Origin of the sequence: Mesorhizobium sp. STM 4661 (genome assembly GCF_000359125.1) — a bacterium.
Lineage (GTDB): Bacteria > Pseudomonadota > Alphaproteobacteria > Rhizobiales > Rhizobiaceae > Mesorhizobium.
On record NZ_CAAF010000048.1, the window covers coordinates 57672 to 104564 of the forward strand.

45 protein-coding genes, 1 tRNA gene and 1 pseudogene (1 of these 47 cut by a window edge) are annotated in these 46893 nt (G+C 60.9%); 26 read left to right on the top strand and 21 right to left on the bottom strand.

Features of this window, described 5'->3' with window-relative positions:
* A protein-coding gene (locus MESS4_RS15475; RefSeq protein WP_244441141.1) for a class I SAM-dependent methyltransferase crosses the window boundary here: on the top strand, window positions 1–631 show its 3' portion. It extends 422 nt beyond the left edge of the window; 631 of the gene's 1053 nt are visible here — the last part of the coding sequence; its start codon lies off the left edge, out of view; the stop codon is at window positions 629–631.
* Between the two features lie 506 nt (window positions 632–1137).
* Window positions 1138–3717, top strand: coding sequence for an EAL domain-containing protein (locus MESS4_RS15480; protein WP_006332424.1), 2580 nt, complete (start codon window positions 1138–1140; stop codon window positions 3715–3717).
* A 36-nt stretch (window positions 3718–3753) separates the two neighbouring features.
* On the opposite strand, the gene MESS4_RS15485 is transcribed toward MESS4_RS15480, so the two are convergent.
* Entirely contained in the window at window positions 3754–3981 is a 228-nt protein-coding gene (locus tag MESS4_RS15485; protein ID WP_006332426.1) for a hypothetical protein, read from the bottom strand.
* 261 nt (window positions 3982–4242) lie between these two features.
* Window positions 4243–4599 carry a DUF2934 domain-containing protein gene (locus MESS4_RS15490; protein ID WP_006332430.1) on the bottom strand — a complete coding sequence of 119 codons (357 nt, stop codon included), beginning with the start codon at window positions 4597–4599 and terminating at the stop codon, window positions 4243–4245.
* Between the two features lie 530 nt (window positions 4600–5129).
* Between MESS4_RS15490 and MESS4_RS15495 the strand changes: the two genes are divergently transcribed.
* The 5 genes from MESS4_RS15495 (at window position 5130) to MESS4_RS15515 (ending at window position 9563) form a co-directional block, all read left to right on the top strand.
* Window positions 5130–5852, top strand: coding sequence for a LuxR family transcriptional regulator (locus MESS4_RS15495; RefSeq protein WP_006332435.1), 723 nt, complete (start codon window positions 5130–5132; stop codon window positions 5850–5852).
* 81 nt (window positions 5853–5933) lie between these two features.
* Window positions 5934–6605 (top strand): acyl-homoserine-lactone synthase, encoded by a 672-nt coding sequence (locus MESS4_RS15500; RefSeq protein ID WP_006332437.1) that lies wholly within the window; start codon window positions 5934–5936, stop codon window positions 6603–6605.
* 661 nt (window positions 6606–7266) lie between these two features.
* Complete coding sequence (locus tag MESS4_RS15505; protein ID WP_006332439.1) at window positions 7267–8607, top strand: hypothetical protein; 1341 nt, start codon at window positions 7267–7269, stop codon at window positions 8605–8607.
* Window positions 8608–8639: 32 nt separating this feature from the next.
* Window positions 8640–9032 carry a hypothetical protein gene (locus tag MESS4_RS15510; protein ID WP_006332440.1) on the top strand — a complete coding sequence of 131 codons (393 nt, stop codon included), beginning with the start codon at window positions 8640–8642 and terminating at the stop codon, window positions 9030–9032.
* A gap of 198 nt (window positions 9033–9230) precedes the next feature.
* On the top strand, window positions 9231–9563 hold the full coding sequence (locus MESS4_RS15515) for a hypothetical protein (protein ID WP_006332450.1): 333 nt from the start codon (window positions 9231–9233) through the stop codon (window positions 9561–9563).
* Window positions 9564–10208: 645 nt separating this feature from the next.
* On the opposite strand, the gene MESS4_RS15525 is transcribed toward MESS4_RS15515, so the two are convergent.
* The 3 genes from MESS4_RS15525 to MESS4_RS15535 form a co-directional block, all read right to left on the bottom strand.
* Window positions 10209–10643 (bottom strand): hypothetical protein, encoded by a 435-nt coding sequence (locus MESS4_RS15525; protein ID WP_006332458.1) that lies wholly within the window; start codon window positions 10641–10643, stop codon window positions 10209–10211.
* Between the two features lie 244 nt (window positions 10644–10887).
* Window positions 10888–10961, bottom strand: a tRNA-Gln gene (locus MESS4_RS15530).
* Window positions 10962–11108: 147 nt separating this feature from the next.
* Entirely contained in the window at window positions 11109–12041 is a 933-nt protein-coding gene (locus MESS4_RS15535; protein ID WP_006332460.1) for a lysylphosphatidylglycerol synthase domain-containing protein, read from the bottom strand.
* Between the two features lie 288 nt (window positions 12042–12329).
* Between MESS4_RS15535 and MESS4_RS15540 the strand changes: the two genes are divergently transcribed.
* Both MESS4_RS15540 and MESS4_RS15545 read left to right on the top strand, forming a co-directional pair.
* Window positions 12330–13661: a Ppx/GppA phosphatase family protein gene (locus MESS4_RS15540; protein ID WP_006332461.1), complete on the top strand. Its 1332-nt coding sequence runs from the start codon at window positions 12330–12332 to the stop codon at window positions 13659–13661.
* Window positions 13658–14353: an RlmE family RNA methyltransferase gene (locus tag MESS4_RS15545; RefSeq protein ID WP_006332472.1), complete on the top strand. Its 696-nt coding sequence runs from the start codon at window positions 13658–13660 to the stop codon at window positions 14351–14353. The genes MESS4_RS15540 and MESS4_RS15545 overlap by 4 nt, the downstream gene beginning before the upstream one ends.
* A gap of 223 nt (window positions 14354–14576) precedes the next feature.
* On the opposite strand, the gene MESS4_RS15550 is transcribed toward MESS4_RS15545, so the two are convergent.
* The gene (locus MESS4_RS15550) at window positions 14577–15998 is read right to left on the bottom strand and encodes an MFS transporter (protein WP_006332474.1); all 1422 of its coding nucleotides are present in this window, start codon (window positions 15996–15998) and stop codon (window positions 14577–14579) included.
* A gap of 140 nt (window positions 15999–16138) precedes the next feature.
* The gene (locus MESS4_RS33570) at window positions 16139–16327 is read right to left on the bottom strand and encodes a hypothetical protein (protein WP_157385600.1); all 189 of its coding nucleotides are present in this window, start codon (window positions 16325–16327) and stop codon (window positions 16139–16141) included.
* Between MESS4_RS33570 and guaB the strand changes: the two genes are divergently transcribed.
* From guaB to MESS4_RS15565, 3 genes are read left to right on the top strand one after another with little or no spacing between them, the layout of a single operon-like run.
* A complete protein-coding gene (gene guaB, locus MESS4_RS15555; protein ID WP_006332478.1) occupies window positions 16314–17816 on the top strand; it encodes an IMP dehydrogenase in 1503 nt (500 codons plus the stop codon). The genes MESS4_RS33570 and guaB overlap by 14 nt on opposite strands.
* Window positions 17817–17847: 31 nt before the next feature.
* On the top strand, window positions 17848–18393 hold the full coding sequence (locus MESS4_RS15560; RefSeq protein ID WP_006332483.1) for a hypothetical protein: 546 nt from the start codon (window positions 17848–17850) through the stop codon (window positions 18391–18393).
* Between the two features lie 7 nt (window positions 18394–18400).
* Window positions 18401–18820 (top strand): MAPEG family protein, encoded by a 420-nt coding sequence (locus MESS4_RS15565; protein ID WP_006332485.1) that lies wholly within the window; start codon window positions 18401–18403, stop codon window positions 18818–18820.
* Between the two features lie 20 nt (window positions 18821–18840).
* On the opposite strand, the gene rnd is transcribed toward MESS4_RS15565, so the two are convergent.
* The 3 genes from rnd to MESS4_RS15580 form a co-directional block, all read right to left on the bottom strand.
* Window positions 18841–19992 (bottom strand): ribonuclease D, encoded by a 1152-nt coding sequence (gene rnd / locus MESS4_RS15570; RefSeq protein WP_036241405.1) that lies wholly within the window; start codon window positions 19990–19992, stop codon window positions 18841–18843.
* Window positions 19993–20048: 56 nt separating this feature from the next.
* Window positions 20049–21293: an MFS transporter gene (locus MESS4_RS15575; RefSeq protein WP_006332487.1), complete on the bottom strand. Its 1245-nt coding sequence runs from the start codon at window positions 21291–21293 to the stop codon at window positions 20049–20051.
* Window positions 21294–21423: 130 nt separating this feature from the next.
* Window positions 21424–22335, bottom strand: a complete 912-nt coding sequence (locus MESS4_RS15580) for a DMT family transporter (RefSeq protein ID WP_006332488.1) — start codon at window positions 22333–22335, stop codon at window positions 21424–21426.
* Window positions 22336–22427: 92 nt separating this feature from the next.
* Here MESS4_RS15580 and MESS4_RS15585 point away from each other — a divergent pair, with 92 nt between their 5' ends.
* The 4 genes and pseudogenes from MESS4_RS15585 (at window position 22428) to aspS (ending at window position 26731) form a co-directional block, all read left to right on the top strand.
* Entirely contained in the window at window positions 22428–23288 is an 861-nt protein-coding gene (locus MESS4_RS15585; protein ID WP_006332494.1) for a LysR family transcriptional regulator, read from the top strand.
* 18 nt (window positions 23289–23306) lie between these two features.
* Window positions 23307–23522 (top strand): annotated as a pseudogene (locus MESS4_RS15590) (MarR family transcriptional regulator); the annotation flags it as partial.
* A 65-nt stretch (window positions 23523–23587) separates the two neighbouring features.
* The gene (locus MESS4_RS15595) at window positions 23588–24700 is read left to right on the top strand and encodes a hypothetical protein (protein WP_157385601.1); all 1113 of its coding nucleotides are present in this window, start codon (window positions 23588–23590) and stop codon (window positions 24698–24700) included.
* A gap of 234 nt (window positions 24701–24934) precedes the next feature.
* Entirely contained in the window at window positions 24935–26731 is a 1797-nt protein-coding gene (aspS, locus tag MESS4_RS15600; RefSeq protein ID WP_006332500.1) for an aspartate--tRNA ligase, read from the top strand.
* Between the two features lie 83 nt (window positions 26732–26814).
* Here the strand turns inward: aspS and MESS4_RS15605 are convergent, their stop codons facing one another.
* A complete protein-coding gene (locus MESS4_RS15605; protein ID WP_006332502.1) occupies window positions 26815–28005 on the bottom strand; it encodes a hypothetical protein in 1191 nt (396 codons plus the stop codon).
* Window positions 28006–28271: 266 nt separating this feature from the next.
* Between MESS4_RS15605 and parC the strand changes: the two genes are divergently transcribed.
* A complete protein-coding gene (gene parC / locus MESS4_RS15610; RefSeq protein WP_036241410.1) occupies window positions 28272–30524 on the top strand; it encodes a DNA topoisomerase IV subunit A in 2253 nt (750 codons plus the stop codon).
* Between the two features lie 244 nt (window positions 30525–30768).
* A complete protein-coding gene (locus MESS4_RS15615) occupies window positions 30769–31980 on the top strand; it encodes an AI-2E family transporter (RefSeq protein ID WP_081609747.1) in 1212 nt (403 codons plus the stop codon).
* On the opposite strand, the gene MESS4_RS15620 is transcribed toward MESS4_RS15615, so the two are convergent.
* The 3 genes from MESS4_RS15620 to MESS4_RS15630 form a co-directional block, all read right to left on the bottom strand.
* A complete protein-coding gene (locus MESS4_RS15620) occupies window positions 31968–32879 on the bottom strand; it encodes a DMT family transporter (protein WP_036241422.1) in 912 nt (303 codons plus the stop codon). The genes MESS4_RS15615 and MESS4_RS15620 overlap by 13 nt on opposite strands.
* 128 nt (window positions 32880–33007) lie before the next feature.
* Window positions 33008–33772 carry an arginyltransferase gene (locus tag MESS4_RS15625; RefSeq protein WP_006332508.1) on the bottom strand — a complete coding sequence of 255 codons (765 nt, stop codon included), beginning with the start codon at window positions 33770–33772 and terminating at the stop codon, window positions 33008–33010.
* 139 nt (window positions 33773–33911) lie between these two features.
* Entirely contained in the window at window positions 33912–34382 is a 471-nt protein-coding gene (locus MESS4_RS15630; RefSeq protein WP_006332509.1) for an RDD family protein, read from the bottom strand.
* Window positions 34383–34584: 202 nt separating this feature from the next.
* Between MESS4_RS15630 and sthA the strand changes: the two genes are divergently transcribed.
* Window positions 34585–35973: a Si-specific NAD(P)(+) transhydrogenase gene (gene sthA / locus MESS4_RS15635; RefSeq protein WP_006332514.1), complete on the top strand. Its 1389-nt coding sequence runs from the start codon at window positions 34585–34587 to the stop codon at window positions 35971–35973.
* 13 nt (window positions 35974–35986) lie between these two features.
* Here the strand turns inward: sthA and MESS4_RS15640 are convergent, their stop codons facing one another.
* A complete protein-coding gene (locus tag MESS4_RS15640) occupies window positions 35987–36658 on the bottom strand; it encodes an alpha/beta hydrolase (protein ID WP_006332518.1) in 672 nt (223 codons plus the stop codon).
* A 203-nt stretch (window positions 36659–36861) separates the two neighbouring features.
* On the opposite strand from MESS4_RS15640, the gene MESS4_RS15645 reads away from it, so the two are divergent.
* On the top strand, window positions 36862–38037 hold the full coding sequence (locus MESS4_RS15645) for an OpgC family protein (RefSeq protein WP_006332531.1): 1176 nt from the start codon (window positions 36862–36864) through the stop codon (window positions 38035–38037).
* Window positions 38038–38048: 11 nt separating this feature from the next.
* On the opposite strand, the gene MESS4_RS15650 is transcribed toward MESS4_RS15645, so the two are convergent.
* Window positions 38049–39131 (bottom strand): LacI family DNA-binding transcriptional regulator, encoded by a 1083-nt coding sequence (locus MESS4_RS15650; protein ID WP_006332534.1) that lies wholly within the window; start codon window positions 39129–39131, stop codon window positions 38049–38051.
* 190 nt (window positions 39132–39321) lie between these two features.
* On the opposite strand from MESS4_RS15650, the gene MESS4_RS32280 reads away from it, so the two are divergent.
* Window positions 39322–39465: a hypothetical protein gene (locus MESS4_RS32280; protein ID WP_006332536.1), complete on the top strand. Its 144-nt coding sequence runs from the start codon at window positions 39322–39324 to the stop codon at window positions 39463–39465.
* Between the two features lie 63 nt (window positions 39466–39528).
* Window positions 39529–39678 carry a hypothetical protein gene (locus MESS4_RS33970; RefSeq protein ID WP_006332538.1) on the top strand — a complete coding sequence of 50 codons (150 nt, stop codon included), beginning with the start codon at window positions 39529–39531 and terminating at the stop codon, window positions 39676–39678.
* A gap of 72 nt (window positions 39679–39750) precedes the next feature.
* Here the strand turns inward: MESS4_RS33970 and MESS4_RS15655 are convergent, their stop codons facing one another.
* From MESS4_RS15655 to MESS4_RS15665, 3 genes are all read right to left on the bottom strand, one after another.
* Window positions 39751–40125 (bottom strand): DUF423 domain-containing protein, encoded by a 375-nt coding sequence (locus tag MESS4_RS15655; RefSeq protein ID WP_006332540.1) that lies wholly within the window; start codon window positions 40123–40125, stop codon window positions 39751–39753.
* A 65-nt stretch (window positions 40126–40190) separates the two neighbouring features.
* On the bottom strand, window positions 40191–40571 hold the full coding sequence (locus MESS4_RS15660; protein ID WP_006332542.1) for a YkvA family protein: 381 nt from the start codon (window positions 40569–40571) through the stop codon (window positions 40191–40193).
* Window positions 40572–40625: 54 nt separating this feature from the next.
* Window positions 40626–41879 carry a multidrug efflux MFS transporter gene (locus tag MESS4_RS15665; RefSeq protein WP_006332544.1) on the bottom strand — a complete coding sequence of 418 codons (1254 nt, stop codon included), beginning with the start codon at window positions 41877–41879 and terminating at the stop codon, window positions 40626–40628.
* A 103-nt stretch (window positions 41880–41982) separates the two neighbouring features.
* Between MESS4_RS15665 and MESS4_RS15670 the strand changes: the two genes are divergently transcribed.
* Both MESS4_RS15670 and MESS4_RS15675 read left to right on the top strand, forming a co-directional pair.
* On the top strand, window positions 41983–42648 hold the full coding sequence (locus MESS4_RS15670) for a GntR family transcriptional regulator (protein ID WP_006332545.1): 666 nt from the start codon (window positions 41983–41985) through the stop codon (window positions 42646–42648).
* 98 nt (window positions 42649–42746) lie between these two features.
* Window positions 42747–43007 carry a DUF982 domain-containing protein gene (locus MESS4_RS15675; RefSeq protein WP_036241412.1) on the top strand — a complete coding sequence of 87 codons (261 nt, stop codon included), beginning with the start codon at window positions 42747–42749 and terminating at the stop codon, window positions 43005–43007.
* A 50-nt stretch (window positions 43008–43057) separates the two neighbouring features.
* Here the strand turns inward: MESS4_RS15675 and MESS4_RS32290 are convergent, their stop codons facing one another.
* A complete protein-coding gene (locus MESS4_RS32290) occupies window positions 43058–43216 on the bottom strand; it encodes a hypothetical protein (protein ID WP_006332549.1) in 159 nt (52 codons plus the stop codon).
* 191 nt (window positions 43217–43407) lie between these two features.
* Here MESS4_RS32290 and MESS4_RS15680 point away from each other — a divergent pair, with 191 nt between their 5' ends.
* Complete coding sequence (locus MESS4_RS15680; RefSeq protein ID WP_006332551.1) at window positions 43408–44379, top strand: glycosyl transferase family 90; 972 nt, start codon at window positions 43408–43410, stop codon at window positions 44377–44379.
* Window positions 44380–44407: 28 nt separating this feature from the next.
* On the opposite strand, the gene MESS4_RS15685 is transcribed toward MESS4_RS15680, so the two are convergent.
* The gene (locus MESS4_RS15685; RefSeq protein WP_006332552.1) at window positions 44408–45445 is read right to left on the bottom strand and encodes an aldo/keto reductase; all 1038 of its coding nucleotides are present in this window, start codon (window positions 45443–45445) and stop codon (window positions 44408–44410) included.
* Between the two features lie 280 nt (window positions 45446–45725).
* On the opposite strand from MESS4_RS15685, the gene ppk2 reads away from it, so the two are divergent.
* Entirely contained in the window at window positions 45726–46646 is a 921-nt protein-coding gene (gene ppk2, locus MESS4_RS15690) for a polyphosphate kinase 2 (protein ID WP_006332554.1), read from the top strand.
* Window positions 46647–46893 lie beyond the last annotated feature (247 nt).

Below are 46893 nucleotides of genomic sequence, written 5' to 3' on the forward strand. Positions count from 1 at the left end.
CCTCGACTTTTCACCGACCGCGATCGCAGCGGCACGGGATTTCGCCGCGAAGGCAGGCACGGATGTACGTTTCGTGGAAGCGCCACTGTTCGAGGCAGTCGAAGCGCTAGGCCGAACCTTTGACATCGCTTACGTTACCTGGGGTTCGGTAAACTGGCTGGACGATGTGTTCCGCTGGGCGCGGGTGGTTGCCGATCTCCTGCGGCCCGGCGGCCGGCTCTATCTGGCCGAGGGCCACCCGTTGATGTTCCAGTGCGACCGCAAGGCTGCGACGCTGGAATTCAAGCATGACTGGCGGACGCCACTAGCTCGGCCACTCGCGTGGAACGAGGAACGGACCTATACCGGCGACGACCGCATCTTGAAACATCCTCGCTACTATGAGTGGATTCATCCGGTCAGTGACGTGGTGAACGCGCTGATTTCAGCTGGGCTGACGCTTGATTTTCTCAATGAGCACGACACGGTTTCGTGGCAGCATTTTTCATTCGCCGTCAGGGCCGGCAAGGATATGTACGGCTTGCCGGAGAACTCTCCTAAGATCCCAATGGCCTATTCCATTGGCGCGACGAAGCGCAGCGTCGGCAAGATACCATACCTTGTTACTCCCAAGACGATTGAGGGCCACTAATCCCGCTATTGATCCAGTTTTGCATTGTCGTTGCGGAGTTATGTTCTTCCGAGGTCTACGCATGATGTTGTTCGGATCCGGCGCCTCAAATTGTGCAACGGCGCTCGCCGTGTCCGCGATCTTGCGAGCAAGCCGCTAGTCAGCATTTTTTCATGTCGATCCCCTTAGCGGTCGCGCAGCGGTGGATCATCGATCGCCCGTAAGGCTCCCCAGAATTGCGCGAACGGTGGTTTCGGCACGATGGCCGGCGTCGGTGACGGCAAGCAGCTCCAAGATATCAAGCGGAGCCGCAGGTCCGTTCCAGCACTCCGGCGCCAGCGATCGAAAAGTGCAAAAGTTTTAGGACCCGTGAAGGTCAAAATTAAATACTTGAAGGCTAATATTCCATCGTCGGGTCGGCCCGAGAACTCGACTGGCAGCTGAGGAATCGCCTATTGGCTCTTTTCCGCGCTAGGTTCGGCGGTGTTAAGAAGGCTGTTTTTTCGTCGGCGAATATTCCGGCGGCAATGGCGGTTCTGGTTATTGCCATTAGCGCGGTATTCGCGGACCACCAGAACAAAGTCGTCTCGGACCAAGCCGCCCGTGCGGATGTCCTGGCCAAGGTCAATCTTATCCGCGCCAAGCTCGAAGGCAACATCAACGGAAACCTTCAATTGGTGCAGGGACTGGTCGCGGCGGTGGTGACTGAGCCCTATATGGGACAGCAACGCTTCGCCTCGCTCGCGAGTAACCTGTTTGGCGGGGACTCGCAATTGAAGAACATTGCCGGCGCGCCCGATCTGGTCATTTCCCTGATGTACCCGATGGAGGGCAACGATAAGGCAATAGGCCTCGATTACCGCAAGGACGAGCGGCAGCGTGCGGGTGCGCTAAGGGCGCGAGACGAGCGCAAGCTCATTCTTGCCGGTCCCGTCGACTTGAGGCAGGGAGGGCAAGGCTTCGTTGGTCGTATTCCGGTTTTTGTCCGGAGTGCGGGCAACACCGAAAGGTTCTGGGGCATCATTTCGGCCGTTGTCGACGTGCAGCGCCTTTATAAGGCGAGCGGCCTGCTTGACGATGATCTCGGGATTGACATAGCGCTGATCGGTAAGGACGCTCTCGGTCCAAGTGGAGAACAATTCTTCGGCAATGAGGGTGTCGGCAAAAGCGATCCGGTGACGGCCGACGTTCTGCTCCCGTCCGGTTCGTGGCGGATCGCAGCCATTCCCAAGAACGGCTGGCCTTCGACGCCCGCCAACGCGTGGCTCTTGCGCGCAATCATGGCGGCGGCCGGGGCGCTGGTTGTGATCCCCTTCCTGGTTACGGGTCGCCTGCTTGGCGAGAGACAGCGCAACTATGCGGAACTGCGTCGATTGTCGAGACGCCTGGAACTCGCTCTGGAAGCGTCGGCTATTGGCGTTTGGGAACACGATCTCGCGACCAACGAACTTGCGTGGGACGATCGCGTCAATGAAATATACGGCAAACCAACCGGGGAGCGCCGCGGCTACCTGGACTGGGCGGGAGCAATCCACCCGGATGATTTGGCTGGCGCCAACGCCGATTTCGACAGCGCGATGGCCAGTGGCGGACCATATTTGTCGGAGTACCGGATTATTCGTCCGGATGGCGAGATTCGTCATGTCCGGTCCAAGGCGATTATTTACCGAGTGGCAAACGACACCCCGAAAATGATTGGCGCGGAATGGGATGTGACATCCGATGTCCTGCTGAACAAGGATCTGGTTCGCGCAAAACAGCTTTCCGAGTCGAAAAATGCAGAACTCGAATCGGCCAAGGCGCGCATAGAGCACATTGCGCTTCACGATTCATTGACCGGTTTGCCCAACCGGCGCTACCTCGACCAAGTGCTGGAGGATTACGCGGCAAACGCCAGGCGCCTCGGCGGGTATGCGGCACTGCTTCACATAGATCTGGATCGGTTCAAGCACATCAACGATACGCTTGGCCACGCCGCGGGCGACGCAATGCTTGTTCACGCCTCAACTGTCCTCCGGTCCAAGGTCAATGGTGAGGGATTTGTCGCTCGCATCGGAGGAGACGAATTCATCGTCCTGTGCGTGGTGCATGTCGATATCAAGCAACTGGCGCTGCTCGCTGACCGCGTCATCAGCCAGATGCGCGAACCCGTCTACTATCAGGGCCATCGATGCCGTTTCGGTGTGAGCGTGGGAATTGCAGTCGATAATGGAAAAGATATCGAAGCCAAACACCTGCTGGTTAATGCTGACATCGCGCTTTACCGGGCAAAGAGGCGTGGGCGCAATCGATACGAATTCTTCACCGAGGCGATGCAAAGCGAAATCGTCGACACAAAACGGATTGCCGACGAAATTCTCGGCGGCCTTGAGCGCAACGAGTTCATTCCCTTCTACCAGCCGCAATTTGACGCAAAGACGCTCGAAATTGTTGGGGTTGAGGCGCTGGCGCGATGGAGGCATCCGGCGAAGGGTATTTTGGCGCCCGATGTCTTCCTGAGGACTGCGGAAGAACTGAATGTCGTCTCGGTCATCGATCGAACCATACTGGAGCAATCGCTTTCGGATTTCGAAGCATGGTCTGCTGCGAATATTCACATTCCGCGGGTATCGGTCAACGTTTCGGCGCGGCGCCTTCAAGATGAGGGACTCATAAAGAGTTTGAAGAAGCTGAATATCAGGAAAGGAACAGTTTCGTTCGAGCTGGTTGAGTCAATTTTCCTTGACGAAAATGACGATTTTGTCACCTGGAATGTCGAACAGATAAAAGAACTCGGCATTGATGTTGAAATAGACGATTTTGGCACCGGTTATGCCTCTATAGTCAGCTTGCTCAAGCTACAGCCTCGCCGCCTGAAGATAGATCGCCAGTTGGTCATCCCGATTGTGAAATCGCCGCAACGAAGGCAGGTCGTCTCATCGATCATTGAAATCGGCAAGTCCCTGGGTATCGAGGTCGTAGCGGAAGGTGTCGAGACGATGGAGCACGCACGGATACTCAAGAGCTTGGGCTGCGACATATTGCAGGGTTATGCCTTCGGGCGTGCGCTGGATTCCGACGGACTAAAGGCCTTCGCTCGATCCCGGCGTCTGCGCGCGGTCAGCTAGCCGCTAGATCCTGCCTATGTGTCGGGTGCGTGAGAGCTAGTCGGCCTGCTTGGTGAAGTCGTGGCGACGCGCGCGAACATGTGCCAGCAAATTCGTTTCGTTGGCGACCCCGGATTGAAAGAGGGTCAGCACGGTCGAGGCCAGAATCTGACCATCTATTGAGGTGCTGTACCATTTGGCGTCGGCGGTTATCTGGTCGACTACCCGTTGGCAGATCGCCCGATCTTCAGGTCCAAGGAATTGGCTTTGCGGTGCTGGTAGCATCTCGACGCCTTTAGTGGGGGAGCGTTAGTTGTTTCTTCCAGGCGATGCCATGCGTGGTCGCCGACATTGAACCGTAGACGCATTTAGACAGAAAATTGTCATTCATTTGATCGGCGCCATGAAAAATGGCCGGCGCGAGTCAGTGCAGGTCGAGCGGCCTTGGACGTGGTGTCGCGTTCCTGTCGCGGCAATTGCGTGAAGCGCGCTACGCTTGACCGATCCCGCATCAAGACCGACAAGGATCTCGCTTCGGTGGGTTTCCTACTTGCTGAAATTCTGCTGCCCGACAGCTAAGCTGCGCGCGGCTTCCTCGATCGCCGCTCGATCGTCACCAAGTCGGTCAATCAGGTCTTGTGCCTGGTCGCCGGTTATGCCGGTACGCATGGCCAATGCTTCAACAGTTAAAACGTCCGAGCTGGCGATCTCGCCGGTTTCGGGAAGCGCATTGTCCGCAGTAAGGTGAAGCGCATCGTCCGCGGTAAGGGGAAGTGCGGCCTCTCGGTCCATCTCATCTTTGGCGGTCTGCCAATGCCTCTCATGATCGCCATGTATGCCGCCTTCGCGTTCCCAAATCTCGTATGCGCGCTGCTGGATTTTCTCGTGCCGCTCGTCGCCCATTTTTTGATTCCTCATGCGTGTTCCCGTCAACGCCGAGCGCGTCAAAATGATCCGGCACGGAATAGAGATTTTTGGCGAAAGCGGTGAATTGGGAGTGTGATGGCGGAAAAGGGCGGTGGCGCTCTTGGCTTTGAGGGAAAGCCTCTGGCTCCGCCGTCACTAGCCCTCGACTTTCTCCAGCGCTGATGGCTCCACTTGAATTGAAGCCTCCGCGCCGCCTCGATCAGGCGTCTTTCCACCGCACTGGCGATATCGGCGTTGGCGCGCGCAAGCTGGACTTGCTCGAAGCAAGCGCCTAGCCGCCCGGTTGGGCCTCGCCATGCTCCTTCCAGGTCAGGCTGTGGAAGGGCCTGGCTGCATCGACGATGCCCCCAGTGCACCGTCGGGCAGCCAGGGTCCGTTTCCAGCACCCTCTCAAAACACGCATGGCAAACGCAATCAGTGGGATTGGAAGAGGCAGCGATGGGATATTCGAATGTTCTAATTTAATGTATACTTGTCCCTCGGCATGGAGGCGGGGGGTCTCTGGCATGATTGATTCAGAGGTGTTCGACTTTGTCGAACGCTGCAGGAAGCACACAGCGACAGGGCCGCTTCTGGGCGATCTTCTTGAAACCGTGAGAAATCTCGGCTTCGAGCATCTTATCCTGAGCGGGGTTCCGCTCAGCGGCCAGAAACTTGCGCCGATGGTCGAGCTGAATGGTTGGCCCGCGGGCTGGTTCGAGCGCTATGTCGAAGCCGAGCATGCCGCTGTCGATGGGGTTTGCATCTATTCGGCGAAGACCCTGAAGCCATTCTTCTGGGCCGACGTTCCCGCAAAATGGTCCGACACGGACGACTCCCGACGCGTGGCCGGTGAAGCGACGGAGTTCGGCATATCGAGCGGCTTTGCGGTGCCGATGCTCAGCGTCCACCATTGGCAATCCGTGCTGTCGTTCGCCTCCTCGCAAAAGAGCTGCACTTTATCGCCGCGCCAGCAAGTGCAACTGGTGACGATGGCGGTCTATGCCGGCATGTCGATCCAGGCCCTGTCCAATGACGATGACGGCGATGAAGGCCTGTTGACCGATCGGGAAAGGGAAGTGCTCTTGTGGGCCGCGGCCGGCAAGACCTCGTCGGAAACATCCCAAATCCTTGGCCTGACCGAGCGCACCGTCAAATGGCACTCGACGCGGGCTCGCGAGGCCTTTGGCGTCGCTACGACCACGCAAGCTGTCGTTGAAGCGGTGCGCAGGCGGCTAATCCACCCTTAGTTGCGTCAACTGTCCGATCGGACAGGTGACGTATATTAGGATGACTGCAACTGTCCCCCAAGAATAATTGGGGGGTGCGCTATGATCACGGCCCATGTCGTCAATGCGCGGAACAAGCATCTCTACGAGAACGAATTCGACGAGTTTTTGCGCCGGCGGCACGATTTCTTCGTGCACCAGAAACATTGGCGCCCTCCAAGCCCGGATGGTCGCGAGCTAGACCAGTTCGATACGGATGCGGCGACGTATCTGCTCGGTATCGAAGACGGTCGCGTGGTGACCTCGGCCCGATTGATCCCAACGAGCGAGCCGCACATGGTCTCGGAGGTCTTTTCTCACATGTGCGAAAGATCGGGTGTCCCGAGACGCCCCGATTGGGCCGAATGGACCCGCACCTTCGTCGTTCCCGATAAACGCTCGACCGGGTTGCGAGGCACGCTGACGCAATTGTGCTGCGCGGTGATGGAATACGCCCTCGACGAAGGCCTCAGCGCGGTCGGTGGCGTTCAGGAAACCTACTTCATGCCCCACCATGGCGCGCTCAAATGGCGCGCCGAGCCGATGGGCATGGCAAGGGAAGAGAACGGCGAGTGGTACATCGTCGCTTACATCGATGTGAATGAGGCGGCGCTGGCGAGTGTTAGGCAGATCCTTGGCATCGATCATTCATTGCTGGTTCGCAGAGGAATGCAACTGCCATTTGCTAATACACGACCCGTGCAGGACTGTTGCATAAAATTGGAGGTCGAATAGTTCTAGAAGATGTAGAAACGTGACTTTATTGGTTACTTGCATCACACCGAATAATTTGTAAAGCCTTAAGAGGAATAGATAGAATGGAAGTGTTCAAGCTCAGTGTGGAGATTGACGGTCGTTACATACAAAGTATTGTTAAAAAAGGAGTTTTGGCAACCGTTGAGACTGGGAAACACACAAGCAGAGTTATCGACCCTGAAAATCGCCTCTGTATAATGGTTCAGACTCAAGGCGAGGCGCCGATAGCATGGGTGCAGGTATCAAAGTATAATGGCAGTTTCTTCGAGGTGCAGGCCGAGGGCTGGTTGGGTGATGACGCTCAGGGAGCGAGCACCTTAGGGGCACAAGGCGCGGTTCCCCGGGGCTCCATTTCCAGAGCGTCTCCTAAAGAAGCGGAAGCCAGGATGGGAGATAAGTATGGCACATATGCGTGCTGCACTTCTTATGGGAACGGTTGCTATGTGACATGTTGCAATAGCTGTTGCTCTGACTCCACCGCTTGCCCGGGCGCAAGCTGCTGTGCATAAACTAAGTAATTCTACCATCCAGCCAGTGACAGGAATACAATATAGATACGCGAAAGCATCAATATAGGTTATCAATTCGATTGAAAAAGGGTCTATCTGGCTTTGTCTAATTTCTATTAAAGGCTATGACTATGAGATTATTGACAGGATTTCAGGCGCTGGGGACTGTGTTGCTTCTCGTGTGGGGAGCGACTGCTGCTAGCGCAGATGAAATTATTTCAGATCCCGGAATTGGTATTCGGGTGGCTCCGGGGTCACAAGCAGAGACGACGGCGTACTATGAGCGCATCTCCGCCAAACTCGGTGTGACCGACACGCGGCGGGATCTTCCGAATTTGACCGCATTGCTAACGCATCTTGGTTACCAGTCATTGACGGCAGAAGACCTTGAGTTCAAATCGCCCTCAGACCTCATGGCAACATTTCCCAATGACCAGCTTTTGGTCTCGCGCTTCTTCGCCCCAAAAATCGTCGATTTCAACGTCAAATCTACCGATACGCAATATCCGTATCATGCAGGGTGGCGAAAGCTTGTTAGGATTCTGGCATTGCCGAGGTCAGGTGCTGATTCCGCAGGTTTGCAGGCTGCCTATGTGCTATTTAATTACGTGCAGGAGCAACTGACCGATGCGCCATTTCCTGACGGGACATCCGTCAGCGAGTCGGTGAATACACAGGTCATTATCGTCCCAAGGGCCTTCAGCAAGGGGCAAGAAGACTCGGCGTATTTCCTAGATTTTGATACAAGAACAGGTGGCTATAAGATCCACGATTTCCTCTCGGCGGCCTTCGATGTTGCCCAAGATCCAAACCACCCCGAGGAAACCAAAAGGAATTACTATGTACCTACAGCCTGCGCGCAATGTCACGGACACGATCAGGAAGGTGGCGGTCCAACGAACAGCGTTTTTCCTTACGCCAAGCTGAACTATCTCGACACAGACCAATGGTACGACATGATGGCGTTCGGAGAGTTTCCTTCGACGCTCGGAACGTACGATGTACTTTTTGATGGTGGCCTGGACCATTCAAGCGGCGCATACGGAGCCGCTTTCGATGTGGTCAGGAAGCTGAATAGCTTCATCCGTAGTCAAAATTCGGAAAGCGTCCACTCCGGTGATATAGACCTTTTCAAGATCAAAGCTGTCGACAAGTGGTTGGCGTTGCATCAAAGCAGCGCTGACCCAGTGCCGGCATTAGCCCGGGCTTTGGATTTAGGAAACGGATCAGCAGTCTGGCAGGATACGCAGGATGACCGCGCGCTTTTAGGCCTTCTCGATCAATATTGTTTCCGCTGCCACAGCTCAGTCCTCTACAGCGTTTTTGACAAGCAGGCCGTAGCTGATCGCTGGCGGACCATCGCGAGGTACGTACAATTGCCAGCTACAAACTCAAGTCATATGCCCCAGGGCAGGCAACTGGATGCCCAAACGATTGCGGATATTGTCAGATATGTGCAAGCGCTGAAATAGGTCTCATTCGCGGGCAGCAACGGAGATTCATGATGGTAAACGCGAAGCATGTCGTTTTTGCCGACATTCAGTCTTATCTTGATGGTATCGCGGACAATCCAAAGAATACGCGGAAGGTGGATGATGCAGGGCACGCCCGTTTTTGGCGCGTCAGCTACCACGAGTTCGCAACAGGCTTTGTTCCCAATGAGTCCTGTAGGGGGCAGGTTGTGCCAATCGTTAACAGCGACCCGGCGCAGTGCCCATTCTACCAGGCATTGGTCGCGACCGCGGGCTGGTGCAACATGCGGCAGATGCCGCGCGGCGGACCATTTATCACAGACGCTGGCTATGCGGTGACGTTAGACGGCGGCCTTCTCATCACTGGAGTCGAAATTGATGCCAACATTCGTTGGTGGCTGACCAATGGCATGCCTGAGGTATGATCGATCAATTCGAAACCGCCATAGCGAACCAGGACTAGCGGAGTGAGAGACCTTTGATTGCCTCGGAAGACGTTAGGGGGGATAGCTTGGAGCTTCAGCGATAGCCGGCTATATTAGCCGTCGCTTGACGATTGCCGTTTCATTTCCTAGCGTAAATACGGAAGTGGTGAGTATTCGGCGCAGCCGGGAGAATCTCAAATGCCACAGACATCAGCCGAAATCCTTGAAATCATGCGTGCAAACGGGCTCGAAGGAGTTGGCGACGGCGTTTTGTTTCCTTGGGGTGCGAAGATTGTCGATGTCGATGGAAAGAAAATGCTGAAGGCAATGTCGCCGAAGGAGTACGGAGAGGCGGTGTTTTCCGCCACCGGCATAAAACTTGAAGACAATCAATTGTATGACCCCTATTGCGCATATGACGGTGGAGCGAGGTGCATGAATATCAATTGTACGACTCCAGCGAATTATTGTTCCCTGGAGAGCGCATCTGGCGTCGGTTTCTTTTGTCTGTGTAAGAAGAGTGGTACATGACTGTGAGAAATGGCCTGAATAGGTGGGCGTCGTCAGAACAACTTCCTGCGGCAACGTGCAGAGATTGAGATGCACAACCATTTCTATGTCTATAATGAATGCGAACAAGAAGTGAGCTCGACAGCCTACTTTCTCCCCGTTGGCAAGACCAGCGTCGACACTCACACCGCTAAGGTCCTCCCCGGGAGACAAGTACTTCTCTGTGTCACTGACGAGAATTCCATATCGCTTGAGACGGTGTCAGTTGACAGAGTTTTGAAGTGGGAGGCGGTCGATGTGTTTATGAGGCCTATCGATAGGCAAGAGTACACTCACGTTATCGCCTGTAGTTGTGTGGGCAGTGATTGCCCCGATATTTGGCCGCGCGATACCAGTCGACAAGAGCCGTTACCATAACGCTCCGGGCCAGACGGAAAACTTTGGGGTCGCCGAGCGTCTGCCTAGCTGGAACTTTATATCTCGGCGAAGTGAATCTCGGCGCCTGGCGTTATGTCACCTTCTACCGAAATTCCTCCTAGCTAGCACCCAATCCGATCGAAAGATAAGGCCGCCTATGCCAAGGTCGATGAAAGCCCTTCGATTGTAGGTTAGATAGTGGCGCGGAGACCCGTCGCGGTTGTTCACTGATACGTGGTTGGCCCGCAATCAGAGCATTATCCAACATTCCCCATCACAGCAGAGATAGGGCACATCATCGAATGTAAGGACCTCGCACCCCTGCCGAGCACGACCTCCATTGGACGTTTTCATTCGTGCCGCAGGCGCAGTCGCTCTGGCTTGAGCGAAAAGCTGCATGAAAAGAACCGCCGACGCGTCCTCTTTGTTGGGCTCAGAAAGTGCAATCTTTGCAAGGGGATGCTGGTGATCTTTGCATTTCACGTTGCGGATATGTGCTACGGACGAGATCAAAGAAACGGGGATGGATACCCATTGCTCGCACGAGAACGAGGATGAAAACAACAGCACGGAGCTGTCATTTTCATCGGCTTTGACGAGCCCAAAAAGCGTTAGGTCCATGGGCTCAACGAGCTGGTTGTCGGCCAACTGTGAAACAAACTCGGATGGTTCGTAAGTACGCATTCCAAATAGCCCTCCAGTTCAATGTGCTGCATTTGGGACAGACTAATCACATAATAACACAGTAACGGAGAGTCCGACGACCCTCCGCCGAACCCCACGATTTGCTTCACGCCCAACTGCAACCATCCGGGGCCGGCCTCCGACTTGGCCGATTGCCGGGGACCGTCCCTAGTCGCACGCGATTTTGTCGAATTGGGTTGTTCGTAAAAACTCAACACTGAAAAGAATATGAGATGGAAACAACTGGCTGGGGAACCTGGATTCGAACCAGGACTAACGGAGTCAGAGTCCGTGGGTCTACCGTTAACCTATTCCCCAGCAGGCGCGGTTAGAGAAAACCGCGCTGGCCTGCGGCCAAGTCGCTGTAAGGGCTGCCTTGTAGCCGCAGCCGAGAAATAGTCAAGCCTGCCCAGCCTTCAATCGCCGCGTTTTAATCGCTGCATCCAGTCGCCGCGTCTTCGCGCCTCAATTCTCGCTGCTGCTGTATTGTGAGTGCTCGAAGAACAGCACGACGCCGAGCGCGATCAGCAGCGGGATGATCAGGTAGAACAGCCGGAACACCAGCAGCGCGGCCAGCACGCCGACCGGGTCCATATCCGACAGCCCGGTCAGGAACACGACCTCGAACACGCCGAGCCCGCCCGGCGCATGCGAGATCTGCGCCACCGAGAACGACACCAGGAAGACGCCGAGCACGACGAAATAGCCGGGATTGTCTGATACGGGCAGGGCAAAGAAGATGATTGCGGCTGCCGCCAGCAGCTCGATCGGGCCGATCAGCACTTGCCGCGCCACGATCGGCAGGGCCGGGTAGTGCAGCTGGAAGCCGCCGATCTTCAGCGGCCTGAGATGCAGCCAGCTGCCAAACACATAGGCCGCCACCAGGATCAGCATGGCGAGGCCCGCAGCGATCGCCACGCCATGATGCGGCGCGCCGGAAAAGCGGTCGATGATCTCGGGCTCGAAGACCAGCACGAGGCCGGAGACGAGGATCGTCGACAGCACGAAGGTGATCCAGCAGATCGCCACCAGGACGCCGACATCCTGCCCGGTCAGCCCCCTTGTGCCATAGGCGCGGTAGCGGATCACGGCGCCGGAGAACACCGAGCCGCCGATATTGTGCGACAGCGCGTAGGTGGTGAAGGAGCACAGGGTGACGAACAGCCACGACACTTTTTTGCCGATATGCAGCAGCGCGATGTGGTCGTAGCCGGCGAGCGCGGCATAGGCGATCACCGAGCTCAGCACCGCGAGCACCCAGCCGCGTGCGGGAATGGCTGTGATGCCGGCCCAGACGTCGTCGATCGAAATGCCGCGCAACTCGTGCCAGAGCAGCAGGAGTGAAAAAATCACCGCCGCAATGCCGACGACCGGCCAGAAATAGCGCCTCCAGTTCATGGCGTGATCGTCATGCGTTGCAGCCCGATGCCCTTTTCCAGTCCGCGGCAGGAAAGATCGCCGACGATTCCGAGTGTTCACCCCTCCATTTCAGGAATGCCTTATCGAAGCCGGCTATTCAACCGGCAAGGCGCGGCTCTTCGTGTCGCAGTCTCGTGCCGCTGGCAAAATTCGCCGCCAGCACTCTTGGTGATCCGGCGCGGCGCTGCTAGTCTGGCGGCAACTTGAACACATGAAAGCGCCTGCTGCGTCCGGTCTCCGGTTCGCGCGGCGCCGGAAGGAACTGAAGTGGAAGACCACGACACCGGCGCCGGCGCGCCGGCAGTGGGCGTGTCCAGGGCTCCGCCGCCGTCAGGCCAGGCAAGTCCATCCGTCGGGCGTCTTGATCGCCAGGCGGGTGCCCGGCCGGGGCATGCCGATCATCAGGGCGAGCAGCAGAAGGGCAAGGCCAGGAAGCGGCGCAAGCGCCGTCGCGGCCGCAAGGTTTTCGCCCGCGACGGCAGTCCCTCGATAGCGAGTATACCGTCGGCCCCCGCCGCCAGCGCCCCGGCCAGCCACCCTGCAGAGGCCGCTCCCTTGCCTTCGGCTTCGCCGGCGAGGCCGGAGCTTCGCCGCCCGCCGCTGCAGGAACTGCCGGTGTTCGCGGCACTCGACCTCGGCACCAACAATTGCCGGCTGCTGGTCGCCGTGCCGACCCGCCACGGCCAGTTCCGCGTCATCGACGCTTTCTCGCGCATCGTCAGACTGGGCGAAGGCCTCACCGCCAATGGCCGGCTTGGGCAGCCCGCGATGGACCGCGCGGTCGAGGCGCTGAAGATCTGCGGCGACAAATTGCGCGGCCGCAAGATCAGGAAGGCAAGGCTGATCGCCACCGAAGCCTGCCGCACGGCCGCGAACGGTGTCGAATTCCTCGACCGTGTCGAGCGCGAGGCGGGGCTGAAACTCGAGATCATCGACCGCCAGACCGAGGCGCGGCTGGCCGTGTCTGGCTGCGGCTCGCTGGTCGAGCGCGACACGCAGGGCGTCGTCCTGTTCGACATTGGCGGCGGTTCCTCCGAAATCGCGCTGATCGATCTCACCGGCCACCGCTCGCCGAGGCTCGCCAACCATATCGTCTCGTGGACGTCGCTGCCGGTCGGCGTCGTCTCGCTGGCCGAGCGCTTCGGCGGCCGCACCGTCACCCGCGAGATCTTTGCCGCCATGGTCGAGGATGTCGCCGTGCGCCTGCACGCCTTTGACGGGCGCGACCGGCTGAGCCATGTGCTCGCCAGCCCGAAATTCCACCTGCTCGGCACCTCAGGCACGGTGACGACGCTGGCCGGCGTGCACCTCGACCTGGAACGCTACGACCGCCGCCGGGTCGACGGGCTGTGGATGGACCGGAACAGCGTCGACCGCATGGTCGAAAAACTGGTCGGCTGGGATTTCCAGCAGCGTGTCGCCAACCCGTGCATCGGCGCCGACCGCGCCGACCTTGTGCTGGCCGGCTGCGCCATTCTGGAGGCGATCCGCGCCATATGGCCGTCGGAGCGGCTGCGCGTCGCCGACCGCGGCCTGCGCGAAGGCATATTGAGCGAATTGATGGCCGACGACGGTGTCTGGCGCAGGGGCCGGCAATGACCAAGAAACCGCAGAAGCCCGGTACCGCCGGCATTCGCGTGCTGAAGACGCGCATCAAGAAGAAGAGCGGCCTGAAGGAATCGTCGCGCCGCTGGCTGCAGCGCCACATCAACGACCCCTATGTCCAGCGCTCCAAGGCCGACGGTTACAGATCCCGCGCCGCCTACAAGCTGATCGAAATCGACGACAAGCATCATCTCTTGAAGCCCGGCATGAAGGTCATCGACCTCGGCGCCGCGCCCGGCGGCTGGTGCCAGGTCGCCGCCGCGCGCACCAAATCGACGGCGGACAATCCGCATGTCGTCGGCATCGATTATCTCGAAATGGACGCGGTGCCGGGCGCGCCGGTACTTTTGATGGACTTCCTCGATCCGCAAGCGCCGGAAAAGCTCGCCGAGACGCTGGGCGGCCAGCCCGATATCGTGCTCTCGGACATGGCCGCACCCACCACCGGCCACAAAAGGACCGACCACATCCGCACCATGTATCTGTGCGAGGTCGCGGCCGATTTCGCGCTTTCGGTGCTCAAGCCTGGCGGGCATTTCCTGGCCAAGACCTTCCAGGGCGGCGCCGAGAACGAATTGCTCTCGCGGCTCAAGCAGAATTTCCGCTCGGTCCATCACGTCAAGCCGCCGGCGTCGCGCGATGAGTCGGTGGAGCTTTATCTGCTGGCGAAGGATTTCAAGGGGTAGGCGAATCCGCCCAAGCCTTTCGATGAAGGAGGGACAGCACCCCCCCTCTGTCCTGCCGGACATCTCCCCCGCAAGGAGGGAGATTGGCAGCTTTGACGACGGCTCCATTCCGCAACGCAGGAAATTGGCGAAAGCCGAGGTGACATCTGATCTCCCCCCTTGAGGGGGAGATGGCCGGCAGGCCAGAGGGGGTGCTGTCCCGCCGGCGCTGGAGGACTCTACCTCACTCCCCGGGCGATCTGACCGGCTCCAGCGTCTTGGGTGTTGCCAGCCTGCCATGTCCCGACACGGCGTTGCCGGCGTCGGGCGCCAGCCGCATGAACGTCAGCGACGCCGCCGCCGAAACCGCCGCCAGGATGAAGAAGGCGGTGTGGAAGTCGGCGAGCCGCAGCGGTCCGCCATGGATCGATGTCGATACTTCCAGTATGCCGCCGGCCAGCGCCACGCCGAGCGCGATCGACAACTGCTGGAACACGGCGGTGATCGGCGTTGCCTTGCTGGTATCTTCGGCCGATACCTCGGCATAGGAGAGCGCGTTGACCCCGGTGAAGAACATCGAGCGGATGAAACCGCCGACCAGCAATATGGCAAGCATCAGCGCATAGGGCGTTTCGGGGGTGAAGAGGCCGTAAATGGCAATCGAGCCCGCCGCGATCAGCGATCCCGAAATCAGCACCCGGCGGAACCCGGCGAGCCGGAAGATCAGCGCGGTGACGAACTTCATGCCGATAGCGCCGATCGCCGACACGAAGGTGATCATGCCCGACTGGAACGGCGTCAGCCCGAAGCCGATCTGGAACATCAGGGGGAGCAAAAACGGCACCGCGCCGATACCGATGCGAAACAGCGAGCCGCCAAGCACGGACGAACGGAACACCTGGTTGCGGAACAGCTCCAGCGCCAGCAGCGGATTTGCGGCGCGCCGCGCATGCAGGAGGTATAGCGCACCCGATACCAGGCCGACCGTCACGGTGATGAAGCCGACCATCGGCGGCAGTGCGGGCAGGCTGACCACGGAAAGACCGAAGACGACGCCCGATGCCGCAAGGCCGCTCAGCACGAAACCGGTGAAATCGAGCGGCGGGGTCTCGGTCGCGTCGGTGTCCGGCAGGAAGCGGGTGGCGAGCCAGATGCCCATCAGGCCGATCGGCACGTTGATCAGGAAGATCCAGTGCCAGGTGAAATAGGTGGTAATGAAGCCGCCGACCGGCGGCCCGACGAGCGGGCCGACCAGGGCCGGCACGGTGAGCCAGGACATCGCGGCGACCAGTTCGCTCTTCGGCGTCGCGCGCACCAGCACCAGGCGCCCCACAGGCGTCATCATGGCGCCGCCAATGCCTTGCAGGAAGCGCGAGACAACGAAGGCCGGCAGCGAATTGGAGAAGGCACAGGCGATCGAACCGACGATGAAGACGGCGATTGCGGCGCGAAACACATTCTTGGCGCCGAAGCGGTCGGCCATCCAGCCGCTGATCGGAATGAAGATCGCCAGCGACACCAGATAGGCCGTCAGCGCCAGCTTCAGCGCGATCGGGCTGGTGTTTATGTCGACGGCAATCGCCGGCAAAGACGTCGCGATCACGGTCGAATCCATGTTTTCCATGAAAAGAGCGACCGCCAGGATAAGCGGAATGATGCGGTTCAAGGGAACGCCCTGACTTGTCTTTGCGATTTTCTGCCCAGCTTGGGGGCGAGCCGGCATGACCGGCGGTTATCACGCCCCGGCCCGGATGTCGCATTAAATTGCTGTCACTTTTGTGCGACCGCTACCCTTGGTGGCGGCTATCAGGCCAAACCCCATAGTTTGCGGCCGTATGCAATCATCGGCTTTTCATCGGCCACGGGACGTGTTACGAGCCAGCGCCAATCCTGAAAGGGAAGAAACGAGTCGGCGCTGTCCATTCCGGTCCAGCGCTTTTTTGTATTCCCCCAGCGCTTTTTCGTATCCGAGGGACTGGCCATGGCAAAAATCATCGAAACGTCCACCGGCGCACTGGCGCTGACATTTGACGACGTGCTGCTGCAGCCCGGTCATTCCGAGGTCATGCCCGGCGAGACCGACATTCGCACCCGCATCGCCGGCGACATCGACCTCAACGTGCCGATCCTGTCGGCCGCCATGGATACGGTCACCGAGGCGCGTCTTGCCATCGCCATGGCCCAGGCCGGCGGCATCGGCGTCATCCACCGCAATTTCTCGCCGGCCGAACAGGCCGAGCAGGTGCGGCAGGTCAAGAAATTCGAGTCCGGTATGGTGGTGAACCCCGTTACCATCGGCCCCGATGCGACGCTCGCCGACGCGCTCGCCTTGATGCGCACCTACTCGATTTCAGGCATTCCGGTGGTCGAGAATGGCGGCACCGGCGGCCAGAAGGGCGGCCGGCTGGTCGGCATCCTGACCAATCGCGACGTGCGCTTCGCTTCCGACCCGGCGCAGAAGGTCTACGAACTGATGACCCGTGAGAACCTGATCACGGTCAAGGAGAACGTCGATCAGGACGAGGCCAAGCGCCTCCTCCACCAGCACCGCATCGAAAAGCTGGTTGTCGTTGACAAATCGGGCAATTGCGTCGGCCTGATCACCGTCAAGGACATCGAGAAGTCGCAGCTCAATCCGCACGCCACCAAGGATGCACAGGGGCGGCTGCGCGCCGCCGCGGCCACCAGCGTCGGCGACGACGGCTTCGAGCGCGCCGAGCGTCTCATCGATGCCGGCGTCGACCTTCTGGTGGTCGATACCGCGCATGGTCATTCGCAGCGCGTGCTGGATGCCGTGACCCGGGCGAAGAAACTGTCCAACTCCGTCCGCATCCTGGCCGGCAACGTCGCTACATCGGAAGGCACGCAGGCGCTGATCGATGCTGGAGCCGACGCCGTCAAGGTCGGCATTGGGCCCGGATCCATCTGCACCACCCGCATCGTCGCTGGCGTCGGTGTGCCACAGCTTTCGGCGATCATGTCGGCGGTCGAGACGGCGCATAGATCGGGTGTCTCGGTCATCGCCGATGGCGGCATCAAATATTCGGGCGATCTGGCCAAGGCGCTCGCCGCCGGCGCCAGTGCCGCCATGATCGGTTCGCTGCTGGCCGGCACCGACGAGAGCCCGGGCGAGGTCTATCTGCACCAGGGCCGCTCCTTCAAGGCCTATCGCGGCATGGGTTCGGTTGGCGCCATGGCCCGCGGCTCGGCCGATCGCTACTTCCAGGCCGAGGTGCGCGACACGCTGAAACTGGTTCCCGAAGGCATTGAAGGGCAGGTTCCCTACAAAGGACCTGTGTCTGGCGTGCTGCACCAGCTTGCAGGCGGCCTGAAAGCCGCTATGGGTTATGTCGGCGGCCGCGACCTTGCCGATTTCCGCGACCGCGCCACTTTTGTTCGCATATCCAATGCCGGACTTCGTGAAAGCCACGCTCATGACGTCACGATTACCCGCGAAAGCCCGAATTATCCCGGCGGAATTTGATCAGAATGCCGTCGGGCGGAGCCTGACGGCAATGATCCTGCGGATGTCGCGCCACGCCGCGGCGCTGTGTTTTGCATCCGCGGCGGTTTTCATCGCCATGACGGCGATGGAGTTCTTCTATTTCCGCAGCCTCAGTGGCGGGCTGCCGTCGCTCGACATGCGCTTTGCCGGTTTCACGCCGGATGAGGGCATGGCCTGGCTGACGGCGCTCGGCCGGCGCGGCGGCGAGATCATCCTGGTCTGGCATTATCTGACCTTCGACCTTTTGTTCCCGGCGCTGCTGTCGGTGACCATGGTCAGCCTGATCCTCGCCACCGGACGGCGGCTGAAGAATTTCCGGGCAATGCCGTCGCAATTGCAGTCCCTGCTTGCGGTTGTTCTGGTGCTGCCATACACGCTTGCCGATTATGCGCAGAACATAGCCGTGGCGCGGCTGTTGTCCGATTTCCTGTCGGCCAATCCGGATTCGCTGTCTTTCGCCTCGTCGCTGATCGTCACCAAATTCGCGCTTCTGGCGATCCCCTTGGCCGTCATTGCGGCTTTCACGCTGGTCGGACTACGGCGACGCCAGACGTGAAAAAAACATGAACCAGACCGCGATCTTCTGGCCTGTTCTGGCGCAGGTGCTTCTGGTCTACATCGTCTATCTCGTGATGGGCCGCCGCAGATACGGCGCGGTCAGGTCAGGCGAGGCCAAGGCCGGCCAGTTCAAGACCCGCTCCACCGAGCCGGCATCCAGCGTCACCGTCGCCAACAACCTCAGCAACCAGTTCGAACTGCCGGTGCTCTTCTACGTCCTGTGCCTGGCGCTGCACGAGACCAACGGCGTCAACTACCTGACGCTGGCCTTGATGTGGATTTTCGTGGTTTCGCGCTACGCCCACGCCTGGGTTCACCTCACCAGCAACGATCTGCGCTTCCGCAGCCGCATCTTCTTCTTCAGCGCGGTGGTTCTCTTGCTGGCATGGATATGGTTCGCGCTCCACCTGCTGACGGTCGTCTGAACGAGCCAGCAAGCAGCAGCCTAAAGGTCGAACACCGCGATCTTGCGCTTGTCGAACTTGATGCCGATTTCGCCGCGCACCAGCTTGAGCGCCGCCTCGCCGAACACGGCGCGCCGCCAGCCTTGCAAGGCCGGCACGTCGGCGGCCTCGCCCTCGGCGGCGATACGGTCGATGTCGTCGCTGGAGGCCAGCACCTTCGAGGCAACGCCCTCCTTTTCGGCGACGATCCGCAAAAGCACTTTCAGCAACTCCGCCGCGGCATTGGAACCTTCGGGCGGCTGGAAGCTCTTCGGCAGCTTCGGCATGTCTTCCCTGGGCAAGGCAAGTGCTGAGTTCACCGCGCCAAGCAGCGCCGTTGCCGTCGCCGACCGCTCCCAGCCCTTCGGTGTGGTGCGCAGCTTGCCGAGCGCCGTCGCATCGCGCGGCGCCTGTTGCGCGATCTCGTAGATGGCGTCGTCCTTGAGCACCCGGCCGCGCGGCACGTCGCGTTCGCGCGCCTCTCGCTCGCGCCAGGCCGCCACCGCTTGCACGATCGCCAGCTCTTGCGGCTTGCGCAGCCGCATCTTCAGCCGCTTCCAGGCATCCTCCGGATGCGGGTCGTAGGTTTCGCGCGAGGTCAGCACCTCCATCTCCTCGTTCAGCCAGTGGGCGCGTTTTTCCCGCTCAAGCTCGGCGCTGAGATGCTGGTAGACCTCGATCAGATGGGTGACGTCGGCAAGCGCGTAGTCGAGCTGCTTGTCTGACAGCGGGCGGTGGCGCCAGTCGGTGAAACGCGAGGATTTGTCGAGCCGCGCCCCGGTGACCCGCTGCACCAACTGGTCGTAGGAGACGCTGTCGCCGAAGCCGCAGACCATCGCCGCCACCTGGGTGTCGAACACCGGATGCGGCACCAGATCGCCGAGATGGACGATGATTTCGATGTCCTGGCGGGCGGCGTGGAAGACTTTGACGACCGCCTCGTTGGCCATCAGCCTGAAGAACGGCTTGAGGTCGATCTCGGGCGACAAAGGATCGATCAGGGCCGTCACGCCGGGGGCCGCCATCTGGATCAGGCAGAGGATCGGCCAGAAGGTCGTTTCGCGGATGAATTCGGTGTCGACGGTGACGAGATCCGACTTTTCGAACGCGGCAAGAACGGTTTCGAGCTCTTTTTGGGTAGTGATGACGTGCATCAAATCGCTTTTGGCAAGGGTAAGGTCTCCTTCAATTTCAGCCGCGCGGGCTTTCGTCAAGGGTCAGCGGACCCGTCGGAATCGCCATTGCGCCTGGCCAGCCGGGCGAAAATCGTCGAGGTGCGCAAAAGTGCTGTGAAACGGCTGCGATGGCCCGCCGGCACGCCGGATCGCACCTGCATCCGATAGAGGATGACGACGATGAAGACCACGTAGACGACAGCGCAGAACACGAACAGGGCGCTTGGCCCGAAATATTGCATCGCCGTCGACGCCGCGAGCGGGCCGCCAATGGCGCCGAAGGAATAGAACAGCATCAAGGCTGCGTTGATCAGCACGAACTCGCCCTTGTCGGCGCGGTCGTTGGAGTGCGCCGCCGACAGCGAGTAGAGCGGCATGGCGAAGCTGCCGAAGATGAAGACGATCAGGAAGTTGAGGAATGGGTCGCTCCCCGCCACGAACACCAGCGCAAGTGCTGCCAACATCGCGCTGCACGTCGTTATCAGCAGCACCGAGCGCCGGTCCCAGCGGTCGGAAAGATAACCGAGCGGGTACTGGATGATGGCGCCGCCGAAGATGCCGACGCTGACAAAGGTGACGACGTCGGCAACCGACATGCCGATCTGCTCGGCATAGACCGGCGACAGCGTGCGGAAAGCACTGTTGGTGACGCCGACTGCAATGCAGCCGAAGCAGCCGAGCGGCGAAATCCGCCAGACGCGCGCCAGATCAAGCTTGACGTCTTCGGGCGGGGTCGGGTTGGAGCGGTCGCCGAGCGACACCGGCACCAGCGACAAAGTGATCATGATCGACATGATGGCGAAGATGGCAAAACCGCCGACGCCGAAGATCGGGATCAGGAACTGCGCGCCGGTGACCGAGCCGATGTCGACCATCCGGTAGATGGCCAGCACCCGCGCGCGGTCCTGGTTGGCGACCCCGGAATTGAGCCAGGCTTCCATGATGGTGAACAGGCCGGCGAAGCAGAAGCCGCCGGCGAAGCGCACCGCGCACCACATCACCGGATCGATGACCAGCACCAGGAGCAGCGTGCCGGCCGAGGCGATCGCCGCCAGCGCCGAAAAGGCGCGCACATGGCCGACGGCCTTCATGATGCGGGTAACAGCGAGGCAGCCGAGCAGGAAACCGGCGAAATAGAACGTGCCCATCAGTCCGATGGTCGAGGCCGAAAATCCCTCCTGCGCGCCGCGCAATGCAATCAACGTGCTCTGCAGGCCGTTGCCGCCGAGCAGGATGCCGGCGGCAATGAGGAGCGGGATCAGCGGGCGGATGGAGGACATGAAGGAAGGCGGTCACTTTTCGTTGATCCTTATTGGACCATCGCCCCCGCCAATGCCAGCGGCAATTCCCGGTGGCAACAGGATGATCAGTCATCCTGAATTCGTTCGGGCGCGTCGCTCTGGTCTGTACTCAGGGCCGCGGCGACTGCCGGTCGTTGGGCCACAAGCCGAACCACTTGGCTGCTCCCGATGCGATTACTATTCCGGCTAGAACTGCGATGAGCCCGACAATCAGGTTCGCGCTTACCTGTTCGCCCAGAAAGACGACGCCGAAGATCGATGCCGTCACTGGATTTACCGCAATCGAGACGGCAACCAGTGTCGGCGCCGCGCGTCCGAGTGCAAATGCCCACAGGAAGAAAATGAAAGCGCCGCCGATTATGGCCAGATAGCCGCTCGCAATCCATTGAGGCGCGCTAAGTGTGGCAAGTCGCGCGAAGCCTCCGTTCCATGCCACCAAGGCCGATAGGCAGACCGAACCCACGCCCATGCCAAACGCCACGAATGGGATCGGCGCGGTGCGGGATAGAAAAGGTCGCGACCAGACATTGTAGAGCGCCATGCAGAAAGCCGCCGCGACCATCAGGAGGTCTCCGCGCCATGCGTCAGGGGGAGCGGTCGTCAAGCTCGTGCCGAGTGCGACGGCCACCCCTGCCATTGCGATCAGGACGCCGACGATCTTGCGCATGGTCGGCGCTTCGGTCCTTAGAACCGCCCCGGCAAACATGGTCAGCAGCGGCAGTGTCGAAAGCGCCAAGGCTCCTCTCGCGGCCGTGGTGTAGACAAGGGCTCCATTGAAGAGAACGGGAAACAGGCCGAAGAACAAGAGGCCCAATGCGCCGGCGCCGGGCCAGTCGCTCTTCGCCGGCCACTTGTCTCGTCGCCAAAGCGCTACGGCAGCCAAAACCAGAAAACCGCCGCCGAACCGTACCGCGCCGATGGTGAGAGGGTCGAGTGTGCCTGCGAGATATCGTGTTGCGCCAACGGCGGTGCCGCCAAAAGCGCTGGAGAGAATAGCGGCGAGCACTCCTAGAATTTCCATCGTTCCCGACCCTACCAGTTCGGAGCCAGCGATATCGGGCAGGCGGGTCAAAAGGAATCGAATAAGCTCAATAAGCTTGATAAGATATCCATATGAACACTCTCGATCCAGAGTTGCTGCGGGCCTTCGTCGTCGTTGCCGAGCGCCTCTCGTTCACGCGCGCCGCCGAGCAGCTCAATCGAACGCAGGCCACCATTAGCTTGCAAGTGAAACGTCTCGAGGAGCGCCTCGAGGTCACCTTATTCCGTCGCTCGACAGCCCGCGTTGAACTCACGGCCGCCGGGGAGGGTTTTCTGATCGACGCACGCCGCATCCTTGCCCTCAATGTGCAGGCGATTGCGCGTGTTTCCAGTCAGCGGGTCGCTGGACGCATCCGTATCGGGGTCATGGAAGATTATGGCACCAAGATCCTGCCGCGCCTGCTCACCGACGTCGCCGAGCGATTTCCGCTCGTGCAGGTCGAAATGGAGATCGGTCTCACCGCCCGGCTGCTGAAACGGCTCGGTTCGTCGTTTGACGCCGTCATCGCCATGCATCCGGAAGGTACGGCCGAGGGTGATCTGATATGCCGCGAAAGGGCGATTTGGGCAGCGGCGGCAACCCGTGCCGTCGAGGAGCTCGATCCGCTGCCCGTCGCCTTGTCGAATCCCGATTGCCTGTTTCGTGCCTGGGCCGTCGAGGCGCTCAACAAGGCAGGCCGGCCGTGGCGATTGGCCTATGTCAGTCCGAGCCTCTCAGCCACGGAAGCAATCGTCGAGGAGGGCCTTGCGATCACCGTGGTCAAAGGCAGCATGCTTGCGCCAGGCATGCGCTGTATTCACCCGGGCCGACATGTGCCGCCGCTGCCCGGGGCAGAGATCCGTCTTCATCGGGCCGGAATGTCTTCCGCCAGCGCTGCGTTGGTCGTCGATCACCTTGCACATCGCCTCCGGCTATCAGCTCTAGGCTCCTAGGACGCCTGGAGAACATGAAGGAAAGCAATCGCTTGCCGGCGCGTGCGCGAGGCGGCCATCACCCCGAAAGGCAAGGCGATGACCGACCTGGTTGATGCCGGGCGCGAAAGGATTGGCCACGCCATCTTCAAGACATGGGACGCACATGAGGTCGACGAACTGGTGCGGCTCATGCGCAAGTTTGCGGATGCCGTGGAGGACGAGCCGCCTGTCGGTCCACAAATCGGCAATTGACAGGTCTTGGCCTGGCCGTTCCGATAATCGGACCGCTCCGATGTCCAAATCATGCAACACTTCATTTGATCGATTCGAAGGTCCGTGAAAAAATTATGGAAGATGTCTTCATAACCTTTGACCCAGGCTTCCCCCTTCTAGAGGTGACATCAATCGCGAAGGCAATTGACGACGCCAATGTCTTTATTCCCGGGTACATCCCACCGGCTGTCGGCTCTTTGGATCTGTGTGGCTTCATTTTTGCTCAGACTCGTGAGCAGTATCAGTTTGTAATATTGCCAGATCGAAATCTAGTTTCTCGTATGGCGAGGGTGCAGAGAGATGGAATTCCAGAAAATATTGATGAGACAACAAATAACGCAATAAATGTCTTAGCTTTTGCGAAAGCTATGGATTTTCTGATTGAGCCATCTATCGCATTCCACGAGCTCGCTCAGTACGCAGGCAACGAGATAGCACATGAGGAACTCCGTTGGTTTCGAATTGCAGACAACCACAATACTTTGGAGTGGATCGAAGCAGCTGTAGGAAGACGCCATAAATTTACTCCTTCTCACCCAATTCCACAAAATTCTGCGCACGATCTAAGTTTCCCGCTGCATCGTTGGAAACGGAACTATGTCGTCGCGTTAAAAATCGCAGAACTTGAACTCCAGCAAATAAGCAATATTGAGCGATCGCTTCAGCTTTTTCGCTGGCTTTTCTACGATTTCCTATTGGCGGGGCCTGCCGCGATCTTCGCGACGTTCTATTTCTCGCCAATGAGTTCCCGCAAGCGCCTACTGAAACATCTGCGCTCACTTGATCGCGAGCGAGCGATAGGCGGCGTGAAAAACGCGGCATGGGACATTACGCATCTCAGTGATTTCGTTCGGCGCATCGACGCGGGGGATCGTGAGCGCAAAAGATACATCTTTGCGACTGCGGACAAAGGGTTGGCAAGAATTGCGCCGCTCCTTCTCAAAGATCCTCATGACAACGATATCGAAATTGGACTTGCAACTGCATTAGAGGCTTGGTGGCCGCACCGAGACGCTCGAAGGATCGTCACTGCGTTGACCGAATACATCGATCACGCTGATAAGTCAGAGCGTCAGATCAACGGTCCAGTGTCATCAGATTTCATCGATGCGCTGATTGAACGAGGTGAATCCAATCTACGCGCATTTGAACCGTAGCTTCGGCATACTCCCCATGGATGTGCGATGCGACTAGTTTAAACTTCTTTTGGCTCATGCGCTTTTGGTAAGAGTGAGGGCATTGCGAAGGATAAGGGGAAAACCCGAAGTTGAACCTGAGCTATTGTCAAGCGCCGTTTGCCTTGACAAAGGCGGCCTCTCATGTGCTTTTCGCGCAAATTTTCGGGCCGGGCCATCATGCCTCGGCCGTAACCCAGCACCCGGACTTCACGAATGACAATGCATCGTTACCGCAGCCATACCTGTGCCCAGTTGAGGAAGAGCGACGTCGGTTCCTCCGTCCGCCTGTCGGGCTGGGTGCATCGCGTGCGCGACCATGGCGGCCTGCTGTTCATCGATTTGCGCGACCACTACGGGCTGACCCAGATCGTCGCCGATCCGGACTCGCCGGCCTTCAAGGTCGCCGAGACCGTGCGTGGCGAATGGGTCATCCGCGTCGACGGCGAAGTCAAGGCGCGCCTGGCGGAGACCGCGAACGCCAATCTGCCGACCGGCGAGATCGAGATTTTCGCGCGCGAGATCGAAGTGCTGTCGGCGGCCAGGGAATTGCCGCTGCCGGTGTTCGGCGAGCCGGATTATCCCGAGGACATCCGCCTCAAATACCGCTTCCTCGACCTGCGCCGCGACACGCTGCACAAGAACATCGTGGCGCGGACAAAAATCATCGCCGAGATGCGCAAGCGCATGGGCGAGGTCGGCTTCACCGAATTCTCGACGCCGATCCTGACCGCGTCTTCGCCCGAAGGCGCGCGCGACTTCCTGGTGCCGTCGCGCATCCATCCCGGCACTTTCTACGCGCTGCCGCAGGCGCCGCAGCAGTACAAGCAGCTGATCATGGTGTCTGGCTTCGACCGCTATTTCCAGATCGCGCCGTGCTTCCGCGACGAGGATCCGCGCGCCGACCGGCTGCCCGGCGAGTTCTACCAACTCGACCTCGAAATGAGCTTCGTCGAGCAGGACGACGTGCTGTCGACGATGGAGCCGGTCATGCGCGGGGTCTTCGAAACCTTTGCCGGCGGCAAGCCGGTGACGCAGAAATTCCAGCGCATTCCTTACGATGTAGCCATGCGCAAATACGGCACCGACAAGCCGGACCTGCGCAACCCGATCGAAATGCAGGCCGTCTCCGATCATTTTCGCGATTCCGGCTTCAAGGTGTTCGCCAACATCCTGGCCAACGACCCGAAGACCGAGGTCTGGGCCATTCCGGCAAAAACCGGCGGCAGCCGCGCCTTCTGCGACCGCATGAATTCCTGGGCGCAAGGCGAAGGCCAGCCGGGGCTTGGCTACATCTTCTGGCGCAAGGAGGGCGAGAAGCTCGAAGGCGCGGGGCCGCTGGCCAAGAACATCGGCGAGGAGCGCACCGAGGCAATCCGCCTCCAACTCGGCCTTGCCGATGGCGACGCCGCTTTCTTCGTCGCTGGCGACCCGAAGAAATTCGTCTCCTTCGCGGGTGCGGCGCGCACGCGTGCCGGCGAGGAGCTGAACCTCGTCGACCGCGACCGCTTCGAACTCTGCTGGATCGTCGACTTCCCATTCTTTGAATGGAATGAGGAAGAGAAGAAGATCGATTTCGCCCACAACCCGTTCTCGATGCCGCAGGGCGGCATCGAGGCGCTCAAAGGCGATGATCTGCTCGGCATCAAGGCGTTCCAGTACGACATGGTCTGCAACGGTTTCGAGATCGCCTCCGGCGGCATCCGCAACCACCTGTCCGAGACCATGGTCAAGGCGTTCGAGACTGTCGGGCTGGATCGTGAAACGGTCGAGGAGCGTTTCGGCGGCCTCTACCGCGCCTTCCAGTATGGCGCGCCGCCGCATGGCGGCATGGCGGCCGGTATCGACCGTGTCGTCATGCTGCTGGTCGGCGCCAAAAACCTGCGCGAAGTGACCATGTTCCCGATGAACCAGCAGGCCTACGACCTTCTGATGAACGCGCCATCGGAAGCCACCCCGCAGCAGCTTCGCGAGCTGTCGCTGCGCGTCGTGGCGACCAAGAAAGAGGCCTAAAGACCTCCCGCAACCGATTCTATTGATTCACAAAAAAAGCCCGGCAGCGACGCCGGGCTTTTTCTTTGCGAGATGGTTCCCGGTCAGTCTTCGTTCGCCTTGACCGTCACGCCAAGCGTTTTCGGCAGGTCGAGCGGGTTGGACATGGCGCCCGCCATGATCAGCGCGAACGGCACCGCTGCCGGCGGCTCGGCCGAGATCTCGAGGCTCTGCGGATCGTCGAGATATTTGCTGACCGCAGCCGAAACCTGCGCCGTCAGTTCGGGATTGTTGAGCTGCGCCATGCCGAAAGGCACGATTGCCTTGGCCTGGTTGGCAATGTCCTTGCCGGACATGCCTTGCTGCTTGCCGACATAATCTAGCACCTTGTTGGTCAGCGAATCGTCGTCGAAACGGACGCTGGCGCTGTTGAACGAAAGCTGCTGCAGCAGGCCGAGCATGGCCATGCCTTGCGCCGAATTGTCGGCGCCTTCGGGTTGCGCCGCCATCTTCTTCTGCATCTCCTGCAACGACTTGATGACGTCAAGCGTGTAGCCGCCGAGATCGAAGGTCATGCCGAGCGTGCCGGCATTGTCGACGGAGACGTCGTATTTCGACAATTCCATCTTGCCGTCCGAAGGCTGCCAAGTGCCGGCCATTTCGAGGTTGCCCGTGATATTCTGGTAACCGAGGGCGTTGATCACTTCCTTGGATTTCGGATCGTCGACCAGCGTCAGGTCGGCATTGAACTTTTCCGTTGTGCCGGAAAACGCCATCGCCTTGCCGTCGGCCGGGGGAGTGATTTCGATGGCAAGCCCGTCCATCGAGAAGGCGGTCTTGTCGGCGACCTTGACCGTCATGTTGTCGAGTTCGGCCGACTTGTACATCATCAGCGAACCCAGCGGACCCGTGGCCCCGTCCGCCGGAACCGTCATGTCATGGATGACGAAGGGGCTGAGGTTGAGCGTGACGCCGTCCTGGCTGTGTTGGAAGGCCGAAGTCGATACGGTTGCGATGGCATAACCGCCATTGGCCTCGGTCACGCCTTCGAGTTTGACGTCGCCGATTGGCAGCGCTTCCTTCTCGGCCGCCGGTTTGACGGACACGCCTTGCAGCACCATGCTGGAAGCATCGCCGGTCACTCCGGTCCACGAGATGTCGACACCCTGGGCGGCCATGGCCGCCTTCAGCCGGTCGGCGACGGCCGTATCCTGCGCGAAAGCCGCGTTCAGCGGCAGTGTCAGCAAAAAGGTCGAAAAGGCGAGTTTGTAGAGAGTTGAGCGTTTGATTGTCATCGCGAGTTCCCTGAGAGTGTCCTGAAATTGTTTTTCGAATTTCTTTTGCGCCATCACCATTCCGTGACGAACTGGACGGGAAAAAGGCGTTCCCACCCAACAATGGTCAAAAATCGCGCCGAAAGGCAAACCCGTTCACGGCCTAGAGCCGCCATGTAACAGGTTGATGTTGGCCGGCGCGCGAGAGCTCCCAATTCCTGTTGCAGATGGGCTGCTCCATTCGTGCGCCTCTTGCCGCGAATCACCCGCTCGGCTAGTCCCAGCCCATGGGAAAAAGGCTTTTGCCGCCTGAAGATGGCGGCGGCGATCATATCGAGCCGGTCGATCTGAAAAAGGCGCTGGAAGAGCGCTATCTCGCCTATGCGCTGTCGACCATCATGCACCGGGCGTTGCCGGATGTGCGCGACGGACTGAAGCCGGTCCATCGCCGCATCATGCATGCCATGCGGCTGCTCAGGCTCAACCCCGACCAGGGTTTTGCCAAATGCGCCCGCATCGTCGGCGAGGTGATGGGCAAGTTCCATCCGCATGGCGACCAATCGATCTACGACGCGCTGGTGCGCCTGGCGCAGGATTTTTCGATGCGCTACCCGCTGGTCGACGGGCAAGGCAATTTCGGCAATATCGACGGCGATAATGCCGCCGCCATGCGCTACACCGAAGCACGCATGACCGATGTGGCGACCGAGCTGCTTTCCGGCATCACCGAGGATGCGGTCGACTACCGGCCGACCTACAATGAGGAGGACGAGGAGCCGGTCGTGCTGCCCGGCGCCTTCCCGAACCTGCTTGCCAACGGCTCATCCGGGATTGCGGTGGGCATGGCGACCTCGATCCCGCCGCATAACGCCGCCGAACTGTGCGATGCAGCCTTGCACCTAATCGAGCATCCGGATGCGCCGGTGACGACGCTGATGGACTTCGTGCAGGGTCCGGACTTCCCAACCGGCGGCATCATCGTCGACAGCCGTGCCTCGATCCTCGAAGCCTACGAAACCGGCCGCGGCGGCTTTCGCGTCAGGGCCAAATGGGGTCAGGAGGACCAGGGCAGGGGCACCTGGAGCATCGTCGTCACCGAAATCCCCTATGGTGTCCAGAAGGCCCGGCTGATCGAAAAGATCGCCGAGCTTTTGATGGCCCGCAAATTGCCGCTCTTGGAAGACATCCGCGACGAAAGCGCGGAAGACATCCGCGTCGTGCTGGTGCCGAAGAGCCGTTCGGTCGATCCCGGCATCCTGATGGAATCGCTGTTCAAGCTGACCGAGCTGGAAAGCCGCTTCCCGCTCAACATGAACGTGCTGTCGCGCGGCAAGGTGCCCAACGTGCTTTCGCTGAAGGGCGTGCTCAAGGAATGGCTGGAGCACCGCCGCGAGGTGCTGATCCGCCGCTCCAGGCATCGCCTCGGCGAGATCGAGAGGCGGCTGGAGATCCTCGCCGGCTATCTGATCGCCTATCTCAACATCGACGAGGTGATCAGGATCATCCGCGAGGAGGATGAGCCCAAGCAAGTGATGATGGCGCGCTGGTCGCTGACCGACAACCAGGCCGAGGCCATCCTCAACATGCGGCTGCGCGCCTTGCGCAAGCTGGAAGAAATCGAGATCCGCAAGGAGTTCGACGGGCTGACGACCGAGAAGAAGCAGATCGAGGCGCTGCTCGCTTCCGACGCCAAGCAGTGGGCGACGATTAAATGGGAAGTCTCCAGCATCCGTGAGAAATTCGGACCGGAGACCGAACTCGGCAAGCGCCGCACCCAGTTCGCCGACGCGCCCGAACATGACCTGACCGACATTGCGCACGCCATGATCGAGCGCGAGCCGGTCACCGTGGTTGTCTCGGAAAAAGGCTGGCTGCGGGCAATGAAAGGCCACCTGATCGACCACTCGACCCTGACCTTCAAGGAGGGTGACAGCCTCAAGCTCGCCTTCCATGCCCAGACCACCGACAAGGTGTTGGTCTTCACCACCGGCGGCAAGTTCTACACGATCGGCGCCGACCGGCTGCCGGGCGGACGCGGCCATGGCGAGCCGATCCGCATCATCGTCGACATGGACAACGACCAGGACATCGTCACCGCCTTCGTCCATGACCCCAAGCGCAAGCTGCTCTTGGTGTCATATGACGCCAACGGCTTTGTCGTGCCGGAGGAGGAGGTCGTGGCCAACACCCGCAAGGGCAAGCAGGTGATGAACGTCAAGGCGCCCGACGAGGCCAAGCGCTGCGTGACGGTCGCCGGCGATCATCTCGCCATCGTCGGCGAGAACCGCAAGATGCTGGTGTTCCCGCTCTCCGAAATCCCCGAAATGGGACGCGGCAAGGGCGTTCGCCTGCAGAAGTACAAGGATGGCGGCGTCCTCGACCTCAAGACTTTCACGCTCGAAAGCGGCCTCTCCTGGCAGGATTCGGCCGACCGCACCTTTACCAAGTCGCGTGAGGAACTGGCCGAATGGATCGGCGCCCGCGCCTCGGCCGGACGCATGGTGCCGAAGGGTTTTCCAAGGACAGGGAAGTTCGGGTAGCGCCGCTAATCTCCCCCCTCGAGGGGGAGATGTCGCCGAAGGCGACAGAGGGGGTCGGTACGTCCTGACGCGACCTCCTATTGTGGACTGAGGACGCCGGCGCTTCATGCGCGGCGACCCCCCTCTGGCCTGCCGGCCATCTCCCCCCTCAAAGGGGGGAGATCCCCAATCATTTGGAATGTCGTCACGATTGCTGCACTATATCAGTGCATAAGCAGGAAGGATGTTTGGGAGAGTCGGGCATTTGAAGGAAGCAAAAATCCAGAAGCCGGAACGCCAGCAGCGCCTGTTCGGCCTGTCGACGCCGCTCAGGTCCGCCGTCATTCCGCCGCTGTCGGCCGCGCGCTGGCTGCTGGTGCTGATCGTCGCCGCCGGCGTCTATTTCTTCCATGGCTTCCTGTTCCCGGTGCTGGCCGCTCTCGTCATCGCCTTCGCCAGCTGGCCGCTCTATCGACGGCTGCTCGCTGCCGTCGACGGCAACCGCACGATCGCCGCGACATTGGCGATCCTCTTCATCCTGACCTTCCTGGTGGTGCCGATCGCGCTCGCCGGCACCTATGCCATCAACGAGGTCCGCGATTGGGTCGGCTGGGCGATCGAGACCAACCGGTATGGCGCGGCGACGCCGCACTGGATCGCCACGCTGCCCGTGGTCGGCGAGTGGCTGAACGAGCAGTGGACGCGCAATTTCGGCCATCCCGGCGGCATCGGCGAGCTGATCCAGCTGATCAGCGGCGCCAATATCGGCAGCATCTATCGCGGTGTGCTGGCCGCCGGCGGCAGCGCCTTCGGCCTTCTGCTGACGCTGCTGTTCATGATGATCGCGCTGTTCTTCGCCTATCGCGACGGCGAGCATTTCGCCGGGCAGGTCGACCGTCTCGGCGAACGCATTCTGCCGACAAGGTGGGAGCGGATCTCACGGGTGGTGCCGGCGACGATCTCCTCGACGGTGACCGGCATGACCGTTATCGCCATCGGCGAGGGGCTGGTGCTGGGCGTCGCCTACTGGCTGGCCGGCGTGCCGTCGCCGGTGACGCTGGGCGCGCTGACCGGCATCATGGCGCTGATCCCCGGCGGCGCGCCTCTGTCGTTCACGCTCGTCTCGATCTATCTCGCCGCCAGCGGCTCGCCGATGGCCGGGTTGGCGCTCTTCATCTGGGGCTCGGTGGAACTCTTCATCGTCGACAAGACATTGCGCCCGAAACTGGTTGGCGGTCCGATAAAGCTGCCGTTTCTGCCGACGTTCTTCGGCCTGATCGGCGGCGTCAAGACCATGGGCTTTCTCGGCTTGTTCATCGGCCCGGTGCTGATGGCGCTGCTGGTTGCGATCTGGCGCGAATGGCTGCGCGAGGTGGAACTGTCCGACGAACTCGCTTCCGTAGAACCCACGGAGCCGGAGGGCGCTCCGCCGCAGATCGAGATCGTCGCCGACGCGAAAAAGATTCAGGCCGGGTGAGAGACGGCGAGCGTGGCGCGGCGCTTGCGGCCCTCGTGCAATTGCCACGCCGAATGCGCAACCAGCGCGACGATGATGACCGCGCCGCCGATCAGACTGTCGCGTGACGGCGTTTCGGCAAAGATCAACCACACCCAGACCGGCGCCAGCACGGTTTCGAGCAGGTAGAACATCGCCACTTCCGGCCCGGAAATGTATTTCGGCCCGTTGGCAAGGCAGAAGAACGAAATCGGCATGATGACGGCGCCGTTGAAGATGATCCACCACGGCGCGTTCACCTGAAGGCCTTCGCCTGAGACCATGAATACCGCGATGGCCAGAGGCAGGACAAAGCTGATCAGCGAGGTGAACCCCATATCCTTGCCGCTGGCGCGCGAGATGGTGATTGCCAGTGCTATCAGGAAGGCTGAGCATAGCGCCATGAAATCGCCGAACAGGTGCCCGGTCCCGATCGAGCCGCCGACGATGATCAGCACGCCGAGGATCATGACCAGCATCGTCAGCACCGTGACCAGGCGCGGCCGCTCCTTCAGGAACAACCAGGACAGCAACCCCGTGAACACGGTGCTGAAGGCCAGGATGAAGACCAGATTGGCGGTCGAGGTGTGGTAGACGGCGGTGACGAAAGTCAGCGAGGTCAGACCGTAACATATGGCCACCGCAAGCCCCGACCAGCCAGGGATGAGTTGCGGCGCATTCCTGCTCAGCGAACGCCAGATGGCCCAGATGACCAGCGTCGCGAAAAAGGTGGAGCCGGTGCGCAGCAACAGGATCGTCCAAGCGCCGCCGTCTGCCAGCCGGATCAGTGGAATGTCCGCGGTCAGCGCCAGTCCGCCGATAGCTGTGATGAGAAGGCCTTTACGGTGATCGGTGTGGCCCTGCTGGGTGTGAGATGACATGCCGGTCTCGCGATGTATGAGGAGGCAGGCCGCAGAAATCGACCCGGCGCCTGTCTTCCAGCCACGCGGCTGCAAGACCAGCATCCTCCTCCTTAAAACAGTTTAGGGATGAAAGGCGGAAGAAAAGGTCAGCGCGAAACCGCTTCGTGGTCGTAGCGTTCCCAGCCCTTGGGACCGAGATGTTCCTGCGGCATGAAGCGCATCTTATAATTCATCTTGCGCGAGCCGTTGACCCAGTAGCCGAGATAGACATGGGGCAGGCCCATCGCCTTGGCGCGGGCGATATGGTCGAGGATCATGAAGGTGCCGAGCGACCGGTCCTCGAAGTCGGGATTGAAGTAGGAGTAGACCATCGACAGGCCGTCGGCCATCTTGTCGGTGAGCGCCACCGCGATCAGCTCGCCCTGGCCCTTGCCGGTGATGAAAGTGTCGGGGCCGCGGCGCCGGTACTCGATGACCTTGGTGTCGACATGGGTGTCCTCGACCATCATGGCGTAGTCGAGCACCGTCATGTCCGACATGCCGCCGCGTCTGTGGCGGGCATCGAGGTAGCCGCGAAACAGCGAATATTGCTCGGTGGACGGTTGGGCGTCGTGCATGGCGCCGACAAGGTCCGAATTGTGCTGGATCACCCGTTTCATGTTGCGGCTGGCGGTGAATTCCTGGGCCAGGATACGCACCGAAACGCAGGCGCGACAGGTCTCGCAGGCCGGCCTGTAGGCGATGTTCTGCGAACGCCGGAAGCCGCCTTGCGTCAACAGGTCGTTCATCTCCGGCGCCTTGTCGCCGACCAGATGCGTGAACACCTTGCGCTCGAACTGGCCCTCAAGATAGGGGCACGGCGACGGCGCGGTCAGGAAGAACTGCGGCGACTGGGTCGGGTGCTGCGTCATCGAGCCTTGGAGACACTCCTGCGAATCGCTCTACCTTTGGCGCGGACGGCGAAAAATTCAACAGGATTGTGCAGGCGTGGTTGCCCGGACGCCTTCACATTTGCGCATAAGCGGCTGCGGCGACTCCTCGAAAGCTGTTTCAACGGCCGCTGCGGCTGATCACCGTGCCGAGCAGCAGGTCGTGCAGCGTGCGCTTGCGGTCGGAAAACAGCGTCACCAGAAGGATCAGCGGCGTCAGGATGACATTGCCGGCCCAGAACAGCACCGAATGGACGACAGCCGTCAGCCCGTCGATGCGGGTGCCGTCGAGGCGGTCGAGCCGGATGCCCATCATCTTCATGCCCGTGGTGGCCTGGTCGGCACTGCCCAGCGTGTTCCAGATGTAGAGGATGGCGACGACCGGCACGAGGACGGAAAACAGCATCCAGCCGAGGCCGAGCGTCAACAGCCCGAGGAAGAACACCAGGATCGCGAACGGAATGGTGAGCAGCGCGACGATGCAATAGTCGAGGATGAAGGCAAGGATGCGCGGCGTGCGCACGCCTTCATAGGCCCTGACATCGTCGAGCCTGGTGGTGATGATTTCGCCGTCAAGTACGCGCGCGTTCATGTCATGTCCTCGTAATCGGACCCGCAATAGGGTGCGGACTCAATGCTGGTGAAATGGTGAAGGCCAGCGGCAGAATCAAGATCGGATCTTTCACCGGCCTGCTGTGAAGTCGGGCCGAGCCTTGAGGCTGAATCGGTTGAATTCACGGCACGGATAGCGTTAGCTTGCTGCGGCGCAACAAAGGCGCGAGGGACGGGGCAACATGGACTACGACATGCTGGTCATCGGCAGCGGCCCTTCCGGGCGCCGCGCCGCGGTGCAATCGGCCAAGCTTGGCAAATCGGTATTGGTGGTCGACAGGGGCCGGCGCCTCGGCGGTGTTTCCGTGCATACCGGCACCATCCCCTCGAAGACGCTGCGCGAGACGGTGCTCAACCTCTCCGGCTGGCGCGAGCGCGGTTTCTACGGTCGCGGCTACCGGGTCAAGCAGGACATTTCCGTTGCCGACCTGATCGAGCGCCTGCACAAGACGCTCGATCACGAGGTCGAGGTTTTGCAGCACCAGTTCATGCGCAACACCGTCAAAAGCGCCCGCGCCGCGGTCAAGTTCCTCGGTCCCAACAAGGTCAGCCTGACGGCGGACAATGGCGACCACAGCGAGGTCGGTTTCGCCAATGCGTTGATCGCGGTCGGTACCCGCCCGCACCGGCCGCGCGACGTGCCCTTCGACAAGACCCGCATCTTCGACAGCGATGAGATGCTGGAACTCCACCGCTTGCCGCGCACGCTGACGGTGATCGGCGCCGGCGTCATCGGCGTTGAATATGCGACGATCTTTTCGGCGCTCGACGTGCCGGTGACGCTGGTCGAGCCGCGCAACACCATCCTCGACTTCGTCGACCGCGAGATCGTCGACGATTTCATCCATCAGATGCGCGACCGCGGCATGACGATCCGGCTGGGCAGCGCTGTCAAGGAGATCGCCTCGAAACCCGACCACGCCGAGGTGACGCTTGCCGACGGCCGCACCATCCGCTCGGAGATGGTGCTTTATGCGGCGGGGCGCACCGGCAATGTCGGCGCGCTGGGCCTGGACGTGGTTGGCATCGAGGCCGATTCTCGAGGCCGCATCAAGGTCGATCCACAGACCTTCCAGACCAGTGCGCCGAACATCTATGCCGCCGGCGACGTCATCGGCTTTCCAAGCCTTGCCTCCACTTCGATGGAGCAGGGCAGGGTGGCTGCCTGCCACGCCTTTGGCGTGCCGCTGCCGCCGCCGCCGGAAACCTTTCCCTACGGCATCTACGCCGTGCCCGAGATTTCCACCGTCGGCCAGTCGGAAGAGCAGGTGCGCGAGAGTGGCGGAGCGTATGAGGTCGGGGTGGCGCGCTTCCGCGAGACCTCACGCGGCCACATCATGGGCGTCGACACCGGTTTCCTGAAGCTTCTGTTTTCGGTCGAGACGCGCCGCCTGCTCGGCGCCCATATCGTCGGCGAGGGTGCCACCGAACTCATCCATATCGGCCAGGCGGTGATCAATCTCGGCGGCACGGTCGACTTCTTCGTCAACAACACCTTCAACTATCCGACGCTGGCCGAAGCCTACAAGATCGCAGGGCTGGATGCCTGGAACAGGATGGGGCGAGGGTAACGCGGCTGGCTCGTCAATTCGCCTGTGCGACGATGGCCGCCTGGTCCGCCAGCCATTGCCTGACGATCGCCGCGTCGCGATCACCGAATTCATGGCCCGAGGGGACAATCCGCGCGTCGACTTCGGCGCCATGCTGGCTGAGCAGGATGACCAGCGCCGGCGCAAAGGGCGCGTAGGTCAGGTCGGCGGCGCCGGCGACGATCAGCACGCGCGATCTGGAAAGATCCACGGGTGGCACGTCGTCGAGCACCGGCATCGGGCGCAGCAATGCTGCCCGTTCGATGAGGCCTGGATGCAGCAGCATCACGCTCGAAACCAGATTGGCGCCGTTCGAATAGCCGAGAAATGTCATTCGGGAAAAATCGAGGCCATGGCGCTTCGCCGCCTCAGTGATGAAATCTGAGAAGGCGCCGGCCTCCCTGCGGATGCTCTCCTGTTCGAAGCGCGTCGGCGTGATCCGCGTGAACCAGCGGAAACCGTCCTCCTGGACGATGCGACCGCGGACCGCCACCAGCACGGCGCGCGGCGCGATCCGTCGCCCCAGCGCCACCAGCGTCGTCTCGTCGACGCCTGACCCATGCAGCAGGAAAAAGCATTCGCCGCTTGGCTTTGCCGGCTTGTAGAGGCGGTAGGAAAACGCCAGGTCGCGCCGCAACGAGCCATCTTCCGCAGGTTTTTCCACCATGGTTGCATCCTTTTGATTTCGTAATGGTTTTGTTCGTTTGCCGGCTTCAAAACGGAATATTTTCGGGCTCCTACAAAGTTGATCGAACCGGGCGCATTTCAATCCGTTTTTCGCTGGTATTGATCCCTGCGGGAGGAATCGAAGCGATGCGCCGGTATGGTCGCATTGCCGGCATGAACAAACAGCTTTGAGGCCTTTTATCGATGACCGTGCCAGTTTCGCCAGATCGCGACACGCGCATAGACGTGCTGCGGGCTCTCGCTCTCCTGACCATATATGTCGACCATGTGCCGGGCACCGCTTACGAGTACCTGACCTACAAGAATTTCGGGTTCTCGGATGCCGCGGAGGCCTTTGTGCTGATCTCAGGCATGTCGGTCGCTCTCGCCTATGGTACAAAATTCCAGCCCGGCAGCCGGCTGCTCGCGACGCTAAAACTGTGGCGCCGCGCGGGCGTGCTCTATGTCGCCCACATCGTCACGACGATGGTGGTGATGGCCCTCTTCTGCGCGGTGGCGGTGTTCGCGAAGCGGCCGGACATTCTGGCGATGATCAACATCGAGCCGCTCATGAGGAAAACGCCCGAAGTGCTGGTCGGCATCGTCACGCTCGGTCATCAGCTCGGCTATAACAACATCCTGCCGGTCTATGCCGTGCTGCTTTTGATGACCCCGGTCTTCCTGCTGTTCATCAGCAGCAGGCCCTTGGCGGCGCTCGCCGTATCCGGAACTCTGTGGCTGGTCGCCGGGATCTACCAGATTGCTCCGCCAAACTATCCGGAGCCTGGCTTCTGGTTCCTCAATCCGCTGTCGTGGCAGTTCCTTTTCAATATCGGTGTGGCGGCCACGCTGCATGTCAGGCGCGGCGGCACCATTCCGGTCAATCGCTGGCTGGTTGGCGCGGCCGCAACCTATGTCGCCGGGGCGCTGGTCTGGGTACACACCCCGCTCTGGGGGCAAATAACGTGGTTCAATCTGCCCGTGGTGATCGGCGGCTTCGACAAGACGTTCCTGTCGCTGCCGAGGCTGCTGCACATCCTGGCCGTGAGCTATCTGGTCGTGGCCATTCCGTCTGTCTCGAACCTGTTCCGGACGAGCCGCGACCACCCGCTCGCCATATTGGGCAAGCGGTCGCTGCCGGTTTTCGTCGCCGGCACGGTGATCGCCATGGCGGCGCATGTGATGAGGCTGGTCAACCCCGGCGGGTTTGCCTATGACAGTCTGCTGATATCAGCCGGGATCGCCATGCAGTTCGCGCTCGCCTACTATCTCGAATGGCTGTCGGGTATCGGGTGGTCCAGCAAGCCGGTTCGCAGCGAAACATCGCCGGTGCGTACTCCCTTTGGCGTGGGATCCATGGCGACAAGTGCCAATCGATAGATCTGCTGGACTCAAGCCCTCGTGGGCGGCGGCCCGGAGGAAGCCCTGACGACAAGTTCGACGTCGAGCGTTTCGCGTCGCACCGTGCCGTCGAAATCGAGGATTCGTCGCGCCGCCCTGCGGCCAATCTCGGCGATCGGCTGGGCGACCGTGGTGAGCGCAGGATCGCAAAGTGCGGCGTCGGGCACGCCGTCGAAGCCGACGATGGAGACATCGCGGGGAACGGCGATGTCCCGCGCGGCCAGCCATTCGATCGCGATCATGGCAGTCCGGTCCGACATCGCCAGGATGGCCGTGGGCGGCTCCGCCGAGGCAAAGATCGTTTCGAGGCCAGCCCATGTGCTGGCTTCGTCGTTTTCGGTCTCGTAGACCGGCACCCTGGCGGTGTCGACGCCGAAGCGGGAAAGCTCCTCGAAATAGCCGGCAAGGCGGTCGCGCGTTCCGGTGTAGACCGCCGCCTGGACTTGGCCTGGCGAAACAAGACCGGTGCTGTCGTCGGCGAAAGCCAGCGACAGCACGGCGAAGCGGCGATGGCCAAGCCCAGCCAGATGGCGCGCCGCCAGGCGGGCGCCGGCGACATTGTCGACGCCGATCGCCGAAACCCTGTCGTCCTCGAAGCCGAGTTCGAGCGCGACGAAAGGGAGCTTGCGTTCGAGTGTCAGCTCGACGAGGCGCGAGCCGCCCTCAATGCAGAACAGGATGAAGCCGTCGACCAGGGCACTCTGGATATTCCAGGCCAGTTTCTCCTCGTTACCGGCCGACACCAGCGCTATCCCGGTGCCGGTGGCGTCGCATGTTGCGGAAATACTGGCCATCATCGCGCGGGCATACGGATCGTCGAAGAAATAGGACAGCGGATCGGTGGTGGCGACGCCGATCGCGTTGACCTTGCCGGCACGCAGCAGGCGACCCTTGGGATCCGGTCCGGCATAGCCCATCGCCTCGGCCGCCGCCTTGACCCGTTCGCGGACTTCCTCGCGTACGATCTCGGGACGGCTGAAGACATTGGAGGCGGTACCGTGCGAAACACCGGCGGCTTTGGCGATATCGGCCAACCGGACGGGTCTTGTGTTGCCTTCGGTGAGTGACGCCATTTTTTTGCTTGCCTTCAGACCCCATCCAGCACTTTCGTTGGATGCGTCAAACATTTCTGCTGGATGCATCTAGCACTTTCGTTGGATCGATTCAAATTTTGGCTTGACTCTGACGCGGCAAAGCCTATCTTTTGAATCGATCCAAGTATGGTATCAACCATTGATTGGATCGATACAAGAGGAGCGTGCCATGCACCCTGTCAACTATCTGTTCGAAGACATTCATCGCAACGACTGGGGTATCGCCTCGGTCGCCGCGACGGAGAAGCGACGTGGCAAGATCGGTCCGTGGAAGCGTGAATTGCGTTTCCTCGTGGAGCGCAAGCGGAGCTGATCGGCAAAAATATTTCGTGCCGGCCGATTGGATCGATTCAAAATATCGAGAGGAGACCGAGCCATGCACCCCATTAACCAATTGTTCGAAGACATCTATCGCAACTACTGGGGCATCGCTCCGGCCGCCGAGCGGCCGGAGCCGAGGCGCCTGGTCAAACCGACCGCGCGCAACCGCGAACTGCTGGTCCGGCCCGAGCGCCGGCAAGACTGAACCTCGTTTTACCGGAATACGGCTCCGTGCGTTGTTGGATACCGCCCGCCTCAAAATAGATTGCCTGACGCGTCAGGAACGCGGGCGCACCAGCGCCGAGGCGGCCATCACCAGCCAGCCGGCGATGAGCAAGGTGCCGCCAATGGGCGCCAACATCGGGAAAAGCCGCGAGCCGAGGAAGTCCCGGGCGAGAAGGTCGCCGCAGAATAGCACAAGCCCGACGAGAAGGATGAGGCTTCCGGTCCGCAGGATCCGGTTTGCGCCGACGAGGCCGACGGCAAGGAAGACCGGCGCATGCATGAGCAGGAAGGACGCGGCCGTGCTGACGAAGGCGCCGCCCAGATGCGCCGCCGCGGCCGACAGCGCTACGCCGGCCGCGCCGCAGAGTCCGCCGGCGAATAAGAGGATGCGGCCGCTGCCGGTTGCTGGTTGCTCGGCCGTGCCCATATTGAGGTGTCTCCGTGAATTGCCAAACGACGGGTGTCGCTGCGAAACATGTCTCAGTTTGAAGTTCAGCCGGTGAAGTAGCGATAACTGAGCCATACTGCCAGTGCGACGGATGGGACCCAGACGCAGGCGATCACCACGATGGCGGTTCTACTCACCGGGCGCTCTTCGGCGAGCGCGGCGGCGGCTCGATGTTCTGCCATGACCTCTGGCGGGATCATTTTCACCACAGCCAGAATGCCGAGCGGCAGTATGATCGCGTCATCGAGATATCCCAGCACCGGTATGAAGTCTGGAATCAAGTCTATTGGCGACAGGGCGTATCCGGCGACGCATAGCGCCAGCGCCTTTGCGTACCAAGGTGTGCGAGGATCGCGGGCTGCGAGGTAGACAGCATGCGCATCTCGCTTGATCGTGCGTGCCCAGTCTTTCAGCCTGTTGTTCATCGGACGGGTATATCCGAAAAAAGATGACGGCCGACGATTCACTGCCGAACCGCGTCAGGTTTTGCCGGCTTCCGCCAGCATGTCGCGCGTGCGGCGTGACTGGACCAGCCAGTTATACGCAGCTCCGCCCGCCATCAGCACCGATGTGCCGAGAAACACGGCACGCATGCCGAAATGACCGCCGACGAAGCCGCCGAGCAGCGGCCCTGCGACCTGCCCGACATATTGCGCCGAGATAGACAGACCCAGCACATTGCCGCCGACGCCATCCGGAACATTGTGGCGGATGACGCTGGTGATGCAGGGCAGGAGGCCGCCAAGCGCCAGGCCCATCAGGAAGCGCAGGCCGATGAGCTGCCAGCCCTGCGAGACGAACGCCTGCGGGATCAGCAGCAGTGCCGAGACGGCAAGGGCTGCGACAATGACGTTCCAGTGGCCGATGCGGTCGGCGAGCTTGCCGAGCCGCGAGGCCGACAGGATGGCGCCGAGCGCCGCCGCCGACATGACGACGCCGGAGATCAGCGTGACCCGGCTTTGATCCTCGATGAGCTGCTGGACATAGACCGTGATGATCGGCTCGATCGACATGGTGGCGAAACTCAGGAGCATGCCGGTCGCCAGCATGGCGACAACAGGGCGCTTGTCGGGGATTTGTGCCCAGCCGCCTTTCGGTTTCTCGGCCGATGCTGCCTTGCCGGCGGCCGGGCGAGGGTTCTCCTTGATGAGGAAGGTTGTTGCCAGGAACGCCAGGAAGATAACGCCGCCGGCGAGCAGGAACGTGGCGCGGATGCCGATCAACGGCGGCAGCGCGCCGCCGAGCAGGGGACCGACGAGCGCGCCGGCGGTGATGCCGGCCGACAGCACGCCGAGCGCCCAGCCCGAACGGTCCTTCGGCGTCTGCATGGCGACCAGTATGGTCGAGCCGGAGGAGTAGCCGCCGGCAAAACCGATCAGCAGGCGCAGCAGCACCAATTGCCAGACGCTTTCCACCATGCCGGTCAGCGACATGCAGATGGCCATGCCGAAACTCGCCCGCACCAGCATCAGCTTGCGGCCATAGCGATCGCCCAAACGTCCCCACAGTGGCGCCACCAGTGCGGCCGCAAAGAAGGTGGCGCCATAGGCGATGCCGGACCACTGCACGATAGCTGCGTGGCCCTCGGCGCCGAGCTGCTCGACATAAAGCGGCAGGAAGGGCAGCAGCAGGGTCATCGCGACGAGCGTGCTGAACGAACCGGCAAAGCACACGGCGAGATTGCGCCGCCAGTGAACATTGTAAGTGCCGTGTTCCGTGTTGCCCTGCGCCATATCTGTCCTGCCCGGTATCGGGCTTGTTGCGGATACCAATTTGGGATACCAATTTGGTATCCGTCATGGCCGCTGTCAATGCGGCCGCACGAATGGGACCACGATGTCGCAGATGCAGAATGTCGAGAGACAGCTTCGCGAGATGATCCTCGGCCTCGAGATCGGTCCGGGCGAGCGTTTGACCGAGCGCTGGATCGAAAGCCGGTTCGGCGCCTCGCGCACGCCGGTCAGGGCCGCGCTGCTGCGGCTCGAAACCGAAGGCCTGATCTGCCGCGACGGTCGCGGTTGGACGGTCTCGCCCATCAATCTCGCCGAGCTAGAGCAGATCGCGGTCTATCGCGAGGCGGTCGAGGTCGCCGCGCTCAGGCTCACCTGTGCGCTGGAGGACAGGAGCGCCGTCGATGTTATCGAGGCGATGCTGGACTCCTGCGATGCCGCCACGCCGCGCGAGGAGTGGCATCGCATCGGCATGGATTTCCACATCGAGTTGGCGCGCCTGTCCGGCAACGAGTTCCTGTTCAGGGCGGTCCGCGATGCGATGACACGCCTGTCGCGCGCCCGCTGGCTGGAGATTCGCGACGAGGCCGCACTTGGCCGTGCCTGGGCCGAGCACCATGCCATTTTGGCGGCAGTGCGGGCCGGCGATGCCGACGAGGCGGCGCGCCGGCTTTCGGCGCACATCGTCGGCAGCCGCGACCGGCTGGTGGCGTCGCTGCACAATGACCGGCGCGGCTTGCGCGCCAGGGGATTTGCCGTCGTTGCCGCTTGACCGGGCATAAAGCAGGTGTCGTCGCGCAAAAGCCGGTCCGCGAACGTGAAGCACACTTTCGCCCTCGCTTCGCGAGCAGCGATGGCGTAAGAGCGGCGATGGAAAACAACCGATTTGAAACACCCGTGACCGTCAAGTCGGCCACGGACGGGACCAACCAGCTCCTGCGTACGGCTCGGGAGGCTTCCGATTACCTCCTGAATAGCTGGCCCGGCAAGCGCAGTCCCAAGCATCGCGAAGCGTTGCAGGCCTGCCACGATGCGCTGGCCGGCGACAAGCCGGCGATGAACGCAAGGCGCGCCTTCATCGCCGCGGCGCGCGAAGTGAACGTCTTCGTCAGCGACAAGGCCCCTGCCTGAAGGCAGGCGGGAACCTGCACGGACCTGGCCCGCTACGTGGGCCGACCGCTCTATTTAGCTGCTTCCGCTTCGGTTTCGGAGCTTGTGTCGCCCTCGGGTTTCGAACGCTCCCTGGCTGCGACCTTGGCCGCCAGCTTTTCCGCCTTCTTGGCGGCCTTCTGCCGGTCGCGCTCCTTGCGTTCCTGATCGTAGTTCGGTGCTCGCGCCATATCGTTTCCTTTCACTATGCTTGACCCTGCCTAGGAGCATTGGACCGCAAATACAACACCGCAGGCGGGCGATCGGCTGCATAGCTGGCGGCGGTCCGGTTCGGGGCTTGCAAGATGGCTGGCACAATGGTGTAGGAAAGGCCGGGGTACGGACGCCGACAGCCGCCAAACTATTTTGAACCAAGTGACCGATGGCCACGCTTCAAAGAAACGCACAGAAGCTGTTCTACTATGCGCGCAATGCCATGCGCGATATCGCTCCGCAGGCACTGTTTCGCCGCCGGCTCGCCGGACTGCTCGACCAGGCCAGGCTTTCGGACGGCGCGGTTCGCGAGCGCCTCAACTATTGCAACAGGCTGCAGGACGGTTTCGCGCCGAGCCCCGATGCCGTGCCGGTCAGCCGGCTGCCGACGGACCGGAGCATGTATTATTACGACCTGAAGGAGTTTACCCGCTACTTCGATCCCGGCTTGCTCGTCGACCTCGAGTTCGGCGACGTCATCGAAGTGCCGAAAATGCCCGCGATCGTGAAGGACCGGCCGATCGCCGGCGACAACAAGAACGGCGTTCTGTTCAAGCTCAACAAGTTCCGTCATTTCCACATGCCCGCCGACGATGTTGCCTTCGCCGACAAGCTTCCGGCCGCGGTCTGGCGCGGCGAGCTCAACAATCCGATACGCACCTTGCTTCTGGAGGTCGCCCGCGACCTGCCGTTCTGCGACGTCGGCACGCCCAAACGCACGGCGGCGGCGGAGTATCGCAAGCCCTATCTGAGCATCGATCAGCAGCGGCGCTATCGCTACATCATTTCGCTCGAAGGCAATGACGTCGCGACCAACCTCAAATGGATCATGAGCTCGAATTCGCTGTGCCTGATGCCGCCACCGACATACGAGACATGGTTCGCCGAAAGCGAACTCGTGGCTGACGTCCACTATGTGCCGCTCGCTCCGGATTTTTCGGATCTCGCCGAACGGGTGCAATATCTCGAGCGCCATCCGGCCGAAGCCGAACGCATCGTTGCCGCGGCCAACGCTTACTGCCGAAAATTTGCCGATGAACCGACCGAGCAGGCGATCTGCCTGCTGGTGCTCTACAAATATTTCGTTCTCAGCGGCCAGGTCGAGCCCGACGCGGAGGTCTGGCGCTACATTTCAGCATAGCGCCAAAGGGATTGAACCTTGTCGGGCACTATTCCCGGTCGAGAACCAGATCGGCCGGGCCAAACCGGTCCTTCGCCGTCTGTTGCTGGTGCCAATAGGGGTAGAGCACGGGCGGACGGCTGACCGCGTCGAGCCGCTTGCGGTCGTCGTCGGTAAGAACCAGGCTTGCGGCGGCGATATTGTCCTTGAACTGCGCTTCGGTCCGGCCGCCGATCACCAGTGAGCTGACAGCCGGCCGGCCGAGCAGCCAGGCAAGCGCCACCTGCGCCGCGGACACGCCATGGCTTTTGCCGATATAGGCAAGGACGTCGACGATCCGCCATAGCCGGTCCTCGTCGCGGATCGGTGGTTCCGACCAGCCGCTGAGCTGGCGGGCGGTGGGGCTGTCGCGGTTGTATTTGCCGGACAGCAATCCGCCGGCGAGCGGGCTCCACACCAGCACGCCAAGTCCCTGGTCGACCGAAATCGGCAGCAGCTCATATTCGGCTTCGCGCGCTTCCAGCGTGTAGTGGATCTGCTGGGTGATGAAGCGCGACTGGTTGTGGCGGTCGCTGATGCCAAGCGCCTTCATCACCTGCCAGCCGGAGTAGTTGGAGCAGCCGGCATAGCGGACCTTGCCCTGGGTGACGAGCGTGTCCACCGCGGCGATGGTTTCTTCCAGGGGCGTCATGCCGTCCCATTCGTGCAGGAAATAGATGTCGATGACATCGGTGCGAAGGCGCTTCAGGCTCCTTTCGCATTCACGAATCAGATGGTAGCGCGACAGGCCTTCGTCGTTCGGGCCCTTGCCGATTCGCATGCGCGCCTTGGAGGCGATCAGCACGTCGTCCTTGCGCTTGCCGCCAAGCGCTTCGCCGATGATCTCTTCCGAAAGCCCGTTCGAATAGACATTGGCCGTATCGATGACGTTGATGCCGGCATCGATGCACAGATCGATCATCCGGCGCGCCTCTTTGAGATCGGTCTTGCCGACCGCCGAAAAGGCGCCGGCGCCGCCGAAGGTCATGGTGCCCATGGTCAGCGTCGAAACCTTCAGCCCGGAACGGCCGAGAGTGCGGTATTCCATACTAGATCCTCGCAATGCGTTGAAGAGGGCGCCTTGCGGGTCGCCCGGAAATGAGACGGGCATTTGTAGGATAATTTGCGCGGCTTGTCGCCCCTCGGCACGAACTGGTCGCTCACATCTCGCCGATTGATGGCGGTGATCGGCGCATTGGTCCTTTGCAATAAAACCGTCATTGCCGGTCTATATTGAAGTCGGCTTAAGGTGTCCCATCTACGGCCGGCAGGCCGGGATTGAGGGCGCCGGACAAAAGCCGGCAGGCTTGCACGCGGAGCAGCACAAAATGACCGAGATAAAACAGAATTCTCCGGCCAAGGATTGGCTGGAAGCGGAACTCGCCGACACGCTCGATGAAGACTACGAGCTGGAAATGTCGGAACCGGCGCTGTCGCTGGAGATCGCCAAGATCTACAAGAATTCGCATCCGCCATCGATCGATCGCATGCAGTATTTTCGCGACCTGATCACCTTGCAGTCCGAGCTGATCAAGCTGCAGTCCTGGGTCGCCTATCACAAGAAGAAGCTGGTCGTGATCTTCGAGGGCCGCGATTCCGCCGGCAAGGGCGGCGTCATCAAGCGCATCACCCAGCGGCTCAATCCGCGTATCTGCCGCGCCGTGGCGCTTCCGGCGCCGACCGAACGCGAGAAGTCGCAATGGTATTTCCAGCGTTACGTGCCGCATCTGCCGGCCGGCGGCGAGATCGTGCTGTTCGACCGCTCCTGGTACAACCGCTCCGGCGTCGAGCGGGTGATGGGCTTTACCGGCCCCGATCAGGTCGAGGAGTTCTTCCGCGACGTCCCCGATTTCGAGCGCATGCTGGTCCGTTCGGGCATCACGGTGGTCAAATACTGGTTCTCCATCACCGACGAGGAACAGCAGATGCGCTTCCTGATGCGCATCCACGACCCGATGAAGCAGTGGAAGCTGTCGCCAATGGACCTGCAGGCGCGCGTGCGTTGGGAACAGTACACCAAGGCCAAGGAAGAGACCTTCGCCCGCACCAACATCCCGGAAGCCCCCTGGTTCATCGTCGAAGGCAACGACAAGAAGCGGGCGCGGCTGAACTGCATCGACCATCTCCTCAAGCAGATGCCCTATGAGGAGGTGCCGCACGAGGAGATCACGCTGCCGGAGCGTGTCTTCAATCCCGAATACGAACGCCAGGTGCTGCCGCGCGAGCTCTACGTGCCGGAGAAATATTGATCGTCTGGGACTGCTAAAGTCCGCCGGGCGGCATTCCTTCGCGCCCCCCTCTGTCCTGCCGGACATCTCCCCCACGAGGGGGGAGATTGGCAGCGTCGCCGACCGCGCTATTCTTGCAACGCTGATGATTGGCGAAAGCCGGCGCGACATCCGATCTCCCCCCGTGCGGGCAGGGCTGTCCGGGGAAAGTTATTCATATATGAAGGCCATCTGATTGGGGGAGGCTCGGTCTCTTGGTCGGCTTGGA

Coding starts and splice junctions, on each gene's coding strand:
- MESS4_RS15510 (WP_006332440.1), top strand. CDS start 8,640: ATGGTAAACGCGAAGCATGTCGTTTTTGCCGACATTCAGTCTTATCTT.
- MESS4_RS33970 (WP_006332538.1), top strand. CDS start 39,529: ATGCACCCCATTAACCAATTGTTCGAAGACATCTATCGCAACTACTGG.
- MESS4_RS15525 (WP_006332458.1), bottom strand. CDS start 10,643: ATGCGTACTTACGAACCATCCGAGTTTGTTTCACAGTTGGCCGACAAC.
- rnd (WP_036241405.1), bottom strand. CDS start 19,992: ATGCACGTCATCACTACCCAAAAAGAGCTCGAAACCGTTCTTGCCGCG.
- MESS4_RS15495 (WP_006332435.1), top strand. CDS start 5,130: ATGATTGATTCAGAGGTGTTCGACTTTGTCGAACGCTGCAGGAAGCAC.
- MESS4_RS15625 (WP_006332508.1), bottom strand. CDS start 33,772: ATGACGCAGCACCCGACCCAGTCGCCGCAGTTCTTCCTGACCGCGCCG.
- MESS4_RS15650 (WP_006332534.1), bottom strand. CDS start 39,131: ATGGCGTCACTCACCGAAGGCAACACAAGACCCGTCCGGTTGGCCGAT.
- MESS4_RS15675 (WP_036241412.1), top strand. CDS start 42,747: ATGGAAAACAACCGATTTGAAACACCCGTGACCGTCAAGTCGGCCACG.
- MESS4_RS15680 (WP_006332551.1), top strand. CDS start 43,408: ATGGCCACGCTTCAAAGAAACGCACAGAAGCTGTTCTACTATGCGCGC.
- MESS4_RS15645 (WP_006332531.1), top strand. CDS start 36,862: ATGACCGTGCCAGTTTCGCCAGATCGCGACACGCGCATAGACGTGCTG.
- parC (WP_036241410.1), top strand. CDS start 28,272: ATGGGAAAAAGGCTTTTGCCGCCTGAAGATGGCGGCGGCGATCATATC.
- MESS4_RS15685 (WP_006332552.1), bottom strand. CDS start 45,445: ATGGAATACCGCACTCTCGGCCGTTCCGGGCTGAAGGTTTCGACGCTG.
- ppk2 (WP_006332554.1), top strand. CDS start 45,726: ATGACCGAGATAAAACAGAATTCTCCGGCCAAGGATTGGCTGGAAGCG.
- MESS4_RS15630 (WP_006332509.1), bottom strand. CDS start 34,382: ATGAACGCGCGCGTACTTGACGGCGAAATCATCACCACCAGGCTCGAC.
- MESS4_RS15565 (WP_006332485.1), top strand. CDS start 18,401: ATGAACCAGACCGCGATCTTCTGGCCTGTTCTGGCGCAGGTGCTTCTG.
- MESS4_RS15585 (WP_006332494.1), top strand. CDS start 22,428: ATGAACACTCTCGATCCAGAGTTGCTGCGGGCCTTCGTCGTCGTTGCC.
- aspS (WP_006332500.1), top strand. CDS start 24,935: ATGACAATGCATCGTTACCGCAGCCATACCTGTGCCCAGTTGAGGAAG.
- guaB (WP_006332478.1), top strand. CDS start 16,314: ATGGCAAAAATCATCGAAACGTCCACCGGCGCACTGGCGCTGACATTT.
- MESS4_RS15560 (WP_006332483.1), top strand. CDS start 17,848: ATGATCCTGCGGATGTCGCGCCACGCCGCGGCGCTGTGTTTTGCATCC.
- MESS4_RS15605 (WP_006332502.1), bottom strand. CDS start 28,005: ATGACAATCAAACGCTCAACTCTCTACAAACTCGCCTTTTCGACCTTT.
- MESS4_RS15505 (WP_006332439.1), top strand. CDS start 7,267: ATGAGATTATTGACAGGATTTCAGGCGCTGGGGACTGTGTTGCTTCTC.
- MESS4_RS15620 (WP_036241422.1), bottom strand. CDS start 32,879: ATGTCATCTCACACCCAGCAGGGCCACACCGATCACCGTAAAGGCCTT.
- MESS4_RS32290 (WP_006332549.1), bottom strand. CDS start 43,216: ATGGCGCGAGCACCGAACTACGATCAGGAACGCAAGGAGCGCGACCGG.
- MESS4_RS15490 (WP_006332430.1), bottom strand. CDS start 4,599: ATGGGCGACGAGCGGCACGAGAAAATCCAGCAGCGCGCATACGAGATT.
- MESS4_RS15485 (WP_006332426.1), bottom strand. CDS start 3,981: ATGCTACCAGCACCGCAAAGCCAATTCCTTGGACCTGAAGATCGGGCG.
- MESS4_RS15575 (WP_006332487.1), bottom strand. CDS start 21,293: ATGTCCTCCATCCGCCCGCTGATCCCGCTCCTCATTGCCGCCGGCATC.
- MESS4_RS15480 (WP_006332424.1), top strand. CDS start 1,138: ATGGCGGTTCTGGTTATTGCCATTAGCGCGGTATTCGCGGACCACCAG.
- MESS4_RS32280 (WP_006332536.1), top strand. CDS start 39,322: ATGCACCCTGTCAACTATCTGTTCGAAGACATTCATCGCAACGACTGG.
- MESS4_RS15500 (WP_006332437.1), top strand. CDS start 5,934: ATGATCACGGCCCATGTCGTCAATGCGCGGAACAAGCATCTCTACGAG.
- MESS4_RS15670 (WP_006332545.1), top strand. CDS start 41,983: ATGTCGCAGATGCAGAATGTCGAGAGACAGCTTCGCGAGATGATCCTC.
- MESS4_RS15580 (WP_006332488.1), bottom strand. CDS start 22,335: ATGGAAATTCTAGGAGTGCTCGCCGCTATTCTCTCCAGCGCTTTTGGC.
- MESS4_RS15545 (WP_006332472.1), top strand. CDS start 13,658: ATGACCAAGAAACCGCAGAAGCCCGGTACCGCCGGCATTCGCGTGCTG.
- MESS4_RS33570 (WP_157385600.1), bottom strand. CDS start 16,327: ATGATTTTTGCCATGGCCAGTCCCTCGGATACGAAAAAGCGCTGGGGG.
- MESS4_RS15640 (WP_006332518.1), bottom strand. CDS start 36,658: ATGGTGGAAAAACCTGCGGAAGATGGCTCGTTGCGGCGCGACCTGGCG.
- MESS4_RS15515 (WP_006332450.1), top strand. CDS start 9,231: ATGCCACAGACATCAGCCGAAATCCTTGAAATCATGCGTGCAAACGGG.
- MESS4_RS15535 (WP_006332460.1), bottom strand. CDS start 12,041: ATGAACTGGAGGCGCTATTTCTGGCCGGTCGTCGGCATTGCGGCGGTG.
- MESS4_RS15665 (WP_006332544.1), bottom strand. CDS start 41,879: ATGGCGCAGGGCAACACGGAACACGGCACTTACAATGTTCACTGGCGG.
- MESS4_RS15655 (WP_006332540.1), bottom strand. CDS start 40,125: ATGGGCACGGCCGAGCAACCAGCAACCGGCAGCGGCCGCATCCTCTTA.
- sthA (WP_006332514.1), top strand. CDS start 34,585: ATGGACTACGACATGCTGGTCATCGGCAGCGGCCCTTCCGGGCGCCGC.
- MESS4_RS15660 (WP_006332542.1), bottom strand. CDS start 40,571: ATGAACAACAGGCTGAAAGACTGGGCACGCACGATCAAGCGAGATGCG.